Source organism: Mesorhizobium sp. M0590, from assembly GCF_040320905.1.
Lineage (GTDB): Bacteria > Pseudomonadota > Alphaproteobacteria > Rhizobiales > Rhizobiaceae > Mesorhizobium.
Window position 1 is genome coordinate 619169 of sequence record NZ_JAMYQN010000002.1, and the last position, 56466, is coordinate 675634.

At 62.9% G+C, this 56466-nt stretch carries 56 protein-coding genes and 1 tRNA gene (1 of these 57 running past the window's edge); 26 read left to right on the forward strand and 31 right to left on the reverse strand.

What is annotated here, in order from left to right:
* From NKI52_RS06760 to NKI52_RS06790, 7 genes are all read left to right on the forward strand, one after another.
* On the forward strand, positions 1-719 hold the 3' portion of the coding sequence (locus tag NKI52_RS06760; protein ID WP_352570185.1) for an SDR family oxidoreductase. 190 nt of this gene lie to the left of the window's left edge; 719 of the gene's 909 nt are visible here — the last part of the coding sequence; its start codon lies beyond the left edge, outside the window; it ends in the stop codon at positions 717-719.
* 56 nt (positions 720-775) lie between these two features.
* On the forward strand, positions 776-1867 hold the full coding sequence (gene mepA / locus NKI52_RS06765; RefSeq protein WP_031212369.1) for a penicillin-insensitive murein endopeptidase: 1092 nt from the start codon (positions 776-778) through the stop codon (positions 1865-1867).
* Positions 1868-1988: 121 nt separating this feature from the next.
* Entirely contained in the window at positions 1989-3014 is a 1026-nt protein-coding gene (locus NKI52_RS06770) for a glucokinase (protein WP_352451886.1), read from the forward strand.
* 119 nt (positions 3015-3133) lie between these two features.
* A complete protein-coding gene (locus NKI52_RS06775; protein WP_352697387.1) occupies positions 3134-4993 on the forward strand; it encodes an ABC transporter ATP-binding protein in 1860 nt (619 codons plus the stop codon).
* A complete protein-coding gene (dapB, locus tag NKI52_RS06780) occupies positions 4990-5823 on the forward strand; it encodes a 4-hydroxy-tetrahydrodipicolinate reductase (RefSeq protein WP_023678962.1) in 834 nt (277 codons plus the stop codon). Before NKI52_RS06775 ends, dapB begins: the two co-directional genes overlap by 4 nt.
* A gap of 76 nt (positions 5824-5899) precedes the next feature.
* Positions 5900-6520, forward strand: coding sequence for a 2,3-bisphosphoglycerate-dependent phosphoglycerate mutase (locus tag NKI52_RS06785; protein WP_023678961.1), 621 nt, complete (start codon positions 5900-5902; stop codon positions 6518-6520).
* 73 nt (positions 6521-6593) lie between these two features.
* Positions 6594-6678 (forward strand) — tRNA-Leu (locus tag NKI52_RS06790).
* A gap of 130 nt (positions 6679-6808) precedes the next feature.
* Here the strand turns inward: NKI52_RS06790 and NKI52_RS06795 are convergent.
* The 7 genes from NKI52_RS06795 to NKI52_RS06825 form a co-directional block, all read right to left on the reverse strand.
* Positions 6809-7180 carry a DUF4087 domain-containing protein gene (locus NKI52_RS06795; RefSeq protein ID WP_023678960.1) on the reverse strand — a complete coding sequence of 124 codons (372 nt, stop codon included), beginning with the start codon at positions 7178-7180 and terminating at the stop codon, positions 6809-6811.
* Between the two features lie 86 nt (positions 7181-7266).
* Positions 7267-7767: a hypothetical protein gene (locus NKI52_RS06800; protein ID WP_156937407.1), complete on the reverse strand. Its 501-nt coding sequence runs from the start codon at positions 7765-7767 to the stop codon at positions 7267-7269.
* 117 nt (positions 7768-7884) lie between these two features.
* Positions 7885-8292 (reverse strand): lysozyme inhibitor LprI family protein, encoded by a 408-nt coding sequence (locus NKI52_RS06805; RefSeq protein WP_023678958.1) that lies wholly within the window; start codon positions 8290-8292, stop codon positions 7885-7887.
* 100 nt (positions 8293-8392) lie between these two features.
* Complete coding sequence (locus NKI52_RS06810; protein ID WP_352697389.1) at positions 8393-10696, reverse strand: lysozyme inhibitor LprI family protein; 2304 nt, start codon at positions 10694-10696, stop codon at positions 8393-8395.
* A 38-nt stretch (positions 10697-10734) separates the two neighbouring features.
* Positions 10735-11730: a PDZ domain-containing protein gene (locus NKI52_RS06815; RefSeq protein WP_156937405.1), complete on the reverse strand. Its 996-nt coding sequence runs from the start codon at positions 11728-11730 to the stop codon at positions 10735-10737.
* Between the two features lie 113 nt (positions 11731-11843).
* Entirely contained in the window at positions 11844-12284 is a 441-nt protein-coding gene (locus NKI52_RS06820; protein ID WP_352697391.1) for a hypothetical protein, read from the reverse strand.
* 35 nt (positions 12285-12319) lie between these two features.
* Entirely contained in the window at positions 12320-12709 is a 390-nt protein-coding gene (locus NKI52_RS06825) for a hypothetical protein (protein WP_352575394.1), read from the reverse strand.
* 903 nt (positions 12710-13612) lie between these two features.
* Between NKI52_RS06825 and NKI52_RS06830 the strand changes: the two genes are divergently transcribed.
* From NKI52_RS06830 to NKI52_RS06840, 3 genes are all read left to right on the forward strand, one after another.
* Positions 13613-14584 (forward strand): ABC transporter substrate-binding protein, encoded by a 972-nt coding sequence (locus NKI52_RS06830; RefSeq protein ID WP_502897742.1) that lies wholly within the window; start codon positions 13613-13615, stop codon positions 14582-14584.
* On the forward strand, positions 14581-15273 hold the full coding sequence (locus NKI52_RS06835; protein WP_352697393.1) for a L,D-transpeptidase: 693 nt from the start codon (positions 14581-14583) through the stop codon (positions 15271-15273). Before NKI52_RS06830 ends, NKI52_RS06835 begins: the two co-directional genes overlap by 4 nt.
* A 136-nt stretch (positions 15274-15409) precedes the next feature.
* A complete protein-coding gene (locus NKI52_RS06840; protein ID WP_031212349.1) occupies positions 15410-15628 on the forward strand; it encodes a hypothetical protein in 219 nt (72 codons plus the stop codon).
* 122 nt (positions 15629-15750) lie between these two features.
* Here the strand turns inward: NKI52_RS06840 and NKI52_RS06845 are convergent, their stop codons facing one another.
* Positions 15751-17781, reverse strand: a complete 2031-nt coding sequence (locus NKI52_RS06845) for a transcriptional regulator (RefSeq protein WP_352697395.1) — start codon at positions 17779-17781, stop codon at positions 15751-15753.
* A gap of 213 nt (positions 17782-17994) precedes the next feature.
* Between NKI52_RS06845 and NKI52_RS06850 the strand changes: the two genes are divergently transcribed.
* Positions 17995-19080: a PLP-dependent cysteine synthase family protein gene (locus NKI52_RS06850; protein ID WP_352575400.1), complete on the forward strand. Its 1086-nt coding sequence runs from the start codon at positions 17995-17997 to the stop codon at positions 19078-19080.
* Between the two features lie 25 nt (positions 19081-19105).
* Positions 19106-20635 carry a pyridoxal phosphate-dependent decarboxylase family protein gene (locus tag NKI52_RS06855; protein ID WP_352697396.1) on the forward strand — a complete coding sequence of 510 codons (1530 nt, stop codon included), beginning with the start codon at positions 19106-19108 and terminating at the stop codon, positions 20633-20635.
* 139 nt (positions 20636-20774) lie between these two features.
* On the opposite strand, the gene NKI52_RS06860 is transcribed toward NKI52_RS06855, so the two are convergent.
* From NKI52_RS06860 to NKI52_RS06895, 8 genes are all read right to left on the reverse strand, one after another.
* Positions 20775-22415 (reverse strand): ABC transporter substrate-binding protein, encoded by a 1641-nt coding sequence (locus NKI52_RS06860; protein ID WP_352575404.1) that lies wholly within the window; start codon positions 22413-22415, stop codon positions 20775-20777.
* 321 nt (positions 22416-22736) lie between these two features.
* Positions 22737-23729 carry an alpha/beta hydrolase gene (locus NKI52_RS06865; RefSeq protein WP_051406197.1) on the reverse strand — a complete coding sequence of 331 codons (993 nt, stop codon included), beginning with the start codon at positions 23727-23729 and terminating at the stop codon, positions 22737-22739.
* 16 nt (positions 23730-23745) lie between these two features.
* Positions 23746-24423, reverse strand: a complete 678-nt coding sequence (locus NKI52_RS06870) for an isochorismatase family protein (RefSeq protein WP_352570148.1) — start codon at positions 24421-24423, stop codon at positions 23746-23748.
* 20 nt (positions 24424-24443) lie between these two features.
* On the reverse strand, positions 24444-25748 hold the full coding sequence (locus NKI52_RS06875; RefSeq protein ID WP_352570146.1) for a M24 family metallopeptidase: 1305 nt from the start codon (positions 25746-25748) through the stop codon (positions 24444-24446).
* Between the two features lie 292 nt (positions 25749-26040).
* Positions 26041-27009, reverse strand: coding sequence for a GlxA family transcriptional regulator (locus tag NKI52_RS06880; RefSeq protein WP_352697398.1), 969 nt, complete (start codon positions 27007-27009; stop codon positions 26041-26043).
* Positions 27010-27315: 306 nt separating this feature from the next.
* Positions 27316-28497, reverse strand: coding sequence for a cystathionine gamma-synthase (locus tag NKI52_RS06885; RefSeq protein ID WP_352570142.1), 1182 nt, complete (start codon positions 28495-28497; stop codon positions 27316-27318).
* Entirely contained in the window at positions 28494-29918 is a 1425-nt protein-coding gene (locus NKI52_RS06890; RefSeq protein WP_352570140.1) for a pyridoxal-phosphate dependent enzyme, read from the reverse strand. Before NKI52_RS06890 ends, NKI52_RS06885 begins: the two co-directional genes overlap by 4 nt.
* A 186-nt stretch (positions 29919-30104) precedes the next feature.
* Positions 30105-30494 (reverse strand): RidA family protein, encoded by a 390-nt coding sequence (locus tag NKI52_RS06895; RefSeq protein WP_352570138.1) that lies wholly within the window; start codon positions 30492-30494, stop codon positions 30105-30107.
* A gap of 165 nt (positions 30495-30659) precedes the next feature.
* Here NKI52_RS06895 and NKI52_RS06900 point away from each other — a divergent pair, with 165 nt between their 5' ends.
* Together NKI52_RS06900 and NKI52_RS06905 are read left to right on the forward strand one after the other, a co-directional pair.
* A complete protein-coding gene (locus NKI52_RS06900) occupies positions 30660-30989 on the forward strand; it encodes a hypothetical protein (protein ID WP_352570136.1) in 330 nt (109 codons plus the stop codon).
* A complete protein-coding gene (locus tag NKI52_RS06905) occupies positions 30986-31633 on the forward strand; it encodes a cysteine hydrolase family protein (protein WP_352570134.1) in 648 nt (215 codons plus the stop codon). The genes NKI52_RS06900 and NKI52_RS06905 overlap by 4 nt, the downstream gene beginning before the upstream one ends.
* A gap of 114 nt (positions 31634-31747) precedes the next feature.
* Here NKI52_RS06905 and NKI52_RS06910 read toward each other — a convergent pair whose 3' ends face one another.
* The 4 genes from NKI52_RS06910 to NKI52_RS06925 all read right to left on the reverse strand — a co-directional run bounded on the left by NKI52_RS06910 (position 31748) and on the right by NKI52_RS06925 (position 34619).
* Entirely contained in the window at positions 31748-32101 is a 354-nt protein-coding gene (locus NKI52_RS06910) for a winged helix-turn-helix transcriptional regulator (RefSeq protein ID WP_352570132.1), read from the reverse strand.
* Between the two features lie 330 nt (positions 32102-32431).
* Entirely contained in the window at positions 32432-33778 is a 1347-nt protein-coding gene (locus NKI52_RS06915) for an FAD/NAD(P)-binding protein (RefSeq protein WP_352697401.1), read from the reverse strand.
* 49 nt (positions 33779-33827) lie between these two features.
* Entirely contained in the window at positions 33828-34280 is a 453-nt protein-coding gene (locus tag NKI52_RS06920; RefSeq protein WP_023675902.1) for an RrF2 family transcriptional regulator, read from the reverse strand.
* A gap of 147 nt (positions 34281-34427) precedes the next feature.
* Positions 34428-34619, reverse strand: coding sequence for a hypothetical protein (locus NKI52_RS06925; RefSeq protein ID WP_352570128.1), 192 nt, complete (start codon positions 34617-34619; stop codon positions 34428-34430).
* Positions 34620-34971: 352 nt separating this feature from the next.
* Between NKI52_RS06925 and tauA the strand changes: the two genes are divergently transcribed.
* The 3 genes from tauA (at position 34972) to NKI52_RS06940 (ending at position 37730) form a co-directional block, all read left to right on the forward strand.
* Complete coding sequence (gene tauA, locus NKI52_RS06930; RefSeq protein WP_352570126.1) at positions 34972-35985, forward strand: taurine ABC transporter substrate-binding protein; 1014 nt, start codon at positions 34972-34974, stop codon at positions 35983-35985.
* 108 nt (positions 35986-36093) lie between these two features.
* Positions 36094-36867 carry a taurine ABC transporter ATP-binding protein gene (locus NKI52_RS06935; RefSeq protein ID WP_352570124.1) on the forward strand — a complete coding sequence of 258 codons (774 nt, stop codon included), beginning with the start codon at positions 36094-36096 and terminating at the stop codon, positions 36865-36867.
* Complete coding sequence (locus NKI52_RS06940; RefSeq protein WP_352697403.1) at positions 36864-37730, forward strand: ABC transporter permease subunit; 867 nt, start codon at positions 36864-36866, stop codon at positions 37728-37730. Before NKI52_RS06935 ends, NKI52_RS06940 begins: the two co-directional genes overlap by 4 nt.
* 154 nt (positions 37731-37884) lie before the next feature.
* On the opposite strand, the gene NKI52_RS06945 is transcribed toward NKI52_RS06940, so the two are convergent.
* Complete coding sequence (locus tag NKI52_RS06945) at positions 37885-38178, reverse strand: hypothetical protein (protein WP_352697404.1); 294 nt, start codon at positions 38176-38178, stop codon at positions 37885-37887.
* A gap of 305 nt (positions 38179-38483) precedes the next feature.
* Between NKI52_RS06945 and NKI52_RS06950 the strand changes: the two genes are divergently transcribed.
* From NKI52_RS06950 to NKI52_RS06960, 3 genes are all read left to right on the forward strand, one after another.
* Positions 38484-38843 (forward strand): septal ring lytic transglycosylase RlpA family protein, encoded by a 360-nt coding sequence (locus NKI52_RS06950; RefSeq protein ID WP_352570118.1) that lies wholly within the window; start codon positions 38484-38486, stop codon positions 38841-38843.
* Positions 38844-39098: 255 nt separating this feature from the next.
* Positions 39099-40376 carry a polyhydroxyalkanoate depolymerase gene (locus tag NKI52_RS06955; RefSeq protein WP_352697406.1) on the forward strand — a complete coding sequence of 426 codons (1278 nt, stop codon included), beginning with the start codon at positions 39099-39101 and terminating at the stop codon, positions 40374-40376.
* Positions 40377-40587: 211 nt separating this feature from the next.
* Positions 40588-41205: a transglutaminase-like cysteine peptidase gene (locus NKI52_RS06960; protein ID WP_352453647.1), complete on the forward strand. Its 618-nt coding sequence runs from the start codon at positions 40588-40590 to the stop codon at positions 41203-41205.
* A gap of 9 nt (positions 41206-41214) precedes the next feature.
* Here the strand turns inward: NKI52_RS06960 and NKI52_RS06965 are convergent, their stop codons facing one another.
* The 4 genes from NKI52_RS06965 to NKI52_RS06980 are packed head-to-tail and all read right to left on the reverse strand — an operon-like array spanning position 41215 to position 44007.
* A complete protein-coding gene (locus tag NKI52_RS06965) occupies positions 41215-41583 on the reverse strand; it encodes a helix-turn-helix domain-containing protein (RefSeq protein ID WP_352570112.1) in 369 nt (122 codons plus the stop codon).
* A gap of 53 nt (positions 41584-41636) precedes the next feature.
* Positions 41637-42173, reverse strand: coding sequence for a Smr/MutS family protein (locus NKI52_RS06970; protein WP_352697408.1), 537 nt, complete (start codon positions 42171-42173; stop codon positions 41637-41639).
* Positions 42170-43276 carry a murein transglycosylase A gene (gene mltA, locus NKI52_RS06975; RefSeq protein WP_352697410.1) on the reverse strand — a complete coding sequence of 369 codons (1107 nt, stop codon included), beginning with the start codon at positions 43274-43276 and terminating at the stop codon, positions 42170-42172. The genes NKI52_RS06970 and mltA overlap by 4 nt, the downstream gene beginning before the upstream one ends.
* Positions 43277-43299: 23 nt before the next feature.
* Complete coding sequence (locus NKI52_RS06980; RefSeq protein ID WP_352697412.1) at positions 43300-44007, reverse strand: Tim44/TimA family putative adaptor protein; 708 nt, start codon at positions 44005-44007, stop codon at positions 43300-43302.
* Between the two features lie 199 nt (positions 44008-44206).
* Between NKI52_RS06980 and NKI52_RS06985 the strand changes: the two genes are divergently transcribed.
* Together NKI52_RS06985 and secB are read left to right on the forward strand one after the other, a co-directional pair.
* On the forward strand, positions 44207-44698 hold the full coding sequence (locus tag NKI52_RS06985; RefSeq protein ID WP_023675916.1) for an FxsA family protein: 492 nt from the start codon (positions 44207-44209) through the stop codon (positions 44696-44698).
* 113 nt (positions 44699-44811) lie between these two features.
* On the forward strand, positions 44812-45312 hold the full coding sequence (gene secB, locus NKI52_RS06990; protein WP_023675917.1) for a protein-export chaperone SecB: 501 nt from the start codon (positions 44812-44814) through the stop codon (positions 45310-45312).
* Between the two features lie 160 nt (positions 45313-45472).
* Here secB and dnaQ read toward each other — a convergent pair whose 3' ends face one another.
* The 5 genes from dnaQ to NKI52_RS07015 form a co-directional block, all read right to left on the reverse strand.
* Complete coding sequence (gene dnaQ, locus NKI52_RS06995) at positions 45473-46192, reverse strand: DNA polymerase III subunit epsilon (protein ID WP_352575429.1); 720 nt, start codon at positions 46190-46192, stop codon at positions 45473-45475.
* An 86-nt stretch (positions 46193-46278) separates the two neighbouring features.
* The gene (gene coaE / locus NKI52_RS07000) at positions 46279-46881 is read right to left on the reverse strand and encodes a dephospho-CoA kinase (RefSeq protein WP_352575431.1); all 603 of its coding nucleotides are present in this window, start codon (positions 46879-46881) and stop codon (positions 46279-46281) included.
* Positions 46878-47720, reverse strand: coding sequence for a shikimate dehydrogenase (locus NKI52_RS07005; protein ID WP_352575433.1), 843 nt, complete (start codon positions 47718-47720; stop codon positions 46878-46880). Before NKI52_RS07005 ends, coaE begins: the two co-directional genes overlap by 4 nt.
* Positions 47713-48312, reverse strand: a complete 600-nt coding sequence (locus NKI52_RS07010) for a Maf-like protein (protein WP_352575435.1) — start codon at positions 48310-48312, stop codon at positions 47713-47715. Before NKI52_RS07010 ends, NKI52_RS07005 begins: the two co-directional genes overlap by 8 nt.
* A 196-nt stretch (positions 48313-48508) precedes the next feature.
* On the reverse strand, positions 48509-49327 hold the full coding sequence (locus tag NKI52_RS07015; protein WP_352620898.1) for a pyruvate, water dikinase regulatory protein: 819 nt from the start codon (positions 49325-49327) through the stop codon (positions 48509-48511).
* 401 nt (positions 49328-49728) lie between these two features.
* Here NKI52_RS07015 and hemE point away from each other — a divergent pair, with 401 nt between their 5' ends.
* From hemE to rho, 3 genes are all read left to right on the forward strand, one after another.
* Positions 49729-50757, forward strand: coding sequence for a uroporphyrinogen decarboxylase (hemE, locus tag NKI52_RS07020; RefSeq protein ID WP_352697414.1), 1029 nt, complete (start codon positions 49729-49731; stop codon positions 50755-50757).
* A 2-nt stretch (positions 50758-50759) separates the two neighbouring features.
* Positions 50760-51305: a protoporphyrinogen oxidase HemJ gene (gene hemJ, locus NKI52_RS07025; protein WP_502897743.1), complete on the forward strand. Its 546-nt coding sequence runs from the start codon at positions 50760-50762 to the stop codon at positions 51303-51305.
* Between the two features lie 166 nt (positions 51306-51471).
* Complete coding sequence (rho, locus tag NKI52_RS07030) at positions 51472-52737, forward strand: transcription termination factor Rho (protein ID WP_023675925.1); 1266 nt, start codon at positions 51472-51474, stop codon at positions 52735-52737.
* Positions 52738-52922: 185 nt separating this feature from the next.
* Here rho and NKI52_RS07035 read toward each other — a convergent pair whose 3' ends face one another.
* A complete protein-coding gene (locus NKI52_RS07035; RefSeq protein ID WP_352697416.1) occupies positions 52923-54941 on the reverse strand; it encodes a thioredoxin domain-containing protein in 2019 nt (672 codons plus the stop codon).
* Between the two features lie 59 nt (positions 54942-55000).
* Between NKI52_RS07035 and mnmE the strand changes: the two genes are divergently transcribed.
* Positions 55001-56329 (forward strand): tRNA uridine-5-carboxymethylaminomethyl(34) synthesis GTPase MnmE, encoded by a 1329-nt coding sequence (gene mnmE / locus NKI52_RS07040; RefSeq protein WP_352575442.1) that lies wholly within the window; start codon positions 55001-55003, stop codon positions 56327-56329.
* Positions 56330-56466 lie beyond the last annotated feature (137 nt).

Consider the following 56466-nt stretch of genomic DNA (forward strand, 5'->3'; position numbering starts at 1 on the left):
TTGGGAAGACAACCCATCTCGTCGTCTCGGTCGCGCCGGACGAGGCCGGCGACCCGGTGCTGGGCGCGGCACGCGAGGAGATCGCGGCCAACATGCCGGAGCTCGAATGGATCGCCTATCTCTCCACCGTCGGCGTCTATGGCGACCATGGCGGCAATTGGGTGGACGAGGCCGCCGAATGCCGGCCAGTATCGAAGCGATCAGCGATGAGGGTTGCCGCCGAGCAGGATTGGCTGAAACTGGGCCACGACGTCGGCCGGCCGGCGGCGATCCTGCGGCTTTCCGGCATTTATGGGCCAGGCCGCAACGCCTTGGTCAATCTGGAAAACGGCACCGCCCGGCGGTTGGTCAAGCCTGGCCAGGTGTTCAACCGCATCCATTGCGACGACATTGCCGGCGCGCTCTGGCATCTGGCCGAAGGCAATCGCGGCGGCATCTTCAACGTCACCGACGACCTGCCGGCGCCGCCGCAGGACGTCGTCGCCTATGCCGCCCAATTGATGGGCATCGAGCCGCCGCCCGAAATTCCGTTCGAGACCGCCCAACTTTCGCCCATGGCGCGGTCCTTCTACGGCGAGAACAAGCGTGTCGCCAACGCGGCGATCAAGGCGGCCGGCTATGGGTTTCGCTTCCCCGACTATCGCTCGGCGCTCGATGCCATGTGGGCGAGCGGCGACTGGCGCGACGGCGAGGCGCGCAGCCCGATGAAACGGTCATGATCGATACGCTGCGCGGGGCGTGGTATGATGCGGTTCAAATCGCGGAGGGGTCCAGCTTGGGAAAGACGTTAAAGCGAGCCTTGCCGGGCAAAACACTGCTGCTGACGGCAGCTCTGGCCGTCGCCGGCCTGACGCTTGCAGCGCAGACGGCGAGCGCCGAGCAACGGGCAAAAGACCTGTTTGGCGCCAAAGAGCTGCCGGCAATCGCAACAGCGCAATCGATCGGCTTTTATTCCAAAGGCTGTTTTTCCGGCGGCGTCGCCCTGCCCATGGACGGCCGGCACTGGGAGGTGATGCGACCGTCGCGCAATCGCCGCTGGGGCCATCCGGCAATGATCGCGCTGATCGAGAAACTGTCGCGCGACGCCGCTGCCGACGGCTGGCCGGGCCTGTTGATCGGCGACATTTCGCAGCCGCGCGGCGGGCCGATGCTGACCGGCCATGCCTCGCACCAGATCGGCCTCGACGCCGACATCTGGCTGACGCCGATGCCCGACCGCAAGCTCTCGGCCGAAGAGCGCGAAAACATCAGCGCTACCTTGATGGTCGATGAAAAAACCCATCTGGTGAAGGACGGCCTGTGGACGCCGATGCACACGCGGCTGTTGAAGCGCGCCGCGAGCTATCCCGAAGTCGAGCGCATCCTGGTCAATCCAGGGATCAAGAAGAAGCTCTGCGACACGGTCAAAGGCGACCGCAGCTGGTTGCGCAAGGTCAGGCCGTTCTGGGGCCACGACTACCACTTCCACATTCGCATCGGCTGCCAGGCTGGATCACCCGACTGCAAGGCGCAGGAAGCGACGGCGCCGGGCGATGGCTGCGACCAGGCGCTGGCCTGGTGGTTCACCGAGGGGCCGTGGCGCCCCAACAAGAACCCGGACAAGCCGAAGGCACGCGACGTGATGACGATGGCGAACCTGCCCAGGCAATGCCAGTTCGTGCTCGACGCGCCGGCTCCGGCCACGGCCGAAGCAGTCACCTACTATGGCGACGGCGTACCGATCGCGGCAGAACCCGCTCTCGCGGCAGAACCTTCGCCGCCGCCGACGGTCGCAGCCGGCGCGGCAGCGCTTCCGGCCTCGGCGAACGCCTTTGTGGCGACCCCCGAGATCGGCATTCCGCTGCCGCGGCCACGACCGGGGCACTGATGCGGGCAGCGTGTTTGCTGTCTGCATCCGTGCATCTCCACTTCGAAAACCGATTTCCCTTTTTGCGGTCATGCGCTAGTCAACGAGAGAACGGCGATACGCGTCGGGAACGGACGAGAGCATGCCAGGCGTAAGCGACGACGACACTCTGTTGCGATTTCCGATCCTGATCGGCGACATAGGCGGCACCAATGCGCGCTTCTCGATTGTGCTCGACGCGAATTCCGAGGCCGGCGAGCCGACGATCGTCCAGACCGCCAACTTCAATACGATAGACGAGGCGATCCAGTCGGCCGTGCTCGACCGCTCGTCGGTCCGGCCGAATTCAGCTGTGCTGGCGGTAGCCGGTCCTGTCGAAAGCGACGAGATCCCGCTTACCAATTGCCCATGGATCGTCAAGCCGAGACAGATGTTCGCCAGTCTCGGTCTCAGCGACGTCGTGGTGCTCAACGACTTCGAGGCGCAGGCGCTGGCTGTCGTCGCGCTCGGCGAAGAGCACATGGAAAAGATCGGCGGCGACGAGCCGGAACCGAATTCCGGGCGGGTGGTGCTCGGCCCGGGAACTGGGCTCGGTGTCGCCGGGCTGGTTTATGCGCTGCATCACTGGATACCGGTACCCGGCGAGGGCGGCCATATGGATATCGGCCCGCGCTCGCCGCGCGATTTCCAGGTGTTTCCGCATATCGAGAAGCTCGAGGGCCGCATCTCCGGCGAACAGATCCTGTCCGGACGCGGCCTGGTCAATGCCTACCGGGCGGTGGCCAAGGCGGACGGCAAGCCGTCGCCCTTTACAACGCCTGCCGAGGTCACCGCCGCGGCACTGGCAAAGAACGATCCGGTGGCCGAAGAGGCGCTGTCGATCTTCGTCACTTGCCTGGGGCGCACCGCCGGCGATCTCGCTCTAGTGTTCATGAGCCGCGGCGGCGTGTTTCTCACCGGCGGCATCGCGCAAAAAATCCTGCCGGCGCTGCGCACCGGCAATTTCCGCGCCGCCTTCGAGGACAAGGCGCCGCACAGCGCCCTGATGCGCAGCATGCCGGTCTATGTCATCACTCATCCGCTGGCGGCGCTTTTAGGGCTGGCCGCCTATGCCAGAAATCCGTCGCTGTTCGGCGTGCAGACGGCGGGGCGGCGCTGGCGGGTCTAGGATACAAGCTGCGCCGCGACGAAGTTTCGCCGTCCTCGGCCATAGGCAAGCCGCCATCGGGGCGTTAAGAGGTTGCCGAATTGCAGCCGGCCGAAGCCAAAACCACAAAGCGCTCCAACTTGACACTTCCAGCACCAACCAAAGGGAAAGCCCGGCCCAGCGAGATCGTGGCGGTGATCCGCCGCATCGTCGCCGAAAACAGCCGCGATTATCGCTGGTACTATGTTCTTGCCGTGCTGTGCCTGGTGACGATCGCGGCAACGACCGCCTTCACCGCCTGGATCATGAAGGATGTCGTCGACCAGATCTTCTATAAGCAGCGCGGCGATCTTATCGCGCTGATCAGCGTGTCGATCCTGGCCGCCTTCATGCTGCGCGGGCTGGCCAGCTACGGCCAGGCAGTGACGCTGGCCAAGATCGGCAACAATCTGGTGGCGCGCTACCAGCGCCGCATTTTCGACCACCTGATGAAGCTCGGCGTCGGCTTCTTCAACGACACCCGCTCGGGCCGGCTCGCCGCGCAGATCAACGAGAACGTCAACGGCATCCGCGATCTCCTGTCGATGACGCTGACATCGCTGGCGCGCGATGCCGTATCGCTTGTCGCGCTGGTTGGCGTCATGATCTGGCAGGACCCGATGCTCTCGGCGATGTCGCTGCTGATCGGGCCGCCCTTGATCTACAGTGTCACCTATCTGATGCGCCGGGTGCGTTGCATCACCCGTGAATCGGTGCAGATCAACTCGCGGCTGATCGGCGCCATGCAGGAAGCGACGCAAGGCATCGCTATCGTCAAGGCCTTCACCCTGGAAGACGAGCTGTCGCGCCGCATCGGCGGCCTCGTCGCGGGCGCCGAGCAGCGGGCAAACAAGATCGCCCGCGTCTCGGAACGGCTGACGCCGATCTCCGAAATGCTGGCCGGCTTCGCCGTCGCCGGTGTCATCGCCTATTCCGGCTACCGGGCGACCGTCGGCGGCCAGCCGCCGGGCGCGGTGTTTGCCTTCATCACCGCCCTGCTGCTTGCCTATGACCCGGCCAGGCGGCTGGCGCGTATGCAGGTCGGCATGGAAAAGTCGCTGGTCAATGCGCGCATGATCTACGAGCTTCTCGACCTCGAGCCGCAGCAGGGTGACGTGCCGGGAGCCGCCGAGGCGAAATTCACCTCTGGCGAAGTGCGCTTCAACAACGTGTCCTTCCGCTATGTCGAAGAGGCGCCGGTCCTGCAGGACCTGAGCTTTGTCGCCGCCGCCGGCAAGGTGACCGCCATCGTCGGCGCCTCGGGCGCCGGCAAGACGACGCTGGTTGCGCTGCTGCAGCGCTTCCACGACGTCGAGTCGGGCAGCATCGAAATCGACCGCCAGGACATTTCAAAGGTCACCAAGCATTCGCTGCGCGGCTCGATCGCCTATGTATCGCAGCAGCCCTATCTGTTCGAAGGCACCATCCGCGACAACATCCGGTACGGCAGGCTGAGCGCCACCGACGCAGAGATTGAACGCGCCGCCCAACAGGCCGCGGCACACGATTTCATCCGCCAGCAGCCGCAAGGCTACGACACGCCGGTCGGCGAGAACGGCGTGACGCTGTCGGGCGGCCAGCGCCAGCGTGTATCGATTGCACGCGCTATCGTTCGGCAGGCGCCGATCCTGCTGCTCGATGAAGCCACCTCGGCGCTCGACAACGAGGCCGAGGCCCGCGTCCAGGAAGCGCTGACCCATGTCATGGAAGGGCGCACCACCATTGTCATCGCGCACCGGCTGTCGACGGTGGTCAATGCCGATCATATCATCGTGCTGGAGCAGGGCCGGCTGGTCGAACAGGGCACGCATGCCTCGCTGATGGCCGACCCGCACAGCGTCTATGCCCGGTTCCACCGGGTGCAAGGCAGGAAAGGGCTGGGGCTTGTCGATGACGGCGAGCCAATCCAGAGTGCGGCGGAAAATGGTCGCGCGAAAAAGGCGGCCGGGAGACATTCATGAGTGACACGCCGACCGTTAGTGAAATGGGCCTGGTGGTGGTGGGCGCGGCCGGCCGGATGGGCCAGGCGCTGATCCGCGCCATCCACACGATACCGGGCGCCCGCGTCGCCGGCGCCATCGAGCGGGCCGGTTCGCCCCATATCGGCAAGGATGCCGGCGAGCTGGCCGGCGTCGGCAGGCTCGAGGTGGCGATCGGCGACGATCCGCTGCCGGCCTTCGCCAAGGCCGACGGCGTGCTCGATTTCACCACGCCGGCGGCGACCGTCGAATTCGCCGGCTACGCGGCGCAGGCGCGCATCGCCCATATCATCGGCACCACCGGCTGCTCGGCTGAAGACAATGCCAGGATCGCGGCGGCGGCGCGGCACGCGACGGTGGTCAAGTCAGGCAATATGAGCCTCGGCGTCAATCTGCTGGCGGTGCTGGTTGAGCAGGCGGCGCGCGCGCTCGATGCCGACGATTTCGACATCGAGATCCTGGAAATGCACCACCGGCACAAGGTCGATGCGCCGTCGGGCACGGCGCTGCTGCTCGGCGAGGCCGCCGCTGCCGGGCGCGGCGTAGCACTTGCCGGCAACGATGTTCGCGTGCGCGACGGCCATACCGGCGTGCGCAAGGCAGGCTCGATCGGTTTCGCCAGCTTGCGTGGCGGCTCGGTGGTCGGCGACCACAGTGTGGTGCTGGCCGGTACCGGCGAGCGCATCACGCTTGCCCATCATGCCGAGGACCGGGCGATCTTTGCCCGTGGCGCGGTCAAGGCAGCCCTGTGGGCGCGCGGCCGCAAGCCGGGCCTCTATTCGATGCGGGACGTGCTCGGCCTGACAAGCTGATCCACAGACTTGGCTGATCCACAGACTTGGCTGATCCACAAGATTTGGCTGATTCACAAAATTTGAAGGAGCAAATATGTCGAGAACTCTCGTGCTCGTGCGCCATGGCCAGAGCGAATGGAACCTGAAGAACCTATTTACCGGCTGGCGCGACGTCGACCTGACCGAACTGGGCCATGCCGAAGCCAAGGCGGCCGGCGCCAAGCTCAGGGCGCGCGGCATGAAGTTCGACATCGCCTTCACGTCGTCGCTGATCCGGGCGCAGAAGACCTGCCAGCATATTCTCGACGCCGTTGGCCAGAGCGATCTCGAGACCGTTCGCGACCAGGCGCTGAACGAGCGCGACTATGGCGATCTCTCCGGCCTCAACAAGGATGATGCGCGCAAGAAATGGGGCGAGGAGCAGGTGCATATATGGCGCCGCTCCTATGACGTGCCGCCGCCCGGCGGTGAAAGCCTGAAGGACACCGGCGCGCGCGTCTGGCCCTATTACCTGCACGATCTGCAACCGCATGTGCTGCGCGGCGGCACCGTGCTGGTGGCGGCGCACGGCAATTCGCTGCGCGCGCTGATCATGGCGCTGGACGGCAAATCGGGCGAGGAGATCGTCAAGCTCGAGCTCGGCACCGGTGTGCCGATCATCTACACGCTCAACGCCGATTCCACGGTGGCGTCGAAAGAAGTGCTGGAGCATTGAGCCGGAGAAGGAACGCGGCTTTCAAAAAAGCGCGTTGACACTCATCCCTCGCCCGCTTAATGAGCGCGCACCAGCCCAGATGGCGGAATTGGTAGACGCGCACGGTTCAGGTCCGTGTTCCGCAAGGAGTGGAGGTTCGAGTCCTCTTCTGGGCACCAAATTCCCGTTTCGAACCGATTGATGCGGTTTCAGAGACCCAAGAAAAAGCCCGGTTTGCCGGGCTTTTTCTTGATCCAATGCTCTAGGCTGCCCTACCGTCAGCCATGGCATCCACAAGATATCTAATAACTATCCGTCCGGGTTAGGCAGCAATCTGTCGTTGCGACAGCGCAGCAGCGGAAGGATTTGGCCCGAGATCACTCTGGTGATCTTCTGTTGCTTGGCGTTGGTTACGACGTTCATGCACGCACATCCGTAGCCGTGACCCGAACCAGGCACATTGGTCTCGACGAATTGCCGCTCGTCAAAGGCCGGCACATTGTCGATGCCTTTGGGATCCGGTCGTCCCTGCATCTGGATCCACCAATCCCCGTCACTGTCGGTCAGGACGAGGTTGCCGGGTGTCGGGCTGGAGTACCAACCACAACGGCGCTCGGCATGGGCGGTCGCAGGCAAGGACATGATGACCAGGCCGAAACAGATAGCGAACAGCGGGCGCATGAGAATCTTTGTCTCCCTGAAGTAAGCAGGTCATGCCGCGAGTAATGTACGTTGGCGCCGGTGGCGAGGCGCATGATTTGTAAGCCTTATGGCTTCAACTTCGTGTCCACATGTTCTTCGATCAATCCGCAATGAAGCGTCACAGTCTTCCTTTGGGCATCGCCTAGTGGACCGTCGATGAAGTCGCAGCTGAGCAGATTGTCCGGACTGCTCTTGCGCGCCGACGCAACGTTGACGTTGACCTCGGGAGGGCCGGCAAGCCAATCGAGACGCTTCGTGTCGACCTTTGTGCCGCTGATGTGAGCGTGGCCCGCTGTACCCGGTATCTCCACCTCTTCGTCCTGCGGCGTGAGATCGATCTGGCCGATTTCGTTTACACGCTTCTCGGCGCTCCTCTTCGGGTCGCCGTAATAGGAGGCGAAGACAACGATCCGCTCCTTTTCAGCCGCGAGCTTGGCGGCTGCCTTTTTGGAAAGCGTGACGTTGATGTCGAAGCTCATGTCAGTCTGGGCTGTTGCCGGCACGACACATGCCAACAGTACAGATGCCGCAATTGTCAATGCGAGCGACGATCCATAGCGTTTCATAATCCACCTCCCTCAAGTCCCTCAAACAATGATGATGCCCCTCGCATCCTTTCATGTCTGGCGGCGACATCACGCTCGCCGCCGACATCATCGTGATCAGATCAGCTGTGGCACGTGTCAGTTCGCGGCCGGAACAGGGCAGCTCATGTCGCCTTCCTGGCATTTCAGATAGCCTTCGAAACCTTTGACACGGGATTGCGTCAGGCCGTCCATGCACTGCGCGATGAGCATTGGCATCATGCTTCCTCCGGCCGCGCCTGCGGTCTGGAAACTGCACTCCGCGTCGCGAAACTTGCCCCAATCCCGCTGTGCCTGAACAAGAAGCTTCTTGGTATCCGCATCGTCCTTCAGGCGGGCTTCGATCTGCTTGTAAAGCTCATTGAGCTTCTTGTCGGATTTTTGGAACTCGGCACCGAAGCACTGGTTCATGGTGGCCTGATCCTTGGCATCGGCGCACTTGTCCTTGGCAAGGGCGAATGTCGGCGCAGCCAGAACCACGGCAGCAGTCAGTATCGCGATTTTCATCGATTTCCCTTTCCGGTTGCAGTCAAGCTCTTAAGTTGCTCAGCCCCGCCCTATGTTCTCGTCAGCTGTCCGTTATTGCCACGATCGGCCCATGGCCTGATTATCTGGTTTTCATTGGATCAGCTTTGCCACCTTCGGCGACCGTGACGTTGCCGACCTTTCCTGAGCCGGTCAGCGTGCCGCCCTCCTTGACCATGACTTCGCCGGAGACCTCTCCGTCAACGACAAGCAGTCCCGAGACGGAAACGTCACCGGTCAAAGAGCCGGTCACGTGCAACTCCGCTCCCGCCGCCACTTCCGTCATGCCCGAATATTTGTTCTTGCCGCTCAGCGTCAGCTTGCCACCGGCGACCACGAGGCCGCCGCTGTCGCAGGCGTCATCATAGTTCGCGATGGTTCCATCAAATTGCCCGTCGGCTTCTGTCAGGATCAGTCTGCCCGCACCCAGATAGACCTCGCCTTTACCGCTAAGGGTGCGAATGGCCGTATCGTTCATGGAGTGCGCCACTCCCCAGGGCTTCAGGTAGTTTCCTTTCTGATCAATGTTGAGCACACCGTCGACCATGACGCGCGAGGAATGCTCGATGCTGCCCGGCCCGGCCAGAGTAAGATACCCATCGGCCGCGATATGGGTTGTGCCGGTGTAGGTATTGGCCCCGGTCATACGCACGTCCGCATCCTTCTCGATCGTGAAGTCGCCGGCGCCGGAGATGATGCCGGCCAGTCCGAGCCATCCTTTGCTTCCAGCATCGCTGGTCGCGCGATTCAGCTGCACTTGATCCTCGGCAGCCGCGTCTGTGGTAAAGTTAGCAGCGCTGACAAAATAGGGTGAATATGCGGTCGTCTTGTTCTCCAGATCATACATTACGGAATTTGACTGGAAGAAGGGTAGCCCGACAACAACTCCATTGCCCCCCTCCTCATCGCTTTGTCGATCCATAACGACATCGCTGTATTCCTTGTTGTTGAAACTATCTTCAAATCCCAAAATCTTAAAATCGACTACCGTATAATCATATTCATCAAGCTTAAATCCTTTCGAGCGAAGCTTATTAAAAAAGCCTTCTGTGGTGATACCGAGAAAGGTCGACGATCCAGTATCCAATAAAACAGGTCCACTGAAATCAACCGACTGCTTCTTTCCCTTATAGTCAAAAGAAATTGTATAATGGTAAGACCCTTCGTAGTGATTGGATGCGTTCGCGCCTGATCGCGGGAATCGTCTCTGGCGGAATTCATAATCCAGTTCGCCCCAGGGCATCAGGGCCGTAAACTGGGATCTCAGACTGGGGGACAAATTCAGCGTCAGGCAGGGAGCGCAGCCCCGTGTCGTCTTCTTTCCAAGATTTGCATTGGCCGAGACCACATAGCCGCTTTGTGTCTGACTGGCGGGAGCGGCGGCCTCGTCCCCCTCATCGAGAAAATCGCCGGCTCCAAAGACACCGTAAAACGTCGTCGAACCACCGGGTTCGCCATTCTGCATGCTCTTGCGCGCATTAAGATCCGCATAGACCGGCGTATCGCCGCGGTGGCCAACGGGCTTTTGCGTCAATTTCATATCCTTGAGATAGCCGAAACCCTTGGTGAAGACGTAATCCACCACCCGACCGGCGCCATAGCCACCGTCGAAGGTTACGACAGGCTGCGAGGGATCATCCGGATCGTAATAGGACAGGCTGTCGAACCGGACCTGCTGTACCCAATCTCCATAGGTGCCGTCTCCATAGGCGTACATTTCGGGCTTGCTGCCGTGCACCGGCTCTACGCCAGGGACACTCGAATCGATCTCGGCGTTGAACTCATCCGACCCCGTGTCGAATTCGAACAGACGAGGCTTGGCACCATTGATGCCCAACGCAATCCCGAGATTGTGATAAACGACGTCAGCGCTTCCGTGGCCCCTAACATGTTGCAATGGAATAGTTATCGGGTCGGCAGCCTGGGCAAGGCCGGCCTGGCCGTTCTCATCGGCCACGGCAGGTACGGCATGTGATGTGTTCGCTGCCGGAACGGGGCAACTCGCATCGCCTTCCCTGCATTTCAGGTAACCCTCGAAATCTTTGACACGGGATTGCGTCAGGCTGTCCATGCACTCCGCGATGAGCATTGGCATCACGCTTCCTCCAGCCGCTCCCGCGGTCTGGAAACTGCACTCGGCGTCGCGAAATTTGACCCAATCCCGCTGTGCTTGAACGAGAAGCGTCCTGGTATCCGCGTCGTCGTTCAGGCGGGTTTCGATCTGCTGGTAAAGCTCGTTGAGCTTCTTGTCGGATTTCTTGGACGCGGCATCGGCGCACTCGTTCGGGCCGGCCTGATCCTTGGCGGCGTCGTTGCACTTGTCCTGGGCAAATGCGAAAGCCGGCATGGCCAGAACGATGGCAGCGGTCAGCATCGCGGTTTTCATCGATTGTCCTCGGTCTAGAACTGCCGGCATGGTCGCCGCTAGTTGGCATCGTCATCGTCCGATCCGTCAGCGTCGTTACTGTCATCCGACGCATCGTCATTACTGTCGGTGCTGTTTTCGTCTTCACCATCTGCCGACGGGTCGTCATCGTCATTCTGATCGCTGGAATCGTCCTGATCGTCGGAATCATTGTTGTCAGTGCTGTCATCCGACGCATCGTCATCCGTGCTATCGTCGTCGGTGTCGGTGCTGTTCTTGTCATCATCACCGTCCGTTGAGTTTTCATCGTCGTTCTGATCGCTCGAATCGTCCTGATCGGAACTGTTGTCGTCGGTACTGTCGGCCGGGCTATTGTCGTCAGTATCGGTGCTGGTATCGTCGTCGTCAGCATCGGGAGAAGACACATTTGCGTCCGGATTGGCGTCGCCAGGCTGCGAGTCGTCCTCGCGATAGCTCGTATCATTGAGGCCCGTCTCCATCTCGTCGTCATACTCATCGACGATCTGCGTCCACTCCTCTCGATTGTCGACGCTCGTCCATTGCGAAATATTGTCGACCGAGATGTTGGTGTTGAAGTTGTTGACGGTGATGTTGGTGTTGACCTCGACGACATCTGCGACTTCTGTCCCGCGGTTCACGCCAAACAGGAAACTGGTGGCACTCACGGCAAGGGCGGCCCAAACGAGTCTGTCGACATCAACCGGCGTCGAAATCGGTTGATGCCGCACTGTGGCAAGCACGTCACCCGGTCGGATACCTTGCCGCGCGGCAATGCCATGGGGTGCAACAGCCAGGACATACACCCCGCGAAGTTTTGGCGGGATCTGGTAGCGGTGCCGAGAGGCGTGATTGATCGGTATCAGAACCGCATCAAGAGCCCGGGAGACGTAGGGTTTCGGCAGATCATACTTGCTGGCATGCGCAATATTGATCGTTTGCGGGACGGTTACGCTTACGACGGCCGTCATTTTCACTGACGTTGCCAATGCACGGGCGAACTGCACGATCAGTCTGGATTTTCGAAGACTTTGCATTTTGCACATCCTGCAGCTGATGATTGGAGTCGATCTCAGAGCCCCGGCGCCCCGGAGCGCTCACCAATCATTCTCCCCCTGCACCAACGGTCAGCGGCAATTTCCAGCGATCATCACCGTCGTTCCGTAACTGTCTCGGCAAAACACTTTGCCAGGTCTTGCGGCGCTCCGAGCTTCTTCGCCCAGGATACCAGTTCAGGTTTTTCCGACGGCTCGGCATAGCCGCCCCACACGTCGCGAAACTGCTTCTTTCCGTCGACTGTCTGGAAGAACATCACGCCGTCGTCGCTCACCGGCGTGGAGACGTAGGCGGCGCTCCAGCTGCCGCTCTCCATGATCGAGAAGAACTTTGCCTGAGCGGGCTTGAACTTATTGGTCATCGCCGAGACGACGAGAGGGGCATATTCCTGCTTGCGCGCCTTCGTCACTTCGACCTTTATACCGTCACAGGCGTTATTCGCAGCGAAAGCGGACGTCAGCGCCATTCCCAGCCCCGTGAGGCCGACCATGACGATTTTGACACGTCGCCGGACCAGGCCGCTGAATTCAGACATGATTGGCTTCCTCCTTGTTCGCCCCCCCGAGTCCCTTAATCGGAATCGTCATCGTTCGATGAACTGTCATCGTCCGGTGTATCGACCTCGCAGCCGATGCCGCGGCAGCCTTGGTAGTTGCCTTGCGTATCGAAGTTGGGATTGCCTTCTCTGTCGTACTGCGGTCTGTCGTCGATACTTTGATCCCCGTCATCAGGATCGTCGACTTTACATCCGAGCCCATGGCAGCCGATGTAACGGCCCCTGGTATCGAAGTTGGGATTGCCGTTCCTGTCGAACTGCGGCCGGTCGTCTATCTTCCGGCTCCCTTTATGGGACCGATCAACCAGGCAGCCCTTTCCGCGACAACCATCGTAGTCGTCGGTGGTACAACCGACGATCGCCATCAAAGCAGTGGCCAAGGCCGCACAGATTACGAGTTTCATGATTCATTCCTCCGACTGGCTGGCGGCGGACATCGTCCATATCGGAAGGCCATTGCAGGCGGCGATCCCCGCTTTTGCCGCGAAGGCTGGCGCCAATCGGAGGAGGGCAAAGCTTCGCCGGCCATCAAACGAGAGCCAGGCTGTGGTCGATGCATTCGACGACTTAGCCGACGGTTGCCGTAATCTCTTACGTGGGAGGGAACGCTCCCAGCGGGGGCCGCCGCATTAGCGAGTGTCAATATTCCTCTCCATGCTTAGTGCCCCGTCCGCCCAAGCATGTTTCAACGATCCGCTGACGCGGCTGTGCTTCCAAGAAATGCATCCGAGTCAGCCTATGACAAGGACAAATCCCAATATCGCAGGATTGAATTTTGCAAATGCTTAATAATTCGGAATCAGCACGGGCTATCTTAGCAGATACTGAAATGTGATCAGTAGCAAGATTCCGGAATGCTTCCTTAGTTTTGTTCTCATTAAGCCGAGTTCGTACAAGTAATATTCTATGTTGTTGTGAATTTTGCGCCAACTCTACAAAAAATGCGCGACGATACCACATCTTATACGAATCGCCCTAATCGCGATCTATTGTGGTATTTTTTCGAACCCAGCCAACCGTTGCGAGGGCCGAAAGAAACGCGCCCCTTTGCCCGACTTTTCAACGCTGCGGCGTGCCAAATAGGGGCGCAGTGGGGGCGCCGCGGCCGCGTCGTGGGCATCTTCCCAGTCGGATTGTCATCGGGTAGCGTGCAGGGGCGGCACGTGAAGGCGCTCTCTTTGGCGAATGCACTGCTGCACCTTCAGCAGTTGCCCGTCAGAAGATGGGGCTGGTGTCACAACCAGGTGCTTGCCGCGACAGATTGTTCCCGTCGCGGTTCATTTCAGCACCGAAGCGAGGGGGAAGAGATGCACAACCGATTTCGGCAGTGCCTGCGGAAAGTGTCGCTGGCGGCATTGACGATGCTGGCGCTAAACATCCCGGTCCACGCGGCTGACCTCGTCATTGCAATGCCGAACTGGCCGTCGGGCCAGGCGACGGCAAATATCCTCAAGGTCAGCCTGAAGGAAAATTTCGGGCTCGATGCCGACGTGCGCGAGATGGGGACGCTTATTGCCTTTGCCGGTCTCAATTCTGGTGAGGTGGATATTCATCCCGAAATCTGGCTGCCCAATCTGGATAATCTGGTGAAGAAGTATGTGGACGGGGCCGGCACCGTGGCCATCAGCCCCATTGGAGTGCCGGCCTGGCAAGGCATTTGCGCGACGCGTGAAGCAGCCGACAAATTTGGAATTCACGATGTTTCGGATCTCAGCGATACGAAGAAAACGGCCGCGTTGGATACCGATGGCGACGGACGCGGCGAACTCTGGATCGGCGCTGAGGGTTGGTCCTCAACCGCTATCGAGCGCGTCCGCGCCAACAGCTATGGTTATGCCAAGACAATGACCTTGTTGGAGACGCCCGAGGATGCCGGAATGGCGGCTGTCGATGCCGCGGTCGCCACGGATCATCCGATGGTGTTTGCCTGCTACGCGCCGCACCACGTCTTTGAGTTGCACGACATTGTCCGGCTTACCGAGCCGCCCTTTGATCCGGCAAAGTGGAAGATCGTACTGCCGTCAGAGGACCCGCTCTGGGTCTCGAAGTCCAGCGCGCCGGTATCATGGGATACCGCACATTTCCATATCGCCTACGCCACCTCGCTGCGCAAAAAATATCCGAAGGTGGTGGCGTTCCTGGAACGGGTCGAGCTGAAGCCCGAGGAAATCACCAAGATGAGTTATGCGCTCCAGGTAGAGCGTCAGGATCCTTACGAATACGCCAAACAATGGGTTGCCGCACAAGGCGCACGGGTGCACGGGTGGGCAAATCCATGAGCGGAAATCCTATGTTCGCGGAACGCGGCACCGTCCGGCGGCGCTCCCTCACGGCAGTCGTCGCCGCGGCGTTCGGTCTTGTCGCGGTGGCGGCGCTGGCTGAGGGAACACAGGTTTTCGACCCGAAAAGCCACAAATGGGTGGACTACGATCGCACCAAGGCGCGCAAATACTACGCCGCGCATAATGAGGTGCCCGAGGCATTTCGTCCGCAGATGGTCAAATTCCGCACCGCGGAAGTGCCAGGCACGATCATTATCGATGGCAATCAGCACTTTCTCTATCTTGTGCAGCCGGGTCAGCGGGCCATGCGCTACGGCATCGGCGTGGGCCGGGAAGGGTTTGGATGGGCCGGCATCGTGCGCGTCGGCCGCATGGCGGAGTGGCCGACCTGGACACCTCCGGCCGAAATGGTCGCTCGCGATCCGAAGGCGGTGAAATACGCCGGAGGCATGGAGGGAGGGCCCGACAACCCGCTCGGCGCAAGGGCGCTCTATCTCTATGAGCGCGACCAGGACACGATCTACCGGATACACGGCACCCCGGAGCCTTGGACGATCGGGCTCGACGTGTCATCGGGGTGCATCCGTATGAGGAACGACGACATCGTCGATCTCGCATCCCGCGTCAAGGTTGGGGCCAAGGTCATCGTTCTCATGCAGGGGGCGGCACTTTACAAGGGTGTGTGAAGCGGCATTCGGAGAGGGACAAGCAATGTCGGGAAAAAATGCAGTGAGAACTTCGATCCGGGGGACAGCAATCGGATTCCTGGCTGGAGCCGTTAGCGCTTGTGTCAGCACGCCACCGCCGCCGCCTCAGGACCAGATGTCCAGGACGAAGGTCGAGACGGCCCCGGCGGACCTTCAACTGCTTTGCGCCAATGCGGTCGCCAAGGCGAGCGGTGTCGACAGCACGAAGATACTTCCGGTTTCATCGAGCAAGCTCGATTCCAAGACCTATCAGGTCGAACTCGATGCCAGTGGCAAGAAGACAAGCTGCCTCGTGGATACCGACGGCAACGTCAAATCGGTTGAGCCCGTCTGATCCGCTCTGGTCGACGAATTCGCAACCAACCTGACGATGCGCCCTGGCTGCAGACATGACGATGTTTGGGGCGGCCAGCCGCGATGAGCGGTTTGGAGAGCCTGGCAAACCGCGCGCCTGCCTCACCCCAGCCCGATCCGCTTGGCGCCTTGCCGGAACAGTGCCTCGGCGTCCGGCTCGAAGCGGAACGTGCCGATGAAATCGTCGGCGCAGTAGTTCGGCAGCATCTTGCGCAGCGCAGCGGCGAAACTTCGTGCCTCGTCCAGCCGCCCCGCCAGCGCAAGGCAATGCGCGGCAATCGCGAGGATGATGGCGTGGGCGTTGGGACGCGCGGCTGCTTTCAGCGCCCATTCGGCGGCTTCGTCGAACTGGCCGAGCCGGACATGCGACATCGCCCTGGCGCCCAACATACCGAACAGCAGCGGATCGAAGGGGCTCAGATGCCTGGAATGGTCGGATGAGCCGATCGCAGCCTGCGGGTCGCCGGACTGCGAATGGACGAAAGATAGCGCATAGTGGCCGAGCGCGAAATTCGGGCTGAGGTCTACGGCGCGTTCCAGCTCGATGAGGGAGCCGTCCTGCTCGCCGCGCAGCCACAGCGCCCGCCCCATGGCCCAGTGAGCGGCCGGATTGTGATCGTCGACGAGCAGGCCCTGGCCGGCTGCCTCGAAGGCCAGGGCGCTTTCGTGGTCGCGGTCGCCCCAGCGCTGGAAGGCATTTTGCCAATGGGTGAAGGAAAGGCCGGCATAGGCGCGGGCGAACGTCGGATCGAGCTTCAAGGCTATGTCGAAGAAATGCCGGGCCTGCTCGTTTTCCGCGCGGGTGAAGCGATACATGTGCCAGAGACCGCGGTGGTAGGCTTCCCAGGCGTTCAGCGAATTGGGCGCCTTCAACATGGCGCGGTTGCGCTCGCCCGTCTCGATCTCGGCCGAGATCGACGAGACGATGCTGTTGCCGATGTCGTCGAGCACGGCAAAGATGTCGTTCGGCTTGCGCTCGAACGTCTCGGCCCAGACGATCCTGGCCGTGCGCACTTCGACCAGCTCGACCGCGACGGTGACGCGGCCGGCCTGGCTGCGTACCGTGCCGGTGGCGACATAATCGACATTGAGCCGACGGCCGGCATCCTCCGGCCCAATGTTTTTTTCGGCGAGCGCAAACACCGAACCGCGCGCGATGACGAAGAAATCCCTGAGCTTGGCCAGGCGGGTGATGATATCGTGGGTCAGGCCATCGGCGATGCCTCCGCGTGGGCCGCCGTCAGCCGTCTCTTCGGCAAACGGCATCACCGCAAGCGAAGCCTTCTGCGATGCAGCAGTGTCGGAATTGGGAAGCACAATTGACGCGTGAGGGGCCGCGGGTACGAGTGACGGTCGCGCCCAGAGCGTAGCGGCAGGTCGTTCGTTGCGGATCGTGCGCCATGCCTCACGAACGGGTCCGAAATCCAGATCCTCCGAAGCAAACAGCTGCGCTGCGGAAGCGAGATGTTCCTCGCACGCGTCAAACTGGCCGCGCTGCGCCAGCCCTTTCAGAAGAGCCACATGCGCGCGCCCGTCGAACGGAGCGAGTTCCAGCCATTTGTCCAGATGCGAAGACATTCTGTCGGCATCCACCGGAAGCTTGTTGACGAGATGTTCCAGGATTGCGGCGTGCCAAGAGCCGAAGCGGCGGCGCTGAGCGATCAGCCAGCTGTTGAAATGCGGGCTGCGGTCGATCTCCAGCCCATCGAGAAAGTCGCCGGCGAACATTCCGGAAAGAGCCTGCAGCCGCTCTAGACCGAGCGTCTCAACGCCCTTGGCGGCGGCCGAGGCTATGTCGACAGCGTCGACGGAAGCACCTCTCAGATCAAGCGCGATCGTGTCGCCTGGTGTCTCGACCCTGCGATGATGCGGTTCATCGAGGATGCCTCTAAGCTTGCTCAGGCACCAGCGAAGCTCGCCGCGCGGGTCGTTCGGCACATCCCACAAAAGCTCGCAGAGGCGGCTGCGGCCGACCGGATGCGGCGCCAGCGCCAGATAGGCGAGCAGCGCACACAGCTTGCGCGATTTTGGGAGCTGGATGATGATGCCGTTGCGTGCGATCGTCAGCGGTCCGAGCAGACGCACGGAAAAGCCGGCCACCTCGCCGTGGAGGCTCGATCGGGCGGATTCCACGTAAGTTTCCACGCCTGCTCCCACGCTGGCCAGTCGGCCTTTGTTTTATCACCAAACGCGACACGGTGCATCCGGCAGCGAATTCCCGCTCCGGATGCTGGCATTGCCGGAGGCAAATGTAGCGCGGCAAGGTCTCGAAACCTCGCCGCCCAAGCCACCGGTCTGTAACCGGCCCGTGACGACAAGAGACACCGACAAGGCGAGGAGATCGACATGTTGCATCAACAGAAAATCAGAACCACCGCCGGGCGCGGCCGCCTGTTCGACAGCGTTCTCGACACGGTCGGCGATACGCCGGTGATCCGCATCAATAATCTCGGACCGGACCATGCCACGATCTACGTGAAGGCCGAGTTCTTCAATCCCGCCGCCTCGGTGAAGGACCGGCTGGCGCTCAACATCATCGAGGAAGGCGAGCGCAGCGGCGCTCTAAAGCCTGGCCAGACCGTGGTCGAGGCGACCAGCGGCAACACCGGCATCGGACTTGCCATGGTTTGCGCCCAGAAGGGCTATCCGCTGGTGGTGACGATGGCCGACAGTTTTTCCATCGAACGCCGCAAGCTGATGCGCATGCTGGGCGCCAAGGTGGTGCTGACGCCGCGCGCCCAGAAGGGTTTCGGCATGTACAAGAAGGCGGTGGAGCTCGCCGAAGCCAATGGCTGGTTCCTGGCCCGCCAGTTCGAAACCAAGGCCAACGCCGCCATTCACGAAGCGACGACGGCGCGCGAGATCATCAACGATTTCGCCGGCTCGCGGCTCGACTGCTTCGTCACCGGCTACGGCACGGGCGGCACCGTCGCCGGCGTCGGACGCGTGCTGCGCCGCGAGCGGCCGGAGACCCGGATCGTGCTCGCCGAACCGGCCAATGCGCAGCTTATCGGCAGCGGCAAGTCGCAGCAGCGCGGCACCGGCGGCGCGCCTGCGGCCAGCCATCCGGCGTTCGAGCCGCATCCGATCCAGGGCTGGACGCCCGACTTCATTCCGGACGTGCTGCAGGAGGCGATAGACGCAAGCCTCTATGACGAGGTGGTGCCGATTGCCGGGCCCGAGGGCATGAAATGGGCCAAGGCGCTGGCGCAGAAGGAAGGGATTTTCACCGGCATCTCCGGCGGAGCGACCTTCGCGGTGGCGCGGCAGATCGCGGAAAAGGCGGCACCCGGCTCGGTGATCCTGTGCATGCTGCCCGATACTGGCGAACGCTACATGACGACACCGCTGTTCGACGGCATCGAGGCGGAGATGGACGCCGAGGAGACCGCGCTTTCGCAGTCGACGCCCGGCTGCCAGTTTCCGGCGTGACGGCGGCACATCGGGAGCGGCCTGCATGGACACGAAGCCTGGACTGGCCGTCACGGCCACCGAGGAAACGCTTGACCCCTCGAACTGGGCCGACGTGCAGGCCCTGTCGCATCGGATCGTCGACGATGCCGTCGCTTACCTGCGCGATGTCAGAGAGCGTCCGGTGTGGCAGGAGATGCCGATTGATGTGAGGACCTTCTTCACATCGCCGCTGCCGCGTTCGCCGGCGCCGCTGGCAGAAATCTATGGCGACGTCACCAGGAGCTTGATGCCCTATCCGATGGGCAACATCCATCCGCGCTTCTGGTCCTGGTATATGGGCTCGAGCAATTTCACCGGCGCGCTCGGCGATTTCCTGGCGGCGATCCAGGGCTCCAACCTCGGCGGCGGCCACCAATCCGCCGCGCTGATGGACAACCAGGTCGTCGACTGGTGCAAGCAGATGATGGGCTTTCCGCAATCGGCCAGCGGCACGCTGGTCAGCGGCGGCTCGATGGCCAACATCATCGGGCTGACCGTGGCGCGCAACGCCAAGGCCGGCATCGACATACGCGAGCACGGCGTTGCCGGCATCGACAAGCCGCTGCGTTTCTACGGCTCCGACCAGCTTCACTCCTGTCACCGCAAGGCGATGGAAGTGCTCGGCCTCGGCAACCGGGCGCTGCGTCGCATCCCGAGCGATGCCGGGCTGCGGATCGACATCGCTGCGTTGCGGGCGGCGATCGCCGAGGACCGCGACGCCGGCTTCAAGCCGGCCTGCGTAATCGGTACGGCCGGCACGGTGAACACCGGCGCAATCGACCATCTGCAAGCGCTGGCTGACCTGGCGGCAAAAGAGGATCTGTGGTTTCACGTCGATGGCTGCATCGGCGCCTTGCTTGCGATTGCGCCGGACAATTCGCATCGCGTTGCCGGCATCGAGCACGCCCACTCGATCGCGCTCGATCCGCATAAATGGCTGCACGCGCCATTCGAGGTCGGCTGCGCGCTGATCCGGGATGCCTCCGTGCATCGCGGCGCGTTCGCGGTGACGCCGGAATATCTGGAATCGACGCCGCGCGGCCTGGCCTCCGGCCAATGGCTGCACGATTACGGCCTGCAGACGACGCGCGGCTTTCGCGCTCTGAAGGTGTGGATGGCGTTGCGAGAGCACGGCATCGAAAAGTTCGGCCGGCTGATCGACCAGAACATCGCGCAAGGGCATTATCTCGGCGCGCTGATCGCGGCCGAACCGGCACTCGAACTGGTAGCGCCGGTGAGCATCAACATCGTCTGCTTTCGCTACCGCGCGGACGGACTGGGCGGGGAGCGCCTGAAAGCGCTCAATACCGAGATCATGCTGAGGCTGCAGGAAGAAGGCATCGCCGCCATTTCCGACACGACGGTGCATGGCCAGCATAGCCTCAGGGTGGCGATCAACAACCACCGCACCCGGCGCGACGATCTGGACCTGCTGGTGCGGGAGACCGTGCGGCTTGGACTGGAGATTTCAAGGCCTGGCGTGGCTCTTCCTTCTCCCCTTGTGGGAGAAGGTGGACGCGAAGCGGCCGGATGAGGGGTGTTCCAGCTTGATACCGACGGCACTCCGTCCGCACCCCTCAACCGTCTTGGCGCTGCGCGCCAATCCACCTTCTCCCACAAGGGGAGAAGGAAGAAGGAGCGGCGCTGGCCCCGACAATTGGTCGTCTGCAAGGCTACGCCTCGAGCCAAACCTTCTCGAAATGCTGCTCGAGTGACTGGTGCTGCTCGCAGCCATGCACGCCCTTGCGGTAGGTGCGGTAGACCGAGCGCCAGTAGGGCTGGATGATGATGCCGGAATCGCGGAGATTCTGTTCGATCTTGGCCATGAGCTCCTTGCGGGCGCCGGGATCGGGCATCGCCAGCGCCTTGTCGAGCAGACTGTCGAATTCCGGATCGGCGTAGGCGCTCTCGTTCCACGCGGCGCCAGACTTATAAGCGAGCGCCAGCACCTGGACGCCGAGCGGCCGGCCGAGCCATTCCGTGCAGGAGAAAGGATATTTGCTCCAGTCGTTCCAGAAGGTCGCGGCCGGCAGCACGGTGCGCTTGATCTTCAGCCCGGCCTCGCGCATCTGCGCGGCGATGGCGTCGCCGGTGCTCTTCTGCCAGTCGACGTCGACCGAGATGAGTTCGTATTCGTGGTCGGCCTTGCTGGCCTCGGCGAGCAGGGCCTTGGCTTGATCAATGTTGCGGACGGCCGGGCCGATATCGGCATATTCGGGATGCATCGGCCCGACATGATGGTTCTCGGCAGGCTTGCCGCGGTTGTCCATGCCGATCTTCAGCACGGCGGCATTGTCGACGGCAAGTTGGGCGGCGCGCCGCACCTTGATGTCGTCATAGGGCGGGTTGCCGACGTTGAAACGCGCCACGATGGTCGAACCGGTGGCGATCTCGGAATTGCTCAGGCCCATGGACTCGGTCTGCGCAACCGTATCGGAGGCGGTTTCGTGGTCGGTGTCGATCTCGCCCGATTCGAAGGCCGACAGCATGGCGTTGGGGTCGGAGCCGTAGTCGACCCATTTGATGCCGTCGAGGTAGAACTCGCCCTTCCACCATGGCTTGTCCTTGCGGCGGACTTCGGCGCCGACCTCGGCGTCCCATGCCACGAGTTCGCAAGGCCCGGTGGTGATCGCCAATGCCTTCAGCGGATCGCCGTCGCCTTCATAGCTGCGGTGCATGATCAGCGCCGGATAGTCGGCCATGCCGGCGATCAGCGAAATGTCGGGCTTGGGCAAATTGAGCCGGACGGTGAAATCGTCGACGCGCTCGATGCCGCCGTCGACGGCCTTCTTGGTATCGGCGTTGACCAGTGCGCCCATGCGCGCGGCCACCGAATTGCCGGCGACGGACGCATCGCACCAGCGCGTCAGATTGTGGATCACGTCGTCGGCGTTGAAGGTGTCGCCGTTCGACCAGGTGATGCCCTTGCGGACATGCAGCGTCAGCACGCGGGCGTCGTCGCTGGTTTCCCAGCTCTCGAGCAGCCATGGCTCGAAGGTGAAGTCGCGCTTCCAGCGCACCAAATATTCGTTGCACTGGCGGGCGACGTTGGACATCTCGACGCCGTCGAAGGTGCGCGGATCCTTCCAGCCCTTGACGTTCATGGCGACGCGCAAGATGCCGCCGCGCTTCGGCTCCTCGGCCCTGGCCGGTGACGGCGCAAGCCCGCCGAGCGCCAGCGCGCCGGTAGCGCTGACGCCGAGCGCAGCCATGGTGGCGAGATATTCGCGCCGGTTCATCTGGCCTTTCTTGAAGCCATCGGCGACGGGCTCGGCCTGCGGATGCAGTTTTCGATCGGTCAGCATGAACTTCATTGTCGTCATTCCCCTGTTGTTGGGCACCTCTGCCGATCGCCAAACGCGGGGGACGGATGCGATCGCCGGAGCGCCATTGCCTCGGGGATGATAGGGCGAGCTCCCGTGGGGGAGTGTTCGGACTTCCGCAGTTCTTGTGCGCTGTTCCGCAAACGGAAGGTCCCCCTCACCCGGATTGCCAACCGAATTGCGAAGGGCAATTCGGGGCAATCCGACCTCTCCCCCGGGGGGAGACGAGGTCGCCAGCGTTGATGCCAGCCTCTTCTCCCCAGCGGGGAGAAGGTGGACGCGAAGCGGCCGGATGAGGGGGCCTTCGCAACCTCAGTAAGGCCAGTCGCCTTTGCCGAGCGCGGCGATGGCCGCAATGATGCGCCCGAAGGCTTCGCCGGCTCGCGGCACGGTCTTGCGGGCGCGTAGAAAGCTATGCACGAGGCGCGGCTCCTCATGCCACCAGGCGCGACCGGCGGCGGCGAGGATGCGGTCGCGATAGGCCTCGCCTTCCGAGGACAGCGGGTCGCATTGCGCGGTGACGATGACCGTCGGCGGCAGCCCGGAGAAGTCGGTGTCGCTGAGCGGCGAAAAGGTCGGGTCGTCCTGCGACTGTCCCTTCGCCGACCGGATCTGGCGATAGAACTCGATGTCGCGCAACGTCAGCAGCGGCGCTTCGGCGTGCTCGACACAGGACCCGGCGCTCTCTTTGCCAACTGGTTCCGGGCCGCCGAGCTCGGGATAGATCAGCACCTGGCCGATCGCATGGCGAGGATGGCGGCGTGTCGCCTGTGCCACCGCAGCGGCCAGATTGCCGCCGGCGCTTTCGCCGCAGAGCACTATCGGCAGGCCGGCCGTCGCCGTCGCCCATTCGAATACGGCCAGCGCATCGTCGAAGGCGGCCGGATGCAGATGCTCGGGCGCCAGCCGGTAATCGGCGGACAGCACGGCAAAGCCGGTGCCGGCGCATATCTCGGCGCAGATGTCGTCATGGCTGTCGAGCCCGCCAAGGACGAAGCCGCCGCCGTGATAATAGACAACCATCGCTTGCGGCGCCGTGCCCGCCATCTGGTAACGCCGGACCGAGATCGCACGGTCGCCGGCAGGAACCGCGCTGTCGCTGGCCTTGACGCCGGGTGGATAGGGCTCGCGGAACGCCCGGCACGTGGCATCATAGACCGCCCGCTGCCTGTCGATCGGCATGTAGACGATTTCGGGCGGATACCACTCGTTGACCCGATCGATATAGGCCCACAGCTCCGGATCGAGCAGCGTTTGGTATTTTCCGCGCCCTCTCGTTCCGGGTCGCTCGGCCTCGGTGATCATCGCTGCGCGATCCCGCTCAGAGCTCGGCGTAGAGCCGGGCAGCATTTTCATAGCTGAAGCGCAGCGGCACCGAGCCCTCGACCTGCCAGGCTTCGACCGTCTCGCCTGCCAGCAGCCGGCAGGCGCCGTCGGTGGTGGTGACGGCACCGCCATAGAGCCGGTTGGCAAGGTTGAGGATGGCCGTCTGGTGCATCGCCGTGCTGCCGCTGCCGCAGGCATCCTTGACCAGCAGCACTCGAAACCCAAGCGCCACCGCATCCTTGACGGTGGCATCGATGCAGGCCTCGGTCCAGACGCCGGCAACGACCAGCCACTCGATGCCGTCGGCCTTCAGCCGCTCGGCGGCAGGCCCCGTGCGGAAGGCGCTGGCATCGGTCTTGACCAGCATCATCTCGCCTGTCGCCGGGCCCACTTCCGCGCAGATCGCAGTCAGCGGATCGTCCTTGTCGGAAAACGCCGACTTGCCGCTGGCCTCGACCGGGTGGAGCGGCCGCGCCGTGGCGAGATCGACGATATAGGCCCAGTGGTAAAGGGGCACATTGTTGGCCCGCGCCGCCTCCTGCAGCCGCTGGACGTTGGCGAGGATGTCGCCATAGCCTTCGACCAGATAGCGCTTGTCCCGCCGATGCTCCTCCTGGAGATCGATGAACACCGCCGCCACCTTGCCGCGCTTGATCGAGATCGGGCTTTTCATGCAAAACTGCCTGTCAACACTCAAACATGCCTGTCAAGGAAAACATCCTCATAGGGGAAGCGCGACAGGAGCTCGGTGCCGGTCTCGGTGATCAGGATCTCGTCTTCCAGCTTGACGCCCTCGCGGCCGCCCTTCTCGCCGATATAGCTTTCGACGCTGACCACCATGCCGGGCACGATGACACCGTCGCGGCCATAGGTCTCGTAGTCCATGGCGTGCGCTATGAACGGCGTTTCGCCATGCATGCCGACGCCGTGCATGACCGAGGTATAACGCTGGTCGACGAAGCGGTCCGGTATCTTCCAGGCCCTTTCGGCAATCTCGCGAAACGCCATGCCCGGCTTGACGACCCCGATATTGTGCTGAACCTGGTCGTGCGCCATGCGGTAGAGCGACTTCTGATAATCCGTCGGCTTGCCCGGTCCGCAACGGAAGGTGCGCGAAAAGTCCGAATAATAGCCGTAGCAGCCGATCGTATCGGTATCGAGCGCCAAGAGTTCGCCCGGCCTGATCTTGCGGCCGCTCGCCTCGTTGAACCACGGATTGGTGCGCTGGCCCGAGGTCAGCAGCCGGGTCTCGATGAACTCGCCGCCTTGCCGGATCACCTCACCATACATGATGGCGAACAGCTCGTTTTCGGAAACGCCAGGCTTGATCGCCTCGCGCACCGCATAGACCGCAGCCTCGGCACCAGCCATCGACACCTGCAGGCATTTTACTTCCTCGGGCGTCTTGACCGCGCGCACCGCCAAAATCTCGCCCTGGCAATCCCGCACCTCGCAGCCGCGCTTTTCCAGCGCCAGTGCCTGCAGATGGCTGCAGCGGTCAAGGCCGAGCTTCATCGAGCCGCCGCCATGCGCCTTGAGCAATTCGGCGATCTCATCGGCGAACGGGCCGGCGGTCTCGTCGTCGCGGCCCGACACCGATGACCAGACCAGCTTGGACGGACGCGCCTCGTCGATCGTGTCGAGCACCATCGAGACATGGTAGCTCTGCGGATATTCGAACAACACGATCGGCCCTTCGGTGGGGATGAAGAAGTAGCGCGTCGAGTTGCGCAGGAAATAGCCGAACATGTTGCGCGAGCCGGTGGCGTAGCGCTGGTTGTAGGGGTCGAACAAAACGACGCCGCCATAGCCGGCCTCGCGCATCCAGGCGCGCAGCCTGGCCAGCCGGCCCTTGCGCAGCGCGTCGGCGTCGATGAAGGACGGCTCGGTGTCCGACAGCCACATGCCGCCGGCCGGATCCGCCGCCGCCGGATGGCGCATGCGGTCCTTGAAGTCGACATCCTCGGTGCTGTCGGGGTCAAAAACGACAATGCTCATGGGGTGCCTCCTGAAGCGGGGAAGATGAGCCATACGTCGTTCAGAGGCTGTGCGCGATACCGCAGATGTTGTGCGAAATACCGCTTGAAGTCGTTCCGTAGCGTTCTACGGCGCCCCCCTCTGTCCTGCCGGACATCTCCCCCTCAAGGGGGAGATCGGCTCGTCATCGCCGCTTTCGTGAATTTCCACCGTCGCAGGAGGAGCGGAGCATCGAAGCTGCCAATCTCCCCCCTTGAGGGGGAGATGCCCGGTAGGGCAGAGGGGGGCGCTGTCCCGCCAACATCCGAAATACCTACTGCCTCCGCATCACCTTCGGCGCATGGCCATGCTCCTCCCGGAACGCCCGCGCAAAGCTCGACATCGAGGCGAAACCGCAGGCCAGCGCGACGTCGCGCACCATCAGCGTCGAATGCGCCAAGAGGTCGGCGGCACGCTTCAGCCGCAGGCGGCGGTAATAGCCGTTGGGCGAGATACTGAGTTCGGAGCGGAAATTCCGTTCGAGCTTATCGGAGGAGACACCAAGTCGCCCCGCCAGTTCCGCCATGCCGAGCCGCTCCTCCACCGCATCCTCCATGATGGCGATGGCCGACAGCACCAGTTCGTTCTGCACGCCGGTCCGCAGCCTGAGCGGCATCAGCTTGCGGTCGACGCTGGAGCGTAGCGGGCTGTGCACAAACCATTCGGCGACGCCGGCGGCCAGTTCGGCGCCATAATCGCTGGTGATGATCTCCAGCATCATGTCGAGGCTGCCGACGCCACCGGCCGAAGTGAAGCGCTTGCGGTCGATGACGTAGAGATCGCGCCTCAGCTCGATATCCGGAAACGCCTCGGTGAAGGCGGCCTGGCTGGTCCAGTGCAAGGTGCAGGCATGGCCGTCGAGCAGGCCCGCCCGCGCCAGGAAGAAGGCAGCGTCCGCCACCGCGCCGATATGGGCGCCGTCGCGCAGGCTCCTGCGGATCCAGCTCACCGCATCGTGCGCGACGAGATGATCGGCATCGCCGCCCGAGCAGACGACGATGCGATCGACCTTCGGCGCGTCATGGGCGGAAAAGCCGGGCTGGATGACGACGCCGTTCGAGGCCTCCACCGGGCCTTCGGCGGCGCCGACGATGATCCAGCGGTACCAGTCCCGCTTGGCCAGCACGTTCGCCGCGCGCAGCGGCTCGATCACCGAGCTGAACGCCATCATCGGAAAGCCGGGGAAAACCAGCACGGCGAAGGTGAGGGGCTCGGTAGGTTTGGGTGCGTCGCGCGTGGCCATGGGGGTCCGGAGCCGGGAGGGTTGCGGCGCTACAATTCGGGCAGATGGGGCTTGGGGTCAACGGGGTTGGCGTGATCACGAAGCGCCGGCGCTGCCCCTCACCTGCCTGCCGGCATCCTCTCCCCGTATAGTGACGGGGAGAGGAGCGCTCTCATCGACGGGTTCGCCAATCGCCAACATTGCAAAGAGAGCGGCGGCGTTGCGGCCATTTCCCTTCTCCCCGTCCCTATACGGGGAGAAGTGCCCGGCAGGGCGATGAGGGGCAGCGCCAACATTGGCGGTCGATCGCCTTTGGTCGGGCGCTTTCTAACTCGCCAGCGCCTGATCCAGATCCGCGATCAGATCGTCGCCGTCCTCGATCCCGGCCGACAACCGCACCAGCGAATCCGAAATCCCGATCTCGGCGCGTTTTTTCGCCGGGATCGAGCCGTGCGTCATCAGCGCCGGGTGCTCGATCAGGCTTTCGACGCCGCCGAGGCTTTCGGCCAGCGTGAACAGTTGCGTATGTTCGAGGAAGCGTTTGGTGCCGGCGAGGTCGCGGTCGAGCTCGACCGTGATCATGCCGCCGAAGGCGTGCATCTGCCGCCTGGCGATGGCGTGCTGCGGGTGGCTGGGCAGGCCGGGATAGATGACACGGCGGATGTCGGGACGGGTCTCCAGCCAGTGCGCGATCTTCTGGCCGTTCGACGAATGACGCTCCATCCTCAGCGCAAGCGTCTTCAGTCCGCGCAGCGCCAGGAAACTGTCGAACGGCCCTGAAATGGCGCCGATGGCGTTCTGCAGGAATTTCAGCCGGTCGGCGAGATCCTTGTTGTCGCCGACCACGGCGACGCCGCCGACCATGTCGGAATGGCCGTTGAGGTATTTCGTCGTCGAATGGACCACGATGTCGATGCCGAGCTCCAGCGGCCGCTGCAGATAGGGGCTGCAGAAAGTGTTGTCGGCGACTGAGAGCACGCCTTTGCGCCTGGCAAGTGCTGCGACGCCTTCGAGGTCGACGACACGCAGCAGCGGGTTGGTCGGCGTCTCGACCCAGAGCATTTTGGTTTCCGGGCGGATCGCCGCCTCGACCGCGGCAAGGTCGGTGAAGTCGACGAAGTCGACCTGCAAATTGGCCGAGCGCTTGCGCACCCGTTCCAGCAACCGGAACGTGCCGCCATAGATGTCGTCGGTCGCGACGATATGCGCGCCTGAATCGAGCAATTCGAAAATGGTTGCGATCGCCGCCAGCCCCGAAGCGAAGGCGAAGGCGGCTGTGCCGCTTTCGAGGTCGGCCACCGCGCGCTCGAAGGCGAAGCGGGTCGGGTTCTGGCTGCGGGCATATTCAAAGCCCTTGTGCACGCCCGGGCTCTGCTGACCGTAGGTCGAAGTGGCATAGATCGGTACCATCACCGCGCCCGTCGTCGGGTCGTGGCTCTGGCCGCCATGGATGGTGCGCGTCGAAAAGGCGAGGCGGTTTTTGCCCGATACGGTGGCTTTGACGGTCATCGGGCGCGCCTCAGATGGTTGATCAGGTCGATGCGTGTTATCAGGCCGATGAATTCGTCGCCATCGAAGACGATGGCGACCTCGTTGCGATCGAAGACCGGCAGCAACGCGTCCAGCGTCTGGCTGGCTTGCAGCGTGTGCAGGGTAGAGGTCATAGCCGTACTGACCGGGGCCTTGAAGCGGTCCCAGCGGCTGTCATAGGGGCCTTCGACCTTGGCGAGGATATCGCTTTCGTCGATGATGCCGACGAGCTTGCCCTCGTCCAGCACCGGCAGCTGCGAGACATCCGATCGGCGCATGCGGCCATAGGCGTTGAGCAGGCTTTCGTCCGGGCCGACGGACACGACATCGCCGGTGCGGAGCGTGCGCATGACCAGGTCGCGCAGGTCGCCATGCTGCTCCTGCTCGGCCAGGCCCTGCTCGACCAGCCAGAAATCGTCGAAGACTTTCGACAGGTACTTGTTGCCGCTGTCGCAGACGAAGGTAACGACGCGCTTCGGCACGGTCTGCTCGCGGCAATAGCGAAGCGCTGCCGAAAGCAGCGTACCGGACGACGAGCCGGCGAGAATGCCTTCCTTCGAAAGCAGGTCGCGCACCGCAAGCATGCTCTGCTTGTCGGGGATGGAATAGGCCTTCCTGACCAGCGACAGATCGGCATTGGGCGGCACGAAATCCTCGCCGATGCCTTCGACGGTCCAGCTTCCGGCCTCTACCATCTTGCCGGTCTTGATCAACGGGGCCAGCACCGAGCCGACCGGATCGGCCAAAATCATCTCGGTCTTCGGCGAGACTTTCGCAAAATAGCGGCCAAGCCCGGTCAGCGTGCCGCCGGAGCCGACGCCGACGACCACCGCATCGACATCGCCTCCGAGCTGTTGAAAGATTTCCGGCCCGGTCGTGGTTTCGTGGGCCAGCGGATTGGCCGGGTTGGCAAACTGGTTGGCGTAGAAGGCGCCGGGCAACTCGGCGGCGATCTTTTCGGCCATGTCCTGATAATATTCGGCATGGCCCTTGCCGACATCGGAACGCGTCATGCGCACTTCCGCGCCGAGCGCCCGCAGATGCTGGATTTTTTCGCGCGACATCTTGTCGGGCACGACGAGGATGATGCGGTAGCCCTTGGGGATGCCGACCTGGGCGAGACCAAGACCGGTATTGCCGGCGGTCGCCTCCACGATCGTCCCGCCGCGTTTCAGTTTGCCCTGTTTTTCGGCGGCGGCAATCATCGACAGCGCGATGCGGTCCTTGATCGAGCCGCCGGGATTCTGGCTTTCGAGCTTGATGAACAGCCGGCACTTGCCGATGTCGAATTTGGTCAGCTCGACGACCGGCGTCTGCCCGATCAGGTCGAGAACCGAGGCATAGGGCGGGCGCAGGCGGGACGATGCATCGTCCGGTGCCACGATCTTGTGCTTGCTCATGTCAGATGCTCCGTTGCCAGAATGAGCAACCGCCCTGGAAGACGGCAACCTACCGTCTTTTCCAGCCGTTTGCAGTTGGAAAGAAGATAGATCGTGCCAATCCGGCCGCCAGCAGGGGAATGGAATTTCGCGAAAGCTTCGTCGGCCTGCAGGCAGGGCAAAAGATTTGCAGAACCCGCTTAGGGTTCAGGCGATCGCCGCCTGGGCTTCGATCTCGATCAGAAAATCCGGATTGCCGAGGCCGGCGACGCGCAGCACCTTGATGATCGGCGGCGCGCCACGGTTTGCCCAGAAGGCCATCCAGGCGCCGAAGGCCGGCCCTATGTCCAGGTCGCCGGCGATATAGACCGAGAGGCTGACGAGGTCTTCAGGCTTTGCCCCACCGGCTTCGAGCACCTTTGCCAGGTTGGAAAGCGCCTGAGCGGTCTGTGCAGGGAGATCGTCCCTGGCGACGATCCGGCCTTGCGCGTCGACGCCATTCTGGCCGCCGACCAGCACGATGCGCGCGGATGCCGGCAGCGACACGCCTTGCGAATAGGCCGGATTGCTGTGCATGCCCTCGGGGTTCAGCCTCACCGCGCTTTTCCTCCTCTTCAGCAAAAATTATCCCGTGGCCGCCCGGCCGCCCATAGGGATCAACGGCAATCGTGCGGCCGTTTCAACGCACCATCTCGTTCGTTGCGGCCGCCGATTCCGCCATGCTACCCGGCGCTGGGCGAACAGCAATGCAAGGAATGGCCGATGAAGATTCTTGCCTATGACAATTTCAAGCCCGGCGTCACGCTCGACGATTTGCGGCCTTATCTGCGCGACGAAGTGTCGAATGTCTGGCGGCTCTGGAAGGCGGGGATCGTGCGCGAGAATTATGCGCGCGGCGATATTGGCGGCGTCATCATCGTCTTCGAGCTCGACAGCGTCGCGGAAGCGAGGCGCTACACCGAGGACTTCCCGCTGTCCAAGGCCGGGATGCTGGAATGGCACTTCATCGCCTTCGACGCGCCATTGCCGCTGGAATTCCTGTTCGACCCGACGGTCGATATCGCCAAGCCATGGGACCGGACGGCGGCATGATCCGGTCGAGCGACGGGATCGAAATTTCGGCCAGCCTGGCTGAGTGGTGCGATCCGCGCCGCACGGCGCTGGTGGTCTACGATATGCAGGTCGGTATCTGCCGCCAGGTGGCCGGCGCCGCGACCATCGTCGAGTGTACCGGCACGGTGCTGGAAGCGGCGCGCGGGGCCGGAATGCGGGTGGCGTTCACGCGCCATCTGTCGCTGCCGCGCAAATGGATGGGCGCGACGCAGCTGCGCACCGCCATGGCCTGGCAGCGGCGCGACAGCCCCGACATGGTCGAGCCGTGGTTCCCGCGCGACGCCGAAGCGACGCGGATCGTGCCCGAGCTGGAACCCCGCGATGACGAGGCGGTGTTCGACAAGCTCACGATGTCGGCCTTCGATTCCACCGCGCTCGGCTTTGCCTTGCGCGATTGCGGCGTGCGCACGATAGCGCTCGCTGGCATCGCCATGGAGATCGGCATCGAGCCGACCGTTCGCCAGGCGACCGACAATGGCTTCGTCGCCATGGTAATCGAGGACGCCTGTGGCTTCGGAAACCGCGAAGCGCGCGACCGCTCGATGGCGACGCTACGCTTCCTCGGCGAAGCCGTCGTCACCGACGTCGCAAGCTTCTGCAGCGCGCTTGCCGGCGCGGGTTGAGGGCAATCGGCTTGCCGCGCGACCCACCGTTTCACGGCAACGCCGAACCGCTCCATCGCTTTGTCTTCACACATTGCGGACGGAAAACCGCTCCGCGCTTTTCCCGGAATTGATCTAGGTGGTGGCTGCGCTGTCGGTGCGAAAGCGCACACCCTCGGCGCGGCCATGCACGCTGCCCCAGTCATAGAGCGCCTGCAGCGCGGCGGCGAGATCACCGCCGCGCCCGGTCAAGGCGTAGCGCCCCTTGCCGTCCGGCGACGTCTCGAGCGTGACGAAGCCGATCTCGACAAGCTCGGCCAGGCGCTGCGTCAGCATCTTGTCCGAGAGTGAGGGGATCAGCCGGCGCAGGTCGGAATAGCGCATCGGCTGTTCCTTGATCCGCGCCAGGATCACCGTCTTCCATTTGCCGCCGAGCGCGTCGAGCGCGAACTCGACCGGACAGCCGTACAGTCTTCCGCGTTGGGTCATGCGCCAATGCTAGGCAAGGCACGGTGACAACGGAAGCAGAATTTGCCCGGTCATCTGGCCAGGGTCGCGGCTCACGGCCTGGCCGGCTACAAAATCCATGGAGGAGAACGAAGATGGGCGTCCGCGACACCAATACGGTCAATGCGAGACAGCCGAAACGTGTGGCGTCATCGCCTGGCTGTCTCGACCACCACGGGCTGGCCGGTCGGCTCTGGTGGAGCGAGCTCCCGCACCCCTGGTTCGTCTTCAGCGAACGCGTTTATGCCGTCGAGGTCTTTTCACCCAACGGCGGCGGTCTTGCGTCCGAATTGCGCCAAGACGAAGGGAGCCTCATCCGAGCAAGCGCTTGCTCAGCCGCGCGCACTGCACGCGAATATCGGGAATGGCGTCGATTTCGAAGAAGGTGCCGCGCGTCAGTGGCCCGACGGCGAGGATCTTGGCGGATACCGTGCCGTCGCCGGCGATGACCTCGCAGTTCGCGGTCACGTCGAGGCCGAGGCGCAGCGGATCCGGCCGTGCCAGCCCACGCTCGACCAGCGACCGCACCACGCTGTTCGAGGTGGTCGAGATGTCCCTGGCGATGCCTGTGCAATCATAGATGCGGGTGACGTCGAACCTTTCGAGCTGCTGCGTGTGGCGCGACTGGACCTGTACGCTGAAGCCGTCGCCGGCGGCGATCTCGACGACGCGCCCGGCGACAAGGCGGATGCGGCCCGCTTGCACCGCCTCGGCAACGCGGGTGTAGACTTCCGGCGCCATGCGATGGCGGTGGATGTCCCACCAGGCCTTGGTGTGCTCGACGAAGCGGCGCTTGGCCGAGGACGGCCAGTTCTGCCAGATCTTCTGGTTGAAGGGTCTCAGACCGTCGACGACGTCGCGCCAGTCGATGCCGGCCTTCTGGTTTTCCCGGATCAGGTCGCGGAACCAGCCGACGAAATAGGAAAGCTGGGTGCCGAGCGGAATGTCGGCAACGTCGAGCTTGATCGGATTGCCCTTGCGATGCGGCGAAGGCAGCAGGCCGCGCCGCGACACCGCGACGATCGCGCCGCGGTGGCCGCGCTGCTCGAGCGACAGGAAGGCATCGACCATGCTCAAGCCGGTGCCCAGGACCAGGACTCGGGCTTCGGGGTCGAGCGCAGTATCCGCCTCGGATCCCATCCTGATCGCATGCCCCTGCCCCGCCCCCGGCTCTTCGTCGTGGCCGGTGGCGAGCACGGCAAGATGCGCAACCACGCTGGTGCCGTTGGCCAGCGCCACTTCGACGCCTGACGCGGTCGGCGAGATCGACAGGCTCTCCTCGCGGATTAGGCGCAGCCGGCCCGTCTGCTGCTCACGCGCCTCGAGCTCGTCGAGAAGCTCCTTGAGATAGCGGGCGTAGACGCTGCGCGGCGCATAGACCGGCGCCTGTTCCGGCGTTGCCAGGCCGCGTTCAAGCAGCCAGCGCGAGAAATTGCCGGGATCGTCGGCATAGGCGCTCATGCCCGACGCGCTGACATTCAGCACATGCGCCGACAGCAGCGTTGAATAGGCCATGCCTTGCCCAAAATGAGGGCGTTTTTCGATCAAGCTGACACGTAGATCGGGATTGGGCGACTTCAGCAGATGCGCGGCAAGCACGACGCCGCTGGCACCGCCACCGACAATGATGATCGAACTTGGCGTAGCGCGCACGGTCATGCGCACACCAGCTGTCCTGGCGATCGTCGCCGGCTCAGGAGAGATTGGTTCAGGCCTGGATTTTCAACGCCGCCGAAAAATCCTCGTCGCCGGCGATGTCGCGCATTTCGGCGAGGCTGCGCTGGTCCAGCACCTCGGCGATGGCCTGCCGGACCTCCAGCATCAGGTGTCGGACTTGGCATGTCGCCTCGTTGCAGTCTTCGCAGCGCTGATACTGGGTGCGGCTGGCGCAAGGAATGGGGGCAAGCGGTCCGTCGAGCACGCGCACGACGTGGCCGACCTTGATCTCGTCCGCCGGGCGTGCCAGCCGGTAGCCGCCCTCCTTGCCCTTGCGGCTCTGAACGAAACCGGCATTGCGCAATTCGCCAAGGATGGCATCGAGGAACTTCTTCGGAATATTGTTTCCTGTGGCGATGTCGTTGACGAAGGCGAGCTGTCCAACCGGCAGGCGTGCCAGATGGACGAGCGCCTTGAGGCCGTATTTACCTTTTTTTGTGAGCATAACCCGAACGTTTCTCTGTCATGCGATGGCGCAAGGCCACCGGTTGCGAAACGCCTGGCGTGCCTCCCCGCCGCGTCCAAGCTGTCACTACAGATAAATTCTAGTGACATGATATACAAGCCGAGAAACGTTGATTTTGCTTCGTTTTCACGCCGCAATGGCCATTTTGGCCGGGGCTTGTGCTTTTGGAAGCACAGAAGCCGCCGCCAATGGCGTACCGCCAAACTGGCCGGCGGCAGGAATGTCCCCATCGGCGAGAATACCGACAGCAGTTTCTGCCCCTGAATTTGAAGGCCAAAGCATGCCGCGCGCGGCAACAAGGAGGGTGGCGTCGCTCATCGTCCTCTCCAATCCTTCAATGTCGATAAGGATACTAGACTTAACCGCGAACACAGGGAACTTGTTTCCAATTTCTTGGCTACTCGCAGCATGGTTTGCCGATGCAGGGGCGAAAACGGGAAAATCCTTGGTGCGCGCATGGACGACGTGGAAGAGGTTCCCCGGGCAAGGACGATGGTTCTCACCCGGGCCGTCCCGTCACCCAGAAGCGTGCGAATGTGCAACTGCCATAGCCAGATGACTTTTTCTAACAAGACCGAACCGATTGGAAGGATTTAACTCTACAAGAACGATAGAGTTAGGTGACTATGAAACGCAATCCGGGTTTTTCTCGTTTTCCAAGGAGCCTTTCATGTCCACCATTTCGCGACGTATCGTTCTCTTGTCCTCGGCGGCCTTGGCTGGTGCGGCCTTTCTCGGCCCAGCCGATGCGCAGGACCTCAAGATCACTATCGGCTACCAGACGGTCGTCGAACCCTCGAAGGTGCCGCAGGCCGACGGCGCCTATGAGAGCGCGACCAAGTCGACAATCGACTGGCGGAAATTCGATTCCGGCGCCGACGTGATCGCGGCGATCGCTTCCGGTTCGGTCGACATCGGTTATGTCGGCTCGAGCCCGCTGGCGGCGGCGGCGAGCCACGAGCTTCCCATCCAGACAATCTTCATTGTCGGGCTGATCGGCGAATCCGAAGCCCTTGTCGCCCGCAACGGCGCCGGCATCGAGAAGGCCGCCGACCTTGCCGGCAAGAAGGTGGCGGTGCCCTTCGTTTCGACGACGCATTACAGCCTGCTTGCCGCGCTGAAGCATGAGGGTGTCGACCCGAAGTCGGTCGATATTCTCAATCTACGGCCACCGGAGATCGCGGCGGCATGGGCGCGCGGCGACATCGACGCCGCCTATGTCTGGGATCCGGCACTCGGCCAGATCAAGACGACGGGCAAGGTCGTGCTGGATTCCTCCCAGGTCGCCGCCTGGGGCGCGCCGACCTTCGACGCCTGGATCGTGCGCACCGACTTCGCCGAAAGGAACCCGGAAGCGGTGCGCGACTTCGTCAAAGTGACGGGCGCTGCCTATGCCGACTTCCTGGCCAAGCCGGATCAATGGTCGGTGTCCTCGCCGCAAGCGGCCAAGATTGCCAGGATCACCGGGGCCAAGCTCGAAGACGTGCCGCAACTGCTGAGGGGCTATGTCTTCCCGACGCTCGAGGAGCAGGCCTCGGACAAGTTCCTCGGTGGCGGCACGGTCAAGGCGGTCGAGGCGACATCGGCCTTCCTCAAGGAGCAGGGCAAGATTGACGCCGTGCTGCCGGATTATTCGAAATACGTGTCGTCGAAATATGTCAGCGAAGCGCTTGCCTCGAACTGACGCCAACGCGCGCGGTTCTCCTTCCCTGACGCCGCGTGCTCCCTGCCCCGAACCGCTTGCGAGGAGCGGCTTCGGGGCAGACAGATTCGGAATATCGGCGAGGTTCCCATGACGCATCTCGTGCTCGACAAGGTCTCGGTCCACTATGACGGTCAGCCGGCGCCGGCGGTCGAAAATGTGTCGATTGAAATCGCCAAGGATGACTTCGTTGTCCTGGTCGGCCGCTCCGGCTGCGGCAAGACCTCGTTGCTCAACGTCGCTGCGGGCTTGGTCGAGCCTGTGCGCGGACGCGCCACGATTGGCGGCAGGCCGGTCACGGCGCCAGGCTCTGACCGCGCCGTCGTGTTCCAGAACGACGCGCTGTTTCCGTGGCTGACCGCGCGGGAAAATGTCGCCTTTGCGCTCAGGCTGCGCGGTGTCAGGGCGGCTGAACGGGCGCGGCGCGCCGACAAGCTTCTGGCGCTGGTGAAGCTCGACGGCGCCGGCGATAAGCGCATCTGGGAGCTTTCCGGCGGCATGCGCCAGCGGGTCGGCCTGGCCCGGGCGCTGGCGGCCGAGCCGCAATTCCTGCTGCTCGACGAGCCGCTGGGCGCGCTCGATGCGCTGACACGCGAACGCATGCAGACAACGCTGCTCGATCTGTGGACGGCAAGCCAGGTCGGCGTGCTGATGGTCACGCACGGCATCGACGAAGCGCTGGTTCTTGCCACCCGCATCATTGTGCTCGCTCCCGGCCCTGGCCGGGTGGTGCAGAGCTTCGAGACCGGCTTCAGCCGGCGCTATGCAGCCGGCGAGGCCATTCGCAGCATCAAGGCCGATCCCGCCTTCGCCGCGGCGCGCGGCGAGCTGACCGACGCGATCTTCGAAGGGGAGGCAGCATGACCGTTACCTCCTATACCGAGCGGCCGCAGCGCTCCAAGGTCGACGACGGAGCCGACGGGTTGTCGGTGCCATGGTCGCGGCCGCGGCCGAGACGCAGCCGCGTTTCGGCCCGCGTGGTTAGCGCGATCACCATTCTGATGATGCTGGCGGCGTGGACGGCATCGGCCCGCCTGCAATTGGTGTCGCCGGTTTTCCTGCCGTCGCCTGTCGCAGTCTGGAACAAATTTGTCGTCGTCGCCCGTGACGGCTTTGTCGACGCGACGCTGCTCCAGCATATCGCCGCCAGCCTGTGGCGGGTGTTTGCAGCGCTGATCGCGGCCGTTTTCGTCGGCGTTCCCATCGGGCTGGCTATCGGCATCAGCACGATCGGGCGCGGCATCTTCGATCCGCTGCTCGAATTCCTGCGGCCGATCCCGCCGCTCGCCTATCTGCCGCTGATCATTATCTGGTTCGGCATTGGCGAGCCGTCCAAGATCCTGGTGATTGCCATTGCCATGCTGGCGCCAGTTGCGCTGTCGACGGCATCGGGTGTTCGCGGCGTATCGAAGGACCGCATCAATGCAGCGCGCTCACTTGGCGCCACGCGGCGCCAAGTGATCAGGCACGTCATCCTGCCCAGCGCGCTGCCCTCGATCCTGACCGGCCTGCGCATCGCGCTTGGCGCCGGCTGGTCGACGCTGGTTGCCGCCGAGCTGGTGGCCGCGACGCGCGGGCTCGGATTCATGATCCAGTCCGCTGCCCAGTTCCTCGTCACCGACGTGGTGGTGATGGGCATACTGGTGATCGCGGCCATTGCCTTCGTGCTCGAATTCATCATCCGCAGGATCGAGCGGGTGCTGGTCCCGTGGGCGGGGCGGGAGTAACCGGACCGGAGACGTGACGATGCCCCATTCCACCGCTGTATTGTTTGCGCATTTCGGCCATTGGCTCCGCCTGATCAAGGCCGGAGACAAACAGCCGCCTGACGACGAACGCAAAACGCCGACGCCGGTGCATCTGGACGCGGAGCGCAACCGCTTACCGCCGCGCGACGAAAGTTTCTACTGGGGCTGGCAGTACTGGTCGCGGTGACCGGGCTGCCACGGTCCGCTGTGTGCTGCTCCGGCCAATGCCTGAGGATCGACGCCTGCTCAACCACGCGAGCGGTTCGCCCAGGCCAGCCCGGCCAACCAGCGCGGTGACGATGCCGACATAGAGCCATTGCGACTGGCCGGTCATGAAGCTGCCACCGATAAGGCCGATGCCTTGCAATGACCACAGCACGCCGGTGGCGAGCACAATCAAGGCCAGCAGATTTTTGATCAATCTCATTGCTGAAACTCCTTTCCAAGTCGATCGTCAGCCGCGTTCCGGCCGGAATGGAACAGCTAAAAGAAGCGGTTCGGTCACGCCAACTTCTACTTGGATGCTAACCTCTGATCCTGCGCAAGACATGCGGAGATCGGTGCAACGATCATCAAAGAAGCTGTGTCGTGCTGCGGAAACTCTCTGACAAATTGTTTCGCACCGACTCCAAACGTGTAACATTGTCATGGAACCGACAGATCATTGCCGCATTTGCTGCCTCATTCGCCCCTAACCGCTGCGGGTCTGTCAACGGAGCCAGTCCCCAACACATGAACAAAAGCAACCGGACCGCGCTTGTCGCGGCCATGACCGCGGCTGGCCTGATGGTCGGCGCATCCAGTGCCAGCGCCGCCGCGCAGTGCGGCCGTGCCTCCTGGTACTCACTGCATTCCAGAACCGCTTCCGGCGAACGCATGAACCCGTCGGCGCTGACCGCAGCGCATCGCAGCCTGCCGTTCGGCACCAAGCTGAAGGTGACCAACCGCAACAATGGCCGCAGCGTCGTCGTGCGTATCAACGACCGCGGCCCGTTTATCAGGGGCCGGATGCTCGATCTGTCGAAGGGCGCCGCCAGCCAGCTTGGCTTCATCAGCTCGGGTCACACCGCTGTCTGCATGGCACGGGTCTAACGGCCGCCACGGCCGGACACCGCCTCCGACGCTCATCCCCAATAGCCGTGCTGCTTGCCAGGCCTTCGCAGGTGCACATTGAGCCGGCTGTTGCCGTTCCAGGCGGATTCTCAACGCCTTGGACGAAAGAACGAGCATAAATCACGCAAGTTGACGTATTGCATCGCAGCAGATTGTTGCTAACTTCCCCGCAAGGCATTCAAGGCTCGGCGCTGCTCGTCGGCCCTTCGATCGCAGTCGGCAGCGGGGTTCTCGATGTTCTACCAGCTCTACGAACTGAACCACGCCGCCTTGCAGCCGGCCCGCCTCTATGCCGATGCGATGCGCCTGTTCTACTCCAATCCGCTCAATCCGGTTTCACACACGTCCTGGGGCCGCTCGGTTGCGGCAACGGCCGAACTGTTCGAGCGCACGACGCGCCGCTACGGCAAGCCGCAATTCGGCCTGACCAAGACCGTGGTCGACTGGAAAAACGTCGAGGTCAGCGAACGCACCGTCTGGTCGCGGCCGTTCTGCAACCTGGTTCGTTTCGAGCGCGCGGTTCCGGCCGGGCGCCGGCCGGATCCGAAGCTGTTGATCGTCGCGCCGATGTCGGGCCACTACGCGACGCTGCTGCGCGGCACGGTGGAGGCGATGCTGCCCTATGCCGACGTGCATATCACCGACTGGGTCGACGCCCGCATGGTGCCGCTGGCCGACGGCAGCTTCGATCTTGACGACTATATCGACTACATCGTCGACATGCTGCATGCGCTGGGCCCCGACACCCATGTGATGGCGGTGTGCCAGCCTTCAGTGCCGGTGCTGGCGGCGGCGGCACTGATGGAAGCCAAGGGTGATCCGTTCGTGCCCTCGACGATGACGCTGATGGGCGGGCCGATCGACACGCGCCGCAATCCGACGGCGGTCAATCTGCTGGCGCAGGAAAAGGGCATCGACTGGTTCCGCGACAACGTCATCATGCGCGCGCCCTGGCCGGTGCCGGGCTTCGGCCGCGAGGTCTATCCTGGCTTCCTGCAGCTTTCGGGGTTCATGAGCATGAACCTCGACCGCCACATCATCGCCCACAAGGACTTCTTCATGCATCTGGTGAAGCATGACGGCGACAATGCCGAGAAGCACCGCGAGTTCTACGACGAATATCTGGCGATGATGGATCTGACGGCGGAATTCTACCTGCAGACCGTCGACACCGTGTTTGTCCGCCAGGCCTTGCCCAAGGGCAAAATGACGCATCGCGGCGTGGCGGTCGACCCTTCGGCGATCCGCAATGTCGCCCTGTTCACGGTCGAGGGCGAGAACGACGACATTTCCGGCCTTGGCCAGACCAAGGCTGCGCACGACCTGTGCATCAACATCCCGGCCGACAGGCACGCCCATTACATGCAGCCGGCGGTCGGCCACTATGGTGTGTTCAACGGCTCGCGCTTCCGCTCCGAAATCGTGCCGCGCATCGTCGATTTCATTACCAGCTACGGCCGTCAGAATCGGGTTGCGGTGAAGCCCAAGCTGGTCAGGACCGGCAAGAAATAGGCAACCAGTGATGATGCCCGTCAATCCGCATCAGGTCGGTCAATGCCAAAATCATCGGTTGGCGGGGCCGTGCGGCCGTCGACCTGTTGCACAATAGTCGCGTTGGCGCCACGCGGGTAACCATGCCGCAAAAATCAATCCATCCTCATAATTGACACGGACTGTAAATACCCCTTAACGTTTCGTTAACAACAAGGGACAAGCGGGGACAATGATTTCCTCACCAATGGCGAGAACGCTGCGCCTGTGCGCGCTGGCTGGACTTACTGTGGCGGCAGGTTGGGCCGGTTCGGCCTCGGCAGCCAGCCCGATGATAACAGGTGGCCCGACCTCGCAGCCGATCGGCCATTATGATTTCTGCAAGAGCTACGCGTCCGAATGCTCGATCCGCCCGAAGGATCTGTCGCCCGCCAGCCTGACAGGCTCGCTGTGGCGCAAGCTGCTCAGCGTCACGGCAAAGGTCAACGCCGCCGTCAAGCCGGAGAGCGACTTCGACATCTACGGCAAGGATGAGGTCTGGGCCTATCCCGACAAGGGCGTTGGCGATTGCGAGGACTATGTCCTGGAAAAGCGCCGTGAGCTGAACCGGCTGGGCGTCTCGTTTGCCGATCTGCTGATGACCGTCGTGCGCAAGCCGGATGGCGAAGGCCACGCTGTGCTGACGGTGCGCACCGACAAGGGCGACTACATCCTCGACAATCTGACCGACCAGGTCCGTTCCTGGGACCAGACCGGCTATCGTTTCCTCAAGCGACAGGCGATCGACAATACCGGCCGCTGGGTCTCGATCCGCGGCGGCCAGCAGGTGCTGGTCGGCTCGGTCCAGTAACAAGGCAACTCATTTCGGCTGTGCCAGCGCGGCGCGGATCGACGCAATGATGCGGCGAAGCTCGGCTTCGTCGAGCTTTTCGATGTTGTCGGCCAGGAGATTGGCAAGCTCGGTCGCCGCAGGGCTAAGACCCGACGTGTCGAGCTTGACGCGCGGATGCGAGGTTTCGGCCAACCGCGCCAGTTCCTCGGCCTCGTCCCAAATGATGTTGAAATAGCCGATGATCTTCTGGATCAGCGTCCAGCTCGGCGCACCGCGGCGGCCGTGTTCGAGCGCCGAGAGATAGGCCGCGCTGACGCCGATCGCCTTGGCCATGTCCTTCTGGCTGACGCCGCGCTCGTTTCTCAGCACGCGAAGCTTTTCGCCGAATGGGGTCACAAGCGCACCTTCATGGGTGCATCCTCATAGGTGCGTCCCTCATGGGCGTGTCCTCATGAGCGAGCCCGCCGCAAGCGGATGTAGAGCGCACCCGAGCCGCCATGTTTGCGGGCGGCATGGTCGTGGCTGGAGACGAGGGGCCGGAAGGCGGGTGTCGACAGCCATGACGGCACGGCGCGCCGCAAGACGCCATCGCCGCCCGACGAGGAACCCTTGCCGGTGATCACAAGGACGTAGCGGATGCCGCCGGCATGCGCCCGGCACAGGAAGGAAAACAGCAGCGAATAGGCTTCGTCCTGGGTCAGGCCATGCAGGTCGACGCGGCCTTCGATCGGCAGCCGGCCCTTCGACAGCTTGTCCAGCGTCGGTTCGTCGACTGCGTGGGAGACATGCTGCGCCTTCGGCTTTGCGGCCGTGGCAGCATTGCCCGCGACCTGTGCCGGCGGCGGCGCGTGCCTGGCCTCGTCGATCTCCGGCCCGATGTCTGGAATTTCGACGGCGGCTTTGCCCTTCAGCGGTTTTGCCGTGCGCGCCACCAGGTTCCATAGAACCCGGTCGTCCTCACTCAGCCTGTCGATGCGCCGGGTCATCGGCCTGCTCCTGAAACCAGCGGCCGGGGGATCAACGCATAAAAATCGGCGGCGTTGCGGATAACGCCGGCGATCTCGCCGGCCGCATCGCCCGACCCGGCAAACAGATCACCGCGAGCCGGCCCGGTGATCGCCGAGCCGGTGTCCTGCGCGATCATCAGCCGCCGGAACGGTTTTCCGTCGAAGACGGTCAGCGACGGTGCATCGATATGGAAAGGCGTGCCGAACGTGTGCAGCAGCCGGTCGACGGCGATCGAGCGGCCGGGTGTCAGCGCCACCTTGGCGGCAGCGATCGGGCCGAGCTCTGGGTCGTCGACGCCCATCTCGCGGAAGAAGATGTAGGAACGGTTGCGCCAAAGGATCTCGTCGACGCGTTCCGGATGCGCCTTGAACCAGGCACGGATCGACTGCATCGTCACTTTCTCCAGCGGGATCTCGCCTTCCTCGCTCAAGATCTTGCCCGGTCCGGTAAAGCGCTGGCCGGATTTGGCGGCATAGGTGATGCGGCGAAGCCTGCCGTCGGTCATCTTGAGCCGTGCCGCGCCCTGCACGTGAATGAAGAAGGCGTCGACCTTGTCGGCGAGCCAGGCGATTTCCAGCCTTTTTCCGGCAAGCGCGCCGCACTCGATCTCGCCGCGGTCGAAATATTCGACCGGGCCGTTCGGCGCCGCACGAGCAAAGGCGAGATAAGGATCCAAGCCTGAAGGACGATTGCCGTCGTCGACGTCGACAAGATCGGCCGGGCGCGACAGCAGCGGCACCGAAAACCGTTGCGTGCGTACCGGCGAGGCTTCGACCTCCGGCTCATAAAAGCCGGTGACCAGGCCGGGACCACCATCTTCGGCATCGATACGGGCCGGAACGAAATGGCGCTCGAAAAAGCTTCGGGCCTGCAACCGATTCGCCGGCGAAACGGTGCGCGCTTCGGCATAGGCGTCGGCAAAGCCATTGTAATCGACGCCGAGCGCGCCGGAGCGGTAGGGTTTGGTCAGGACATGAAAGGCCGAGCGGCGAAAGGCCTCAAAGGCAGGGAGATGGTCGTCCTCGCCCCAGCCCGGCAATTCGCCAAAGGATTTTTCGCTGAAGGCTCGAGAAAACGACACGACAGCCTCCGCCGCCGTCCAGTTCAGTCTTCTTCTTCGGTGGCGACGAGCTTCCAGTTCGGATCGCGCGAGCGCGCGTCACGAGCGAAGGTCCAGACATCCTTGACCTCGGCGACGGTTTCGGGATCGCCGTCGATGACGGCGCCGGCCTTGTCGCGGGTCGCCGAAATCAGCTCGCTGACGATGCGCAGCGTGATGTGCGCCTCGCTGCCCTTCATCTCGGCCGAAACGATGTCGGCCTTGTCGATGCCGACGAAGGAGGACTGGATCTTTTCGGCTTTCGCCTCGCGGTCGCCGATGGCCGCGACGAAGCCGTCATAGACCTCACGCGACAAAAGGTTCTTCAAGGTTTTGCGGTCGCCATCGGCGTAGGCCATGACGATCATCTCGGAGGCCATCTTGGCGCCGTCGACGAAGGTCTTCGGGTCGAAGGTCGGATCATTGTCCTTGATCGCCCGCAGGCCCCGGTTGAGATCGGTGTCCGGCTTGGCAAAGGCATCGATCGCCACATAGGCATCGGCCGCCGGCTCTCCCGCCAGCCGCTTGCGCGGCAGCGAAACCACGTTCTCGGGTTTCTGGGCGGCATCCTTGTCGTTTTTGCGCGCTGCCGTATATGGATCGAAGGGTGGGCGCTCGTTGCCCGTGCGTCGGCCAAGCACGTTGCGCAGTTGGAAGAAGATCACCACCGCCGCAATCAGAAAGAAAATCGTGCCGAAGTCGAAGAAGCCCATATCTTGCGCCAATCAATCCCTGCTTTGGCCGGACCAGCGGCCAAGCAAGGGCCGCGATCACATAGCGTTCAGTATCCAGAGCATATAGAACGCATGGCGCAATCATTCAAATCAAAGGCAGCCATACCTATCTAACAGCTCTGGTGCCAGCGGCGATTGCTCGCCGGCCGGCAAAACATCGAAAACGATCGGTCAAGATTTGCGTATTTCGCTGCTTCCCCTGTTCATTCTCGCGCTTCCGCTGCTGGAGATAGCCGGTTTCGTTATTGTCGGCCGCCAGGTCGGCGCGCTGGCGACAGTCGGCTTGGTGCTGGCCTCGAGTGTCGCCGGCGCCCTGCTGCTGCGGCACCAGGGTTTTGGCGTGATGGCCAGGGTCCGTGCCGAAATGGATGCCGGGCGTGATCCGAGCGGCCAGCTTGCGCATGGCGCCATGATCGTGCTGGCAGCGATCCTTTTGATCATCCCCGGCTTCATCTCGGATATTTTCGGCCTTCTGCTGTTCCTGCCGCCGGTGCGCGATCTTGCCTGGCGGATGCTGAAAGGCCGCATCGTGCTGGCAACCGATTTCAGCAGTGGTTTGCGGGCAAGGCAACGCGGCAAGACCATCGATCTCGACGACGGCGACTATTCGCGGGCCGACGACCATACGCGCGGACCGGGTTCTCCCTGGCGCCGCCTCAAGGACGAGTAGCTGCAAGGCAACCGGCGTCTTTTGCAAACTTGTCTTGTCGGGCCGGCCATGATAGCGAACGCCCGAATTTCAATCCGGTCAGCAACGCTGCCCAGGCAAAAGGACCACAGCTTATGGCCAGCAACGACGACGCGCCGACCGGCGCAGCCAACGGTAATGGAAATGCGGCGCAGCCTTCGCTCAACGTGCTTGCACAATATGTGAAGGACCTGTCCTTCGAAAGCCCCGGCGCACCGAACTCGTTGCGCGGCCGCGACAAGGCTCCGGGCATCGCCATCAATGTCAACGTCAACGCCAACCCGCTTTCGGACAAGCAGTTCGACGTCAATTTGACGCTGAACGCAAAAGCGTCGTTCGACCAGGAAGTGCTGTTCAACGTCGAGCTGGTCTATGGCGGCGTCTTCTCCATCAGCGGCTTCCCGCAGGAGCACATGCTGCCGATCCTGTTCATCGAATGCCCGCGGCTGCTGTTCCCGTTCGCCCGGCAGATCATCGCCGAGGCAACACGCAATGGCGGCTTCCCGCCGCTGATGCTAGACCCGATCGATTTCGCGCAGATGTTCCAGCAGAAGTTGGCCGAGGACCAGGCTGCCGCCAAGGTCAAGGTGAGCTGAAGCGGTTGTCTCGCTAGCGTTTGGAAAAACCCGGCCTTGCGCCGGGTTTTTTGTTTGAGACGCCGGCGGGGCAGACGCTGGGTCTGCCAATCTCCCCCCTTGAGGGGGAGATGTCCGGCAGGACAGAGGGGGGCGCGAAGGATCACTCCGGTCAAAATCACTATGCCGCAGAACTCGTTTCCGGGACGACCCGCAGCCACAGCGCCTTTTCGCCCAATGTGCCAACCATGCCCGCGTGCGCGGTGCGCTCGGCATCGGTCAGGCGCGAGGGCAAGGCGATCGGCCGCACACCGATCGAAATATCGATGTCGTCGACATTCTGCCTGCCGCCCGCCGGAGTCAGGATGCTGTCGAGGATAAGGCTTGCCTGCTTGCCGCCGATGAGCTCGATATAGACCTCGGCCAGCAATTCCGAATCGAGCAGCGCGCCGTGCTTGGTGCGGCGGCCGTTGTCGATGCCATAGCGGCGGCAGAGCGCGTCGAGCGAATTGGGGCCCATCGGATGCTTGCGGCGCGCCAGCGCCAGCGTGTCGACGATCCGTCCCGGATCGATGGCCGGATGACCAAGCCGGCCGAATTCGAGATTGAGGAAGCCGATGTCGAAACCGGCATTGTGCGCGACCAGCTTGGCCCCGTCGATAAAAGTGAGGAACTCCTCGGCGATCTCCATGAAAGTCGGCTTGCCCTGAAGATCGGCGGCGCTGATGCCGTGCACGGCCTGCGCCTCGTGATGGATCTGGCGGCCTTGCGGATTGATATATTTGTGGAAGGTTCGGCCGGTCGGGAAACGGTTGACCAACTCGACGCCGCCAAGCTCGATGACGCGGTCCTCGCGCGTGTCGAGGCCGGTGGTTTCCGTATCGAAGATGATCTCACGCATCGAATCAGTCCACTGGTTCCGGCATCATTCTAGCCGAATCACACCAGGAACAAAATGGCAACAAGTAATGTGGGTCTGCAAGCCTCTTAACCAGGCCTGGCTGCCTTATCCACGACTAGTTCGGCGACGATGGCCTTGACGGCCGCGCGAGCGGCGTCAAAGCCCTGACCGGTGTCGATGACAAAGTCGGCGCGCCGGCGCTTTTCGGCGTCGGGAACCTGCCTGGCCAGGATCGACGCCAGTTTCTCCTCGCTCATGCCCGGCCGCGGCAGCACGCGGGCGCGCTGGACTTCAGGCGGCGCGGTGACGACCACGACCTTGTCGACGCGATCGCGGCCGCCGGTCTCGAACAGCAGTGGTATATCGAGCACGGCAAGCGGCGCGCCGGCGGCACGATTTTCAGCCAGGAACGCATCGGCATCGGCACGGACCAGCGGATGGATGATCGCTTCCAGCCGTTTCAGCGCGGCGGCTTCGCCGAGCACCCGTTCGGCCAGCTTTGTGCGATCGACCGCACCGGATCGGGTGGTCCCGGGAAAGGCCGCCTCGACCATGGGGGCGGCCTGGCCGGCATAGAGGCGATGCACCGCCTCGTCGGAATCATGGACCGGCACGCCGGCCTCGGCAAACATCTTGGCCGTGGTCGACTTGCCCATGCCGATCGATCCGGTGAGGCCGAGCACGATCATTTTATCGCGCCGATATCGGCGATGATCATTTGCCGCAGTTCGGCGGTGACCTGCGGCCTGGTGCCGAACCAGCGCTCGAAGCCGGGCACCGCCTGGTGCAGCAGCATGCCGAGCCCATCGACGGTTCTCAGGCCGCGCGCTTTGGCCGCGGCAAGCAGCGGCGTCTCCAGCGGCACGTAGACGATGTCGGTGACGATGGCGCCGTCCGGCAGTCTGCCCGGATCGGCGGACAGGCCTTCATTGCCATGCATGCCGAGCGCAGACGTGTTGACCAGCAGGCCGGCATCCTCGAGCAATTCGCCGGTCGCCGCGAGGTTGTGGGCGGAAACGCCGGCACCGAAGCGGTCGCGCAGCTCCTGCGCCCTCGCAAGCGTCCGGTTGACGATGCGGATATCGTTGATGCCGCGTTGCTTCAGCGCATGGATGACCGCGCGAGCGGCGCCGCCGGCACCGAGCACCACGGCGGGGCCGTTGGCCGCCCAGCCCGGTGCATATTCGTCCAGATTGGCGGCAAAGCCATGGGCATCGGTGTTGCCGCCCCACAATTCGCCATTCTCGAACCACAGCGTATTGACCGCACCGATCTGTTCGGCGTCGGCGTCACGCCGCTTGGCCAAAGCGAAGGCGGCTTCCTTGTGCGGGATGGTGACGTTGCCGCCGCGATAGCCTTGTGCCTGCAGCGTCTGCAGGAATTCGGCAAACGCCTCTGGTGCAACGTCGATGGCCTCGTAGACGCCGCCGATGCCGTATTTCGCCAGCCAGTAGCCGTGGATCTTCGGAGACCTGGAATGCGCGATCGGGTGGCCCGTGACAAACGCCTTTTTCGTGGCCTCAGCCATCGATCGCCCCGAACTCACGCAGCTTGGCCAGCACCGGCAAAAGTGGCAGGCCGACAATAGTAAAATAGTCGCCTTCGATTTTTTCGAACAGCTGGATGCCTTCGCCTTCGATCTGGTAAGCGCCGACGCTGGACAACGCCTTGGCGCCGACGCGCGCAAGATGGCGGCCGATGAAGGCCGGATCGAGCTTGCGCATGGTCAGGCTGGCGATGCCGACATGCCGCCACAGAACCTGGCCGTCACGGCCGAACACGACGGCGCTGTTGAGATGATGCGTCTTGCCCGACAGCGCCAGCAGATGACGGCGCGCTCCTTCCATGTCGGCCGGCTTATGGAACAGCTCGTCGCCGAGCGACAGCGTCTGGTCGCAGCCGAGCACCAGGGCGCCGGGCTTGCGCTCGCTGACGTCGGTGGCCTTGGCTTCGGCGAGCACCAGGGCGACGTCCTCCGGCGACACGCCACTATTCTGCAGCGGCGCCTCGAGCGCGCGCTCATCGACAGAAGCCGGAACCGCTTCGACAGTGACGCCGGCATTGACGAGCAGCGCCTTGCGGAACGGGCTGCCCGAGGCAAGGATGATTTTTTCGGCCATTTTTTTCGCCTGATCTTTCCTTCTCCCCTTGTGGGAGAAGGTGGATTGGCGCGCAGCGCCAAGACGGTTGAGGGGTGCTGGACGGAGTGCAGGTGATGCCAAGCTGGAACACCCCTCATCCGAGCGAGCTTCCCTCGGCCACCTTCTCCCACAAGGGGAGAAGGTAAGGACCACCCACAGCACAAGCGCCCAAACCCTAGCGCGTCTTGCCGCGCAGGGCAACGATGGCCGCCGCCGTCTCCTCGATCGAACGGCGGCTGACGTCGATCATCGGCCAGCCGTGCCGCGTGCATATCTGGCGGGCATAGGCGAGCTCTTCGGCGATCGCGGCGCGGTCGACATAATCGGTCGGCTCATAGGCGCTGGTGCCGAGAATGCGGTTCTGCCGGACTTGCGATATTCGTTCGGCGGTGGCGACCAGGCCGACGATCAGCGGCCTCCTGGCATCGACCAGGGTTTCGGGCACCGGTACGCCGAGCACAATCGGAATGTTGGCGGTCTTGATGCCGCGATTGGCGAGATAGATGCTGGTCGGCGTCTTCGAAGTGCGGGAAATGCCGACAAGCACGATGTCGGCATCGTCCATATTGGCTGGCAGCTGGCCGTCATCATGTTCCATGGTGAAATTGAGCGCGTCGATGCGGCGAAAATATTCAGCGTCCAGCACATGCTGCGCGCCGACGCGGCGGCCGGCAGGCGTGCCGAGATAGGACTGGAACACCGTCAGCACCGGCTCCAGCACCGAGACGCAAGGCAGGCCCATGGCCGCACAGCGTTCGTCGATGCCGCGGGCAAGCTTCTGGTCGACCACCGTGTAGAGGATGATGCCCGGCTCCTCCTCGATGTCCTCGAACACCTTCGTCACCTGCTTTTCGGTGCGGATGAGCGGATAGATATGTTCGATGGCGCGCGCATCCTTGTATTGCGCGGAAGCCGCGCGGCCGGCGGCCAGCAGCGTTTCGCCGGTGGCGTCGGAAATCAGGTGAAGATGAAAGAAGCTCTGCGGTTTGTTCACAGGATACATTCCAGGCTGTGGGCCGATGTGGATAAGCCGGGCGGAAAACTCGGCCACCGCAAAGCGACTGTATCAGATGGCGGTTTGTCCACAATTCGATGTGCTGTCGGCTTCTCCGGGCGGTTGGGGACAAGTCCGGGGACGGAGCTTTTTGCCTTCGCTTCATCCACAGGGGCAATTTCCCTGGCGTGGCGGCAACGAATTGACTCCAGTCGTAAATTCGCGGTTTTCCACAAAGTCCTGCAATCCCGCTGGAGAAGCGCGCGACAATATGCTGGCTGGTCTTTTCGAGGGCAAAGCGGGACAGGAGACAACCACCACAACCAACAGACTCTTAGAATCATAAGATTCCTAAAAATAGAATATTTAATTATAGGGAAGCCTGGAAAGGCGAGCGCTCAATGCCTCAAGACCGGATCGTGCTGGACGTGTTGAGAGGCAAAGCGGCGTTTCCGCCGCCGCTCTGGGTGATGCGCCAGGCCGGCCGCTATCTGCCGGAATACCGGGAGACGAGGAGACGGGCCGGATCCTTCCTCGATCTTTGCTACGACCCGGATTTCGCCGTCGAAGTGACGCTGCAGCCGATCGAACGCTTCGGCTTCGATGCATCGATCCTGTTTTCCGATATTCTTGTCGTGCCGCATGCGCTCGGCCGCGACGTGCGCTTCGAGGAAGGACGCGGCCCGCTGCTGACGCCGATCACGGCTGCGGAAATTGCGGCTCTCGACGGCGAAACGTTTCACGTGAATCTCGAGCCGGTCTACGAGACGGTGCGGCGGTTGCGCGCCAGACTGCCTGATGAAACGACGCTGATCGGCTTTTGCGGTGCGCCCTGGACGGTGGCGACCTACATGATTGCCGGCCACGGTACGCCCGACCAGGCGCCGGCCAGGCTGTTCGCCTATCGCGAGCCGGCGGCCTTTCTTAGGCTGCTGAAGGTGCTGGCCGATCATTCGGGTGCTTATCTGATCCGCCAGATCGAGGCCGGCGCCGACGTGGTGCAGATCTTCGATTCGTGGTCAGGCGTACTCGACGAAGCGTCTTTCGAGTTGTTCTGCGTCGAGCCAGTGGCCTCGATCGTCCGGCAAGTGAAGGCTGCCCATCCCAATGTTCCGATCATCGGCTTTCCCAAGGGCGCGGGAGATCACTATCGAAGCTATCGCCAGAAGACCGGCGTGACCGGGCTGGGCCTCGACTGGACCGTGCCATTGTCGACGGCGAAGGAATTGCAGCGTGACGGCGCCGTGCAGGGCAATCTCGATCCGCTGAGGCTTGTAGCCGGCGGCAAGGCGCTTGACGACGGCGTGGGGGCGATCCTGAAGGCGCTGGGCGACGGGCCGCTGATCTTCAATCTCGGCCACGGCATCACGCCGGAGACGCCGCTCGCTCATGTCGAGCGGATGGTCAAGCTGGTGCGGAGCGCATCGTGACGATGATGGGCGCGGACAATGCGAACGGCACCAACACCGGTAAGGGCGCGATGCGCCGCGCGGCAATCGCGATCGCCATTTTCCTGGTGCTGGCCGGGCTGCTTTTGCTGTTCGGGCCCAATGATTTCTATCCCTGGGCGAAGGCGATCCATGTGATTGCCGTCATCTCCTGGATGGCTGGCATGCTCTATTTGCCGCGCTTGCTGGTCTATCATGCCGATGCCGAAAAAGGCTCCGTCCAGTCGGAGACTTTCAAGGTGATGGAGCGCCGCCTGCTGCGCGGCATCATCAATCCGGCAATGGTGATCACCTGGGCATTCGGCCTGTGGCTCGCCTGGAAAGGCTTTGGTTTTCAGGGCGGCTGGCTGCATGCCAAGATCGCTGCGGTGGTTGGCCTGTCGGCCGTGCATGGCTATCTCGCCGGCGCCGTCCGGAAATTTGCCGAAGACCGCAATGAAAAATCGGCAAGGCACTGGCGGATCGTCAATGAGATCCCTACATTGCTGATGATCGTCATCGTCGTCCTGGTTATCGTGAAACCGTTCTGACGTCTTCGGTTGCCCGCAAAAGGCGGCTTGCTCTTTCAACCGACCGACGATAAAAGACGGGTCTTCCTTCCCGTCATGCGCCGCCCATTTATCGCTTCGGCCGCGCCCGGCATTTGTCGCATCCCGCCGATATTTTTCCCAAAGCTTACTCAGAGTCCGTCTAATGATGCAAGAAATGAAACTCACAGAGTTCAAGAACAAGAAACCGCCAGAGCTGATCGCTTATGCGGAATCGCTCGAAGTCGAGAATGCCAGCGTCATGCGCAAGCAGGAGCTGATGTTCGCGATCCTGAAGAGGCTGGCGACCCAGGATATCGAGATCATCGGTGACGGCGTCGTCGAAGTGCTGCAGGACGGTTTTGGTTTCCTGCGCTCTGCCAATGCCAATTATCTGCCGGGTCCGGATGACATCTATATTTCGCCGTCGCAGATCCGGCGGTTCTCGCTGAAGACCGGCGATACGGTCGAAGGGCCGATCCGCAGCCCGAAAGAGGGCGAGCGCTATTTCGCGCTGCTCAAGGTCAACACGATCAATTTCGACGACCCGGAAAAAATCCGCCACAAGATCCATTTCGACAATCTGACGCCGCTTTATCCGACCTCGCGGCTGAAGATGGAGATGGAGGTTCCGACCTCCAAGGATATTTCGGCGCGCGTCATCGACCTGGTGGCGCCGCTCGGCAAGGGCCAGCGCGCGTTGATCGTGGCGCAGCCGCGCACCGGCAAGACGGTGCTGCTGCAGAACATCGCCCATTCGATCACCACCAACCATCCGGAATGCTATTTGATCGTGCTTCTGATCGACGAGCGGCCGGAGGAAGTCACCGACATGCAGCGCTCGGTGAAGGGCGAGGTGGTGTCCTCGACCTTCGACGAGCCGGCGGTGCGCCACGTCCAGGTCGCCGAAATGGTCATCGAGAAGGCCAAGCGCCTGGTCGAGCACGGCCGTGACGTGGTCATCCTGCTGGACTCGATCACCCGCCTCGGCCGCGCCTACAACACCGTGGTGCCGTCGTCCGGCAAGGTGCTGACCGGTGGTGTCGACGCCAACGCGCTGCAGCGGCCGAAGCGCTTCTTCGGTGCTGCCCGCAATATCGAGGAAGGCGGCTCGCTGACCATCATCGCCACGGCGCTGATCGATACCGGCAGCCGCATGGACGAGGTCATCTTCGAAGAGTTCAAGGGCACCGGCAATTCGGAAATCGTGCTCGACCGCAAGGTGGCGGACAAGCGCATCTATCCGGCCATGGACATCCTCAAATCCGGCACCCGCAAGGAAGACCTGCTGGTTCCGCGCCAGGACCTGCAGAAGATCTTCGTGCTGCGCCGCATCCTGGCGCCGATGGGAACGACCGACGCCATCGAGTTCCTTATCGACAAGCTCAAGCAGACCAAGACCAACGCGGATTTCTTCGATTCGATGAATACGTAGGGGGTTGGCCGGCGCCGTCCTTCCCTTCTCCCCTTGTGGAAGAAGGTGGATTGGCGCGCAGCGCCAAGCCGGTTGAGGGGTGCCGGACGGAACTCCGTCGGCGCCAAGCTGGAACACCCCTCATCCGACCGAGCTTCGCTCGGCCACCTTCTCCCACAAGGGGAGAAGGGGGAGCCGCGTTGGACTCATTGCCGGTGCAACAGCCGCTCAAGCTCCTCGGCACTAGTCACCACCGGCAGGCAGACCTGCCCCGTGCAGAGCCAGGCGCCGGGCTCGGCCGTTGGCGGCATGACGCCGCCTGGCAAGGCCGGCAGATTTGTCGCCGAGCCAACAGGCACGACGATGTCCACCCGGCGCGGGTCTGGATTTCGATTCGCAACCGGAACAAGCCTTGGATTCTCCGGTCTATCCACGATCACCAGCTTCAGCGGTTCAAGCGACAAGGCACAGGCATTGACTATACCCGCCTGGCCATAGCCCTGGTGCACCGCCCGCCCGCCCGCGTGCTCTGCGACTGTCCAGGCTTTTTCCCAGAGATCGAGATCGCCCGAAAGCGACGACAATCGGACCAGGGCTTCGATGATCTGGCCGGTAGCGGAAGGAATGGCTTCGTCGACATCGCCGCGGATGCGGATCGGCACATCCGCGCTGTCGGACGCGGTCAGATAGTAGCCGGTCTTGTCGCTGTCCCGGTGCCAAAGATCGAGTTGCTCAATGAAGTTCCCGGCGCGATCGATATAGTCGGGATTGCCGGTCGCCTCGAACAGTGAGATGGCGGCGTTGGCCATGGCGGCATAGTCGCTCGACAGAGCCGGAAACAGCTTCTTTGCGCCGAGCATCGAATGCGGCAGGCGGCCGTCACGTCCGGCAGCCGCAATTGCGGCAAAGGCCGCTGCCGCCGCTTCGATCCAGTCGGATCGGCCAAGCGACCGTCCGGCCTCGGCAAGGGCTGCGATCATAAAGCCGTTCCAGTCGGTCAGGGCCTTGCCGTCACGCCCGGGCCGCACGCGCTGTTCCCTCGCTGCCAGCAGCCTTTGCTTGAGCGGAACGAGAAGGTCACGATCGACGACGCTCTGCGCCTGTTGAGCATCAGTCTGGCAAATGATCGGCTTGCCTTCCCAACCATGCGTACCGGCAAGCGTGAAGTATTTGAAAAACAATGCTGAATCGTCGCCAAGGGCTGCTTCGAGCTCATCCCTGCTCCAGGTGTAGAACAACCCCTCCTCGCCCTCGCTATCGGCATCAAGGCTGGCGGCAAAGGCATCGCCCTCGACTCGCATTTCGCGCAACAGCCAGGCAATCGTCTCTTCGATTCGCAGCCGGAACAATTCCTTGCCGGTTGACGCATAGGCCCAATTGCACAAGCGGATGAGCTGGGCATTGTCGTAGAGCATTTTTTCGAAATGCGGGACCAGCCATTCGGCGTCGGTCGAGTAGCGGCTGAGTCCGCCGCCAATATGGTCATAGATGCCGCCGGCCACCATCTTTTCGAGGCTTAGGAGAACAGTGTCGCGGTGGGATGCGGTGCCGTCGCGCAGCCAGGACAGCCAGAGGCTCTGCATGAACGGCGCGTTGGGGAATTTCGGCGCGCCGCGCAGACCGCCCAAATCGCGGTCGATCATGCCGTCAATGCCATTGGCGAGGTTCGCCAGCATGCCGCGGTCGAGCACGGCCTTGCCATGGCTGCCCGCCAGCCGCGTCTCGACATGCGTGGTCAGGCCGTCGGCACTCTGGTTGAGGCTTTCTTTCTTCTCCCGCCAAGCCTTGTCAACCGCCTCCAGCACCTGGACGAAACCCGGCCGGCCGTAGCGGGCTTCGCGCGGAAAGTAAGTGCCGCCCCAGAACGGCTTGCCCTCCGGCGTCAGGAACATGGTCAGCGGCCAGCCGCCCTGCTCACCCATCGAGGATAATGCCGCCATGTAGATCTGGTCGATGTCGGGGCGCTCCTCGCGGTCGACCTTGATATTGACGAAGAGACGGTTCATGACGGCGGCGACCTCGTCGTTCTCGAAGCTCTCATGCGCCATGACGTGGCACCAATGGCACGCGGCGTAGCCGACAGAGAGCAGGATCGGACGCTGCAGCACCTTTGCTTCGGCCAGAGCGGCGGGCGACCATGGCCGCCAGTGCACCGGATTGCCGCTGTGCTGCTGCAGATAGGGGCTGGCCTCTTCGGCAAGCAGGTTTTGTGCAGGCAATGTCACGGCGCTACTCGATGGCGGATTGAACAAGCATAGCTAGGGCGCTTCGGCAGAGCGGGCAAATGATTTCAAAAGACTCCATCGTGGCGCTGTCGAGCGGGCGCCTGCCGGCCGGCATTGCAGTGATCCGGATTTCCGGGCCGCAGAGTCGATTCGCTGTCGAAACGATTGCGGGATCGAAGGTGTCAAACCGCGTTGCCACCTATCGCAAGTTCCGGGCGCCCGACGGATCGGTGCTGGACAGCGGCCTGGTCGTCTTCTTTGCCGGTCCCGACAGTTTTACCGGCGAGGACGTTGCAGAGTTCCATGTGCATGGCGGGCGCGCCGTTGTGGCGAGGATGCTGGAAACGATCGCCTCCTTCGACGGCGTCAGGCATGCCGAGCCTGGCGAATTCACCCGCCGCGCCTTTCTCAACGGCAAGCTCGATCTGGTCGAAACCGAGGCGCTGGCCGATCTCATCAACGCCGAAACCGAGGCGCAGCGGCGCTTTGCCGTTCACAACGCCCAAGGCGTGCAGAGCGAACTCTATCTGGGCTGGCGCCGACGGCTGATCCACGCCCGCGCGATGATCGAGGCCGAGATCGACTTTGCCGACGAGGATGACGTGCCGGGCTCGGTCGCCGATACAGTCTGGTCCGATGTTCGGGCGATGATCGGGGAAATAGAGCGCCACGTCGCCGGCTTCCGCGCTGCCGAAATCATTCGCGATGGGTTCGAAGTGGTAATCCTCGGCGCGCCGAATGCCGGCAAGTCCAGCCTGTTCAACGCCTTGGCGCGGCGCGAAGCGGCCATCGTCACCGACGAGCCGGGCACGACCCGCGACCTGCTCGAGGTGGCACTGGACCTGGAAGGGGTGCGGGTCAGGGTAACCGACACCGCCGGTCTGCGCGAGGCGCCCGGCAAGATAGAGGCGATCGGCATCGAGAAGGCCAGGACCAAGGCGCACAGCGCTGATCTGCTGTTGCTGCTGGAGGATCTGGCGGAGCCAATCGCGATCGGTGTGCTGACGAGCGACATTCAGGCGCTGAGGGTCGGAACAAAAATTGACCTGTTGGGGGGCAAATCGCCCTCGCCCGCGGTGCGCTATGATTTCGCTATCTCGACGCGGGACGGCACGGGTCTGGCCGAACTGCTGGACGAGATCGGGCGTCGTGCCGCAGTCCAGATCGGCAAGGCCGGCGATATCCTGCCGTCGCGGCTGCGGCACGTCGAGCTGCTCAACGAGACGAAACGCTTCCTGCTCGCAGCAGTGGCCAGTGGTGATCGCGGCCAGGAACTGCAGGCCGAGGAGCTGCGCCTGGCGGCGGATCGGCTCGGACGAATCGTTGGGTCGGTCGATGTCGAAGACATGCTCGATGTGATTTTTTCGCAGTTTTGTATTGGGAAATGACTCACGTGAAACATAGGGGAAGGAGCACCGGCGGTGATTCACGTGAAACACGGGCCCAGGAATAGGGGGGACTGTTTCACGTGAAACGATCCTGCTCGCAGCGTCTCCCCTTCTCCCACAAGGGGAGAAGGGAAGAC

Bases quoted from the DNA above. Each gene is read 5' to 3' on its own strand.
- NKI52_RS06770 (WP_352451886.1), top strand. From the start codon at position 1,989: ATGCCAGGCGTAAGCGACGACGACACTCTGTTGCGATTTCCGATCCTG.
- dapB (WP_023678962.1), top strand. From the start codon at position 4,990: ATGAGTGACACGCCGACCGTTAGTGAAATGGGCCTGGTGGTGGTGGGC.
- NKI52_RS06785 (WP_023678961.1), top strand. From the start codon at position 5,900: ATGTCGAGAACTCTCGTGCTCGTGCGCCATGGCCAGAGCGAATGGAAC.
- NKI52_RS06795 (WP_023678960.1), bottom strand. From the start codon at position 7,180: ATGCGCCCGCTGTTCGCTATCTGTTTCGGCCTGGTCATCATGTCCTTG.
- NKI52_RS06800 (WP_156937407.1), bottom strand. From the start codon at position 7,767: ATGAAACGCTATGGATCGTCGCTCGCATTGACAATTGCGGCATCTGTA.
- NKI52_RS06805 (WP_023678958.1), bottom strand. From the start codon at position 8,292: ATGAAAATCGCGATACTGACTGCTGCCGTGGTTCTGGCTGCGCCGACA.
- NKI52_RS06810 (WP_352697389.1), bottom strand. From the start codon at position 10,696: ATGAAAACCGCGATGCTGACCGCTGCCATCGTTCTGGCCATGCCGGCT.
- NKI52_RS06815 (WP_156937405.1), bottom strand. From the start codon at position 11,730: ATGCAAAGTCTTCGAAAATCCAGACTGATCGTGCAGTTCGCCCGTGCA.
- NKI52_RS06820 (WP_352697391.1), bottom strand. From the start codon at position 12,284: ATGTCTGAATTCAGCGGCCTGGTCCGGCGACGTGTCAAAATCGTCATG.
- NKI52_RS06825 (WP_352575394.1), bottom strand. From the start codon at position 12,709: ATGAAACTCGTAATCTGTGCGGCCTTGGCCACTGCTTTGATGGCGATC.
- NKI52_RS06830 (WP_502897742.1), top strand. From the start codon at position 13,613: ATGCACAACCGATTTCGGCAGTGCCTGCGGAAAGTGTCGCTGGCGGCA.
- NKI52_RS06835 (WP_352697393.1), top strand. From the start codon at position 14,581: ATGAGCGGAAATCCTATGTTCGCGGAACGCGGCACCGTCCGGCGGCGC.
- NKI52_RS06840 (WP_031212349.1), top strand. From the start codon at position 15,410: ATGTCCAGGACGAAGGTCGAGACGGCCCCGGCGGACCTTCAACTGCTT.
- NKI52_RS06850 (WP_352575400.1), top strand. From the start codon at position 17,995: ATGTTGCATCAACAGAAAATCAGAACCACCGCCGGGCGCGGCCGCCTG.
- NKI52_RS06855 (WP_352697396.1), top strand. From the start codon at position 19,106: ATGGACACGAAGCCTGGACTGGCCGTCACGGCCACCGAGGAAACGCTT.
- NKI52_RS06860 (WP_352575404.1), bottom strand. From the start codon at position 22,415: ATGAAGTTCATGCTGACCGATCGAAAACTGCATCCGCAGGCCGAGCCC.
- NKI52_RS06865 (WP_051406197.1), bottom strand. From the start codon at position 23,729: ATGATCACCGAGGCCGAGCGACCCGGAACGAGAGGGCGCGGAAAATAC.
- NKI52_RS06870 (WP_352570148.1), bottom strand. From the start codon at position 24,423: ATGAAAAGCCCGATCTCGATCAAGCGCGGCAAGGTGGCGGCGGTGTTC.
- NKI52_RS06875 (WP_352570146.1), bottom strand. From the start codon at position 25,748: ATGAGCATTGTCGTTTTTGACCCCGACAGCACCGAGGATGTCGACTTC.
- NKI52_RS06880 (WP_352697398.1), bottom strand. From the start codon at position 27,009: ATGGCCACGCGCGACGCACCCAAACCTACCGAGCCCCTCACCTTCGCC.
- NKI52_RS06885 (WP_352570142.1), bottom strand. From the start codon at position 28,497: ATGACCGTCAAAGCCACCGTATCGGGCAAAAACCGCCTCGCCTTTTCG.
- NKI52_RS06890 (WP_352570140.1), bottom strand. From the start codon at position 29,918: ATGAGCAAGCACAAGATCGTGGCACCGGACGATGCATCGTCCCGCCTG.
- NKI52_RS06900 (WP_352570136.1), top strand. From the start codon at position 30,660: ATGAAGATTCTTGCCTATGACAATTTCAAGCCCGGCGTCACGCTCGAC.
- NKI52_RS06905 (WP_352570134.1), top strand. From the start codon at position 30,986: ATGATCCGGTCGAGCGACGGGATCGAAATTTCGGCCAGCCTGGCTGAG.
- NKI52_RS06910 (WP_352570132.1), bottom strand. From the start codon at position 32,101: ATGACCCAACGCGGAAGACTGTACGGCTGTCCGGTCGAGTTCGCGCTC.
- NKI52_RS06915 (WP_352697401.1), bottom strand. From the start codon at position 33,778: ATGACCGTGCGCGCTACGCCAAGTTCGATCATCATTGTCGGTGGCGGT.
- NKI52_RS06920 (WP_023675902.1), bottom strand. From the start codon at position 34,280: ATGCTCACAAAAAAAGGTAAATACGGCCTCAAGGCGCTCGTCCATCTG.
- NKI52_RS06925 (WP_352570128.1), bottom strand. From the start codon at position 34,619: ATGAGCGACGCCACCCTCCTTGTTGCCGCGCGCGGCATGCTTTGGCCT.
- tauA (WP_352570126.1), top strand. From the start codon at position 34,972: ATGTCCACCATTTCGCGACGTATCGTTCTCTTGTCCTCGGCGGCCTTG.
- NKI52_RS06935 (WP_352570124.1), top strand. From the start codon at position 36,094: ATGACGCATCTCGTGCTCGACAAGGTCTCGGTCCACTATGACGGTCAG.
- NKI52_RS06940 (WP_352697403.1), top strand. From the start codon at position 36,864: ATGACCGTTACCTCCTATACCGAGCGGCCGCAGCGCTCCAAGGTCGAC.
- NKI52_RS06945 (WP_352697404.1), bottom strand. From the start codon at position 38,178: ATGAGATTGATCAAAAATCTGCTGGCCTTGATTGTGCTCGCCACCGGC.
- NKI52_RS06950 (WP_352570118.1), top strand. From the start codon at position 38,484: ATGAACAAAAGCAACCGGACCGCGCTTGTCGCGGCCATGACCGCGGCT.
- NKI52_RS06955 (WP_352697406.1), top strand. From the start codon at position 39,099: ATGTTCTACCAGCTCTACGAACTGAACCACGCCGCCTTGCAGCCGGCC.
- NKI52_RS06960 (WP_352453647.1), top strand. From the start codon at position 40,588: ATGATTTCCTCACCAATGGCGAGAACGCTGCGCCTGTGCGCGCTGGCT.
- NKI52_RS06970 (WP_352697408.1), bottom strand. From the start codon at position 42,173: ATGACCCGGCGCATCGACAGGCTGAGTGAGGACGACCGGGTTCTATGG.
- NKI52_RS06980 (WP_352697412.1), bottom strand. From the start codon at position 44,007: ATGGGCTTCTTCGACTTCGGCACGATTTTCTTTCTGATTGCGGCGGTG.
- secB (WP_023675917.1), top strand. From the start codon at position 44,812: ATGGCCAGCAACGACGACGCGCCGACCGGCGCAGCCAACGGTAATGGA.
- dnaQ (WP_352575429.1), bottom strand. From the start codon at position 46,192: ATGCGTGAGATCATCTTCGATACGGAAACCACCGGCCTCGACACGCGC.
- coaE (WP_352575431.1), bottom strand. From the start codon at position 46,881: ATGATCGTGCTCGGCCTCACCGGATCGATCGGCATGGGCAAGTCGACC.
- NKI52_RS07005 (WP_352575433.1), bottom strand. From the start codon at position 47,720: ATGGCTGAGGCCACGAAAAAGGCGTTTGTCACGGGCCACCCGATCGCG.
- NKI52_RS07010 (WP_352575435.1), bottom strand. From the start codon at position 48,312: ATGGCCGAAAAAATCATCCTTGCCTCGGGCAGCCCGTTCCGCAAGGCG.
- hemE (WP_352697414.1), top strand. From the start codon at position 49,729: ATGCCTCAAGACCGGATCGTGCTGGACGTGTTGAGAGGCAAAGCGGCG.
- hemJ (WP_502897743.1), top strand. From the start codon at position 50,760: ATGATGGGCGCGGACAATGCGAACGGCACCAACACCGGTAAGGGCGCG.
- rho (WP_023675925.1), top strand. From the start codon at position 51,472: ATGCAAGAAATGAAACTCACAGAGTTCAAGAACAAGAAACCGCCAGAG.
- mnmE (WP_352575442.1), top strand. From the start codon at position 55,001: ATGATTTCAAAAGACTCCATCGTGGCGCTGTCGAGCGGGCGCCTGCCG.